This window comes from Pseudomonas sp. FG29 (assembly GCF_057809355.1).
Genome location: NZ_JBMDJU010000023.1, coordinates 1 through 55,066 on the forward strand (window position 1 = coordinate 1; position 55,066 = coordinate 55,066).

The window sequence follows — 55,066 nt, forward strand, 5'->3', positions numbered from 1 at the left end:
CCGGAGCGGTGCCGGAGTGAGGGAAGTCGAGCGAAGCGAGACCCGGATGGCGGGGGTGCGCTTTCTTTTGCTTACTTTTCTTTGCGCTGGGCGGCAATCCGATTTCAAAGAAAAGTGAGTCGCCCGAGGGGGCGAAACCCGGAATCACTGAACACACAGCAGCGGCGTCCAGAACACCCAACAAGCCACCACCCAACACACAAACTTGCCAATCCGGTATCAAGACCAACGCCACGAAAACGCAAAAAACCCGATGCCGAGACCTAGCATCGGGTTTTCAAGAAAGCCTGCTGGTGCTCAAACCATCAAGAACGGCATTACACAGCAGCAATCATGGCTGGCCATCAGCACTCGATGATGTTCACCGCCAGGCCACCGCGCGCGGTTTCCTTGTACTTGGTCAGCATGTCGGCACCGGTCTCGCGCATGGTCTTGATCACCTTGTCCAGGCTCACGTAGTGCGCGCCGTCGCCGTACAGCGCCATGCGCGCGGCGTTGATGGCCTTCACCGAGGCGATGGCGTTGCGTTCGATGCAGGGAATCTGCACCAGGCCGCCAACCGGGTCGCAGGTAAGACCCAGGTGGTGCTCCATGCCGATCTCGGCGGCGTTCTCGACCTGCTCCGGGGTGCCGCCCAGTACCGCGCACAGCGCGCCGGCAGCCATCGAACAGGCCACGCCCACCTCACCCTGGCAGCCCACCTCGGCGCCGCTGATCGAGGCGTTTTCCTTATACAGGATGCCGATGGCACCGGCGGTCAGCAGGAAGTCGATGATGCCGCGCTCGTTGGCGCCAGAGATGGCATTGGCGTAGTAGTGCAGCACCGCCGGGACGATGCCGGCAGCGCCGTTGGTCGGTGCGGTGACCACGCGGCCGCCTGCAGCGTTCTCCTCGTTCACTGCCAGGGCCCAGAGGTTGACCCAGTCGAGCATGCGCAGCGGGTCTTCGATGTAGCTGCGCTGGAAACCGCCCAGCTTGCGCGCCAGGATCGCGGCGCGGCGGCGCACCTTGAAACCACCGGCGAGGATGCCCTCGGTGCGGCAGCCGCGCTCCACGCAGGCCTGCATCACCTTCCAGATATTCAGCAGGCCGGCGTCGGTTTCTTCGTCAGTGCGCCAGTGGCGCTCGTTGCGGCGCATCACCTCGGCGATGCCGATACCGTGCTCGCGGGTCAGCTTGAGCAGGTCGGCGCCGCTGCGGAAGGGCAGCGGCAGGGAGGTGGCGTCCGGGGCGATGATCTTTTGCTTGCTGCCATCGGCCAGCACCGCCTCGCTGACCACGAAGCCGCCGCCGACCGAGTAGTAGGTGGCCTCATGCAACTGGATGCCGGCGGCATCGAAGGCTGCGAAGCGCAGGCCGTTGGCGTGCAGCGGCAGGGCTTTGCGGAACATCTTCAGGTCGGCTTTCTCGTCGAAGGGAACGGCATGTTTGCCGGCCAGGACGATGCGCTTGTCGCGGCGGATGGCCTCGATGTACTCGGGCACCTGATCAACGTTGACGGTATCCGGCTCATGGCCGCTGAGGCCGAGCAGCACCGCCTTGTCGCTGCCATGGCCTTTGCCGGTGGCGCCCAGCGAGCCATACAGCTCGGCAACTACGCGGGTCACCTTGGGCATGTGCTCGTGGTTTTCCAGGGCGTGGGTGAACAGCGCGGCGGCGCGCATCGGGCCGACGGTATGGGAGCTGGACGGGCCGATACCCACTTTGAACAGGTCGAAAACGCTGATAGCCATGGCGGAGTTCTTCTGGTCGATTGATTGAACACGCGCCCGGTTACGCGCGTGTGGATGCCCTATCTAAGAACGGCCCTATCATTATGTATACTGATTTATTTTTAACGTATTCGTTAGCGTCGCTTAACTATTGAGATTGCGTCATGGACATCATCCGCCTGCGAACCCTGCGCGAACTGGCCCGCTGCCGCACCATGGCGGCGGCTGCCGAGTCGCTGCACCTGACGCCCTCGGCGGTGTCGCAGCAGGTCGCCCAGCTCGAACGCGAAGTCGACGTGGCATTGATCGAGCGACGCGGGCGTGGCGTGGTGCTGACCCCGGCCGGCGAGCGCCTGGTGGCGCATGCCGAGCGCATCCTCACGGTGCTGGACGAAGCGCGTTCGGAGCTGGCGCTGTTGCGTGGCGAGATCGCGGGTGAGCTGCGGGTGGCGGCGTTCCCCTCGATTGCCGTGGCGGTGATCGCGGAAACCGTGCGCGCGCTACGCAGTGCTTACCCTCGATTGAATGTGGTGGTGCTGGATCTGGAACCGCAGGAAAGCCTCAGTGCCCTGGGCTCCTGGCAGATCGACGTGGCGGTGATCGACGACCTGGCCGTGACTCTGGACGAGAACCGCGAGCACTATGCGCTGCTGCCCCTGACCCAGGACTTGCTGCACGTGCTGCTGCCCATCGACCATGCCCTGGCCAGGCGTGACAGTTTGACCGTCGCCGATCTGCGAGACGAAGCCTGGGCGCTGGATTCCAGCGGCAGCTCGTTCGGAGAATTCATCACCAATCTGTGCCGTCGCTCCGGCTATGCACCGCGTATCAATGCCCACTGCGCCGGCTTCGAGATGGTCGCGGCGATGGTCGCTTCAGGCAACTCCATCTCCATCGTCTCCGGCCTGCGCCTGGTGCGCCCGCTGCCCGGCGTCATCGCCGTACCGCTGCTGCCGGACATCCAGCGCGGCGTGTTCCTCGCCTACCGCAAGGGCGAGCGCGATCATCCGGCGGTCAACGTCTTCCTCGACGAGGCGGTATATACGGCAGACAGAGTGCTGGGTTAGCGCCATCCTGCTCTGTGGGAGCGGCTTTAGCCGCGATGCTCTTGGCTTTGCGATGCTGCCCACGCACATCGTGAGCATCATCCATCTATCCGACTTTTACTCGGCGGGCGCGAGAGGCTCTTGAGCCGCTTCAGCCTCCAGCTTCGCCCTGTCAGCTTTGCTGATGTACTTGGGTTTGTTGCTTTTGGGCGCAAGCTTGGCATTGGCCTTCTTGGCATGGGCTTCGAGCAGTTGCTTGATCTTTTTGCGGCGATTCATGGGGGTATGCCTGCGTTGTCCCGCGTCGATGATATCCACGCGCAGGCCGTAGGATGGGTAGAGCAAGGCTACTTGCTGAGCCCTGTCGGAGTGGCTGGGCGGCATTTCGCTTCTGTCGCGAGGCATTTTGCGGGGTTAGCTGCACCTCGCCAACCGCTTTGTGGTGGATAAGCTTCGCGTTATCCGCCCTACACGCTGCTACTGGCAGAACTGCTACTCCGCTGCACAAAACGAAGCTGTTCTGCCGTGCATGATGCCGGTAGCCAGCAATACGCCTGGCCCGCAGCTATGGAAACTGCTGAATGCCACCCCTCGCGACTCATTTGTGGTGGGCTTGCCGTCGGCGAAATTGACCCGGCTGTAGCTTTTGCAAACGGGCAGCATCAAAGGCAGCGGGGCTATTGCCCACAGCACGGCGCCACACCATTCGTACTCGGAACTCAGCGTTAAAGTGCCATTTACCGGATGCTCGCTCTGGCTCCAGAAATGCTGGGTGCCGTCGAGGCGGTAACCATCGGTCGCGGGTTTCGTTTGGCTTTTTGGCATGTGGGTCTGCAGACCGACACAGCCACCGAGGCTGAGTAACGCTACGAGAGCAGGGATGAAACTCCTGAAATGGGGGCTGTGCCGTTCTGGTCTGCTAAGCATGGTCTGTTCCAGAGTCCTTTCCTGAATAGTCTCTTTCGTTCTCCTCCCCAGGCTGGAGAGGAAAGCAAAAGCCAAAAGCTTCGCGGATAAATCCGCTCCTGCAGAGTGCGGCAGGTCAGCTCCAAACCGCCCCCACAGGCGTATGCGCTGGGTAATGCGTCGCCACCTGCGCCTGCAGCAGCTCACCACAGGCCAGAGCGTCGGTCAGGGCGTGGTGTGCAGAATACAGCGGCAGGCCATAGCGCAGGCGGCTGTCGGCCAGGCGGATGGAGATGCGCTTGCGGCCGCGCAGGCGATCCCACCAACTGACGCTGCGTTTGGGGTGTACCCGTGCTTCCAGCTCCATGGTGTCGATGATCGGGAAGAGCAGGCCTTCGCCCAGGTGCTGGCGCAGCGCCTGGTCGAGGAAGTTGCGCTCGATGTTGCGGTAGTGCGCCACCACCACCTTGCCGGCCAGGGCTTCGAGCAGTTCATCCAGTACATGGGCCAGGCGCGGGGCATGGCGGATGTCGGAGTGGGTGATGTGGTGGAAGGTGACCGATTCGGCGCTTAGCTCGCGGGTGGGTTTGACCACCCAGTAACGCGCCTCGGCGCAACGGATGCGTTGCAGATCCATTGGCACCAGGCCGAGGCTGACGATGGCGTGCTGGTGCGGGTCGAGGCCGGTGGTCTCCACGTCCAGCGCTACCAGCGGTACGTCGGCCAGTGGCGTATCGGCGGCGATGCAGCCGGCGGCGTAATAGGCACGCAAACGCTCGTCCTGGCTGCTGGCGGCAAGCTCGGCGAAACGTTGCGGCCAGTCCTGGTTCTGGTACGCCGTCATTGTGGACGCGGCAGTGGCTGGGCCGGGTAACGGAAGCGCAGGAATTTCTGCGCATTGCTCACCACCTGGAAGGCTTCCTTGAGGTGGTGGCGTTCGCTGGAGCTGAATTTTTCCGGCTCGACGTAATTGTCGGGCGGGTTGCCGGCTTCTACTTCGCGTGCCTGGTGGCGGATGCGCACCAGGCTGAGGAACTCGTAGGCGTAGCGCAGATGGTCCAGCGCCTCCTGAGGCAGCAGCTTGGTGGCGGCGATGGCGTCGAGACGCTCCAGCGAGTTCTGCGCCTTGGAGCCACAGGCCAGGGCATGCACGCGGATCAGGTCGGTCAGCGGCGCGGTGCCACGGCCCTTGAGGTTGATGATGTTCTTCTGGCGGCCATCGGTTTCCATCACGAAGGTACGGAAGAAGCCCAGCGGTGGCGTGCGGTTGAGCGCGTTGCGCGCCAGCGCGGCGAGGAAGGCCGGCGTGGCGCTGGCCTTTTCCGCCAGCATTTCCTTGAGGTTCTCCACCAGCGCAGTCTTGCCGTAGACCCCGTCGAGGTCGAAGAAAATGCTGCTGTTGAGCAGGGTTTCCGGGTTGGGTCGCTCGATCCACTCGCTGAAGTACTGCCGCCACACCTTCAGCGGCTGGCGCCATTTCGGGTTGCTGGCCATGATCCCACCCTTGCAATAGGCGTAGCCGCAGGCGGACAGGCCGTTGCTGACGAACTGGGCCATTTCGGCGAAGTAGGGGTCATGCAGCTCCGGGTTGAAGCTGTCGTCGAGCACCAGGGCGTTGTCCTGGTCGGTGAGCAGCAACTGTTCGTCACGTGCCATCGAGCCGGCGATCATGAAGCAGTAGGGCACCGGCGGCGGCCCGAGCTTTTCCTCGGCGAGAATCAGCAGCCGGCGGGTGAAGGCGCGGCCGATGCTGCTCATGGCGCGGCTGACCATGTGTGCGCTGGCGTCGTCGGCGACCATGCGCACGAAGGTGGCGTGCAGATCCGGCAGCAGGCTCTTGAGGCCTTCCACCGACGTCTTGTTGAAGATGCTGTTGACCAGATAGAGGCTGCTGCGCGACTCGTAGCGAATCACGTCGGCCAGCGAGATCATGCCCACCGGGCGGCGGCGCTGCAGCACGGGCAGGTGGTGGATGTTGTTGCGCAGCATGCACAGCATGGCCTCGAACACCGATTCGTCGGCCTGCACGGTGACCGGTCCTGGGGTCATCACCTGGCTCACCGGCGTGTCGCCGGGCAGCCCTTCGGCCAGCACGCGGGTGCGCAGGTCGCGGTCGGTGAGAATACCGGCCATCACCTGATTCTGCTGATCGGCCACCTGCACCTGCGCGGGGTTGGGCCAGCGCCGGGCGGGATTGACGATGATCACCGAGGACACGCTCTGCTCGCTCATCACCTTGGCCACCTGCTGCACGGGCATGTCCAGCGGCACGCTGACCGGCGAGCGGCTGATCAGTTTGCGCACCTTGATCTTCATCAGCTCGCTGGCCTTGCCGTGGCTGTCTTCCAGGGCCGACTTGAGGCGCGATTGACCTTCGGCCTCGACGAAATCGGCGAAACTGTCGAACTGGTCGCAGAGCTGCTGAAACAGCGGCCCAGGGATGAAGTAGATCAGGCTATCTTCCAGTGCGCGGGCGCCCAGACGCACCTTGTTGCCGCGCAGCAGGCCGGCCTGACCGAAGATATCGCCTTCGGTCAGACGGTTGTGCAGTTCCCCGCCACGCCGATGGGTTTCCACCGCGCCACTGCGTACATAGTGCAGCTCGTGAATCGGCGCGCCAGCGGCAAGAATCTCGCTGCCGGCCTTGAAATAGCCCACCTGTACCTGACGGGCGATCTCATCGAGGGTCTGCTCGGGCAGGTTGTCGAAAGGGGCGAAGCGATTCAGGTGATCGCGGATTTCGATCAGCTCGATCTGCATCTGGAACCTCGCTGGCAGGCTGGCACTAGAGGATACGGGCATAACAATCGGATGTCGTCCCAGCGTGTCGCGATGAGGACAATGGCTGTCATAACAGACTAAACAAGGAGGGTGTATGCAGCATTGGGGATTCTGGTGGGGCGTGGGCGCGCTGTTATTGCTCGGCGGCGCGACGGTCTTCTACTACAACCGCCTGGTGTTCAATCGTCATCGTGTGGCCGAAGCCGCCAGCGGCATCGATGTGCAGCTCAAGCGCCGCTCCAGCCTGATTCCGGCTCTGGTGGAGTGCGTACGCCAGTACATGACTTACGAACAGAGCACACTCGAGGCGCTGGTGCAGGAGCGTATGCGCGCCGTGCAACTGGCCGACTCGCCGCTGGGCGAGCGCGCGCCGGTCGAAGCGCAACTGGGTAGCCAGTTGCGCCAGTTGTTCGCCCTGGTCGAGGCCTATCCCGAACTCAAGACCGACGAGCAGTTTCGCGGGTTGCAGACAAACATCAGCGAGGTCGAGAACCACATACAGATGGCGCGGCGTTACTACAATGGGGCGGTGCGTGAGTTGAACGTACTGGTCGAGTCGGTGCCGAGCAACCTGGTTGCACGTCTGTTCGCCTTCACTCAGGCCGACTACTTCGCGCTGGATGATCCGCGTGACGGCCAATCGCCGAAGATGGAGTTTTGAGCATGCAAGGATGGTTGCGCGGCCTGTTGCTGATTGCCTGCCTGTTGCCCGCACTGGTCTCGGCGCAGGAGGCCATCGAGGATTTCGCCGTGAGCCTGCAGGTCGAGGCCGACGGTAATTTACTGGTGACTGAGCGCATTACCGTGCGCGCCGAGGGTCGGGACATTCGACGCGGCATCTACCGCGATTTGCCGGTTGGCTATGCATTGCCGATGGGGCTGGAGCAAAGCAGCCCGATCAGCCTGCTGGGCGTGACCCGCGATGGCCGGCCCGAGTCGGTTCGTCGTGAGCGTAACGGCGCCTGGATACGTTTCTATCTCGGTTCTCCGGACGTACTGCTGGAGCCAGGGCGTCATCGCTACGAGCTGCGCTATCGGGTCGAGCGTGCCTTGCTGCATCACGCCGAGACGGACGAGCTGTACTGGAACGTCACCGGCAACGGCTGGGTGTTCCCCATCCGCCAGGCTTCGGTCGAAGTACGCCTGCCGTCAGGTGCGCGGATCGGTCAATGGGCCGCTTACACCGGCGCCCAAGGCGACCAGGGCAAGGATTTCCAGAGACTCGAACAGCGCGATGATGTCCTCCGTCTAGCTACGACCGCTGTGCTGCCGGCCTATCACGGCCTGACCGTGGCGGTGGACTGGCAGGCTGGACTGGTGCCACGGCCTGGCATGCTGGAGAACGCCAGCCGCGCGCTGCTGGACAATCTCGGCGTGGGCATCGGTGCCGTCTTGCTGATCGGCCTGTTGCTGTTCTACCTGCGCGCCTGGAACCGTGTCGGCCGCGACCCGGAGAAGGGCGTGATCATCCCGCTGTTCGAGGCGCCGCAGGGCATGAGCGCGTTGCAGGCCGGCTACCTCTGGCATCGCGGCCTGCGCGGGGCTTTCGGCGAGGCACAGGCCTTCAGCGTATGGCTCACCGACATGGCCATCCGCAAGCACCTGCACATCGAGGACAAAGCGCACGGCGGTGGCTTCAGCTTGGCCCGCGACCAGGGCGCCGGTAGCGAGATGAGCGAGCTTGACCGCGACCTGCGCAAACGCCTGTTCCCGGCCAACAAGGACGGTGTCGCACTGACCATTGGCACCCAGTACGAGCCGCGTCTGGCGGACGCGGTGGCTGGGCTGAGCAGTCAATTGGGCGAGCAGGGCAAGGCCTGGTTCGCCAATAATCGTGGCATCTGGGCCTGGGGGCTGGTGTGGGCCGCACTGGCCTGTGTCGCCATCGTGCTCCTGAGCGGGCAGGGTGGCGATGATTGGGCCGCCGGGCTGGCCGGTCTGGTGTTCAGCCTGGGCTTTGGCGTGCCGACTTTGATCGTGTTCAGCATGGCGCGCCACCAACCCAGCTTCGGTAAGCAGATGGGGTTGTACCTGGTGGTGTTTATGTTCGGCTGGCCTGTACCGGTGGGGCTGATGATGATGGCTGCGGCGTTGTCGGTTCCGGCGCTGTTGCTCGTCGTCGCTTATGTGGTGCTGGTGGTGGTGTTCTATTACCTGTTGCCAGCGCCGACCCTGGAAGGGCGGCGCCTGCTCGACGCGCTGGAAGGCTATCGCAATTATCTGCAACTGGCCGAGCGCGATGCCCTGGCGCTGGCCGGCGACGCCCCGGCGATGAGCATTGCCCTGTACGAGCGCCACTTGCCCTTCGCCATGGCCCTGGGCGTGGAGGACAAGTGGAGCGCGCGCTTCAGCGAAGCCCTGGCCAACGGCCTGATCGACCCGGCGCAGCGCGACTATCAACCGAGCTGGTATCACAGCCGCAGCAGCTACAGCTCGCCGCAGGCGCTGAGCGGTGCGCTGGCTGCTGGTCTTGCCAGCGCCACGGCTTTGGCCTCTTCGCCGCCATCGAGCAGTTCTTCGGACGGTGGCGGCTCGTCCGGTGGTGGTTCCTCGGGCGGAGGCGGTGGTGGCGGCGGAGGTGGGGGTTGGTAACGATCCCCTGACGAATGTCGTGGATGTGCGGCGTTCGCTTTTTCTGTCGCGCCGACCGGAGTAGGGTGCCGCCTCGATTCGCCCGGCCGGCGATTGTGAGTGCCAAGGAGAGGGTCATGTCAGGAAGACTGCGAATTCTGCTGTTGCTGTGCTGTTTCTGCGTCTGCGGTGCGCAGGCCGAAGAGGCCATTCAGAGCTATGACGTGCGTCTGCAGGTCGAGCCCAGTGGCGAGGTGCTGGTGACCGAGCGCATCGCCGTCATCGCCGAAGGGCAGCAGATATCGCGCGGTATCTATCGCGACATCCCCACGCGCTACAGCCTGGGCAAGGGGCTGCTGCGCAGCACGCCGTTGACGCTGATCTCGGCCACGCGTGACGGGCAGCCGGAAAGCGTCACCCAGCAGGCGCTGGAGCACGGCGTGCGTCTGCGGCTGGGGCGTGCCGATGTACGGCTGCAGCCCGGCCCCTATGTCTACGAACTGACCTACCGCATGGATGCGCAGCTGCAGTTTCACGCCCGTGTCGATGAGCTCTACTGGAACATCACCGGCAACGACTGGCGGCTACCGATTCGCCAGGCCAGCGTCGAGGTGTTGCTGCCGGAGGGCGCGCAGATCGAGGCCGCTCATGCCTATACCGGCTACCGCGGTTCGCGAGAAGGGGCTTATAAGGTGGTCGAGCAGAAGGGCCATCGCCTGCGTCTGGTGACCACGCGCGAGCTGAAGGTGGGTGAAGGCTTCACCGTCGCTACCGCCTGGCCGGCCGGGTTGGTGAGCCGGCCGAGCTGGTGGCAGAACCTGCTGCGACTGGTCATCGACAACCTGCGCGACATCCTCTCGCTACTGGTGTGCGTCGGCCTGGTCGGGTTCTATCTCTATCTGTGGTGGACGATCGGCAGAGGCCCACGCAAAGGGCTGGTGATTCCATTGTTCGAGTTGCCCAGAGGTATCAGCCCGGCCATGGCCGGCTACGTCTGGCATCGCGGCCCGGCGGGCGATCCGCGTGGGGTGCGGGCGCTGAGCATCATGCTTACCGACCTGGCCATTCGCGGCTGGCTGCGTTTGCAGCGCAACGCCGAAGGCCTGCTGCTGACCCGAGCAGAGGCGCCAGGGGATGCCATTCGTGAAGACGAGCGGCGGGTGCTCAACGCGCTCATTGCCAGCGAGGATGGCTCGCTGACCCTGAGCAACCGCTATGAACCGCGCCTGACTACGGCGCTGGATGGCTTGCTGCGGAGTTTCGAGGTCATCGAGCACAACAACTTCAACCGCCACACCGGTGAATGGCTGATCGGTGTGTGCTTCGCCTTCGTTTCCAGCTTCATCTCGCTGGTGACCACGCCTGCGGATTCCGCTGCGACGAGCAATGCATTCTGGTTGATGGTGGTGGGCGTCGCGTTGGGCACGTGGGGGGTGTCGTTGGCCGGATCGGGCGTATTGCTCGTGCTCCTCATGCTGGTTCTGGCGATCTGTGCCGCGAGTCAGGTGGGCGGCCCGGCCGTGCTGCTGTGCCTGATTCTCTTCTTCATCGTGATGGTAGCGCGCACACTCCTGCGCGCGCCCAGCATTGCCGGGCGGCGTCTGCTCGACGAACTGGAAGGCTATCGCGAGTACCTCAGCCTGGCCGAAAAAGATGTGCTGGATAAAGCCGGCCAGGCACCGGTCATGAGCATCGCGCACTACGAGCGGCACCTGCCCTACGCGATGGCGCTGGGCGTCGAACGGCAGTGGACCGAGCGCTTCACCCACGAGTTGCGCAAGGGCACCCTGGCGCCGGTGGAGGTGGACTATCAGCCGCAGGCCTTCACGCAGATGATGGCTTCAGGCGCGGCGCACAGCCTGGCCTGGAATCTGGATCGGCTGCTGATGAGCTCGTCGACGCCGCCGCAGGCGCCGCGCTCCTCCGATGACTTTTCCCCTTCTGGTGGCGGTGGTTCCGGCTCCAGTTCGTCCGCATCCCATGGCGGCGGCTCGTCAGGCGGTGGCGCGGGTGGTGGCGGTGGTGGGGGCTGGTAGGCCTTCAGCTCCAGTTCCAGCGACTCTCGGCCACCGCATCGTGGGCGTGCAGGCTTTCCGCATGGACGACCCGCAGGCGGAAGGCACTGGCCTGCGGTAACTGGCGCAGGGCGCGGTGCAGGCGGCGTGCGGCGTCTTCGCAGAACATCAGGTTCTGCCCGTTGGCCAGGGCGAAGGCCTGTTCGTCGGCGCGCTTAACTGCCGTCTGCACCGGCGTGGCGAGGGCCTGTTCGGCGCTGTCGATCAGGGCCAGCAGCGGCAGGTGGAGGCAATCTTGGGTCAGTCTCACTTCTAGCGTCGCGGTGCTGCGCTGGCTGTGCGGGGTGGCGACGATGCCCTGGGTCGAGCCGAGCCAGTCGAGCACTTCGATGTAATCGGCCTGGCGTTCAGGGAAGTCATCGATGAAGCGCTGCTGGATCAACTGCCGTGCCAGCGCCGCCGAGCAGGGGCAGGTGGACGAGTAGGTGACCTCGACCTGCAGCTCGATGCTCACGCCGCGTCCGTCCTGGCGCGCACGAAGCTCGAAGGGGTAGGTCTTCCAGCCACTGAGCGGGCTGACCAGCGCCGGGCGTTCGAGCGGCACCTCGCCGTGCAGCGTGAGGGAGGCGCTGTCGGACAGCGCCTGGTGGCTGCCCAGGCACTCATCCAGCACCTGCAGCACGGCCTGTACGTTCAATTGCTGATGCGCCAGCCGCTGCGCTGCCAGGTACAGGCGCGACATGTGAATGCCGCGTGCGCCGGCGTCGTCGAGGCTGACGCCGATATCCAGGCTGGCCGTCACGGCCTCGCCGCCCAGGCGGATGGGCAGGGTGATACCCGCCATGCCGACCCAGTCCAGCGGCAGGTCGTGATGAGTGGGCTGAGCAGCGATATCGGGCAGGGGAAGATCGTTCATCGCAAATCCGTGGGTTGGTTGCAGACTTTAATGTTATGTTATAACAATTAAAACAAGCCAGCCGATTTGCCATGATCCCGATGACCGTACTGACCCAAGCCGAGCTGCTGGCCCAGCCGGCCGACGCGTACATGAACGACACCCAGCAGCAATTCTTCCGCGCGCTGCTGCTGGCCCAGCGTGCCGAGTTGCAGGCGCGCATCGACGATGAATTCACCGAGCTGCGCCAGCCCGATACCAGCAGCGACGTCGCCGATATCGGTGCCGCCGAGGAGCAGCGCCAGTGGCAACTGCGCCTGCTGGAGCGGGAAAAGAAGCTGCTGGACAAGATCGACCAGGCGCTCGAACGCCTGGCGCGTGGCGAATACGGCTGGTGCGCCGAAACCGGCGAACCCATTGGCCTTAAACGCCTCTTGCTGCGCCCCACCGCGACCCTGTGCATCGAAGCCAAGGAGCGGCAGGAGCAGCGCGAAAAACATCAGCGTCACCGTGACTGAACGAGGAATACCCATGAACCCGCGTCTACCCGTAACCGTGCTGTCCGGCTTTCTCGGCGCCGGCAAGAGCACCCTGCTCAACCATGTGCTGAAGAACCGCGACGGACTCAAGGTCGCGGTGATCGTCAACGACATGAGCGAAATCAACATCGACGGCAGCGAAGTGCAGCGCGACGTCAGTCTCAACCGCGCCGAAGAAAAGCTGGTGGAGATGAGCAACGGCTGCATCTGCTGCACCCTGCGCGAAGACCTACTCGAGGAAGTCGCGCGCCTGGCCAGCGATGGCCGTTTCGATTACCTGCTGATCGAATCCACCGGCATCAGCGAGCCGCTGCCGGTGGCCGAGACCTTCACCTTCCGCGACGAGCAGGGCCGCAGCCTGTCCGACCTGGCGCGCCTCGACACCATGGTCACGGTGGTCGACGGGGTGAATTTCCTGCGCGATTTTCATGCCGCCGACAGCCTGGCCAGCCGTGGCGAAACCCTCGGCGAGGAGGACGAGCGCTCGATCACCGACCTGCTGATCGAGCAGGTGGAGTTCGCTGATGTCATCCTCATCAGCAAGATCGACCTGATCAGCCAGGCCGAGCGCGAGGAGCTGATGGCCATTCTGCGCGGCCTCAATACCCACGCCGACATCCAGGCCATGAGCATGGGCCAGATCGCTTTGGACAAGATCCTCGACACCGGCCGCTTCGACTTCGACCGTGCCTCGCAGGCGCCGGGCTGGCTCAAGGAGCTGCGCGGCGAGCACGTGCCGGAAACCGAGGAGTACGGCATCGCCTCCAGCGCCTATCGGGCACGTCGGCCGTTCCATCCGCAGCGCTTCTTCGACTTCCTGTCGCAGGAGTGGACGAATGGCCGCTTGCTGCGCTCCAAGGGCTTCTTCTGGCTGGCCAGCAAGTATCAGGAGGCCGGCAGTTGGTCGCAGGCTGGCGGGCTGATGCGCCATGGTCTGGCCGGGCGCTGGTGGCGTTTCGTGCCCAAGCAGCACTGGCCGCAGGACGAGGAAGGTCTGCAGACGATCATGCAGCACTGGAGCGCTGAAGTCGGCGATTGCCGCCAGGAGCTGGTGTTCATTGGCCAGAACATCGACTTCCCGCGACTGGTGCGTGAGCTGGATGACTGCCTGCTCAGCGATGCGGAGATGGCCGGCGGCCCTGAAGCCTGGCGCCTGCTCGCCGACCCCTTCGGTTCCTGGCAGCAGGAGGAGGCGGCCTGATGTTCGCCCTTAAACTGCCGCCCGCACCGCGCCAGGTGCTGGGCGAGGACATTCAGGTGCTTGGCGAGGTGCTGCACGACGGCGTCAACCTGGCCGTCTGGCAGCGCCGCCTGCCGGCGCAGATCGCCGACTTCGCCGAAGCGTTACTGGCGCAGGGCGAACCGCTGGCGCAATCCCTCACCCTGGAACTGCCGCATGCGGACAGCGAGCCGAATCTCACCGGCCTGGTGGCTCAGTACGCCGACCTGCCGGGCCAGGCGGCCTTTCTCGCTGACGTGGCCTGGCTGGTGCGCGCCTATGCCTGCCTGCTCGACGCCCAACGCATCGGCCTGCGTTTGCGTGCGCTGGACAAGGCCATGTGCCCGCGTTTTCACGTCGACCACGTGCCGCTGCGGCTGATCACCAGCTATGCCGGTGTCGGCAGCGACTGGCTGGAGGAGGGCGTGATGCCGCGCAGCAAGCTCGGCCAGCCGGGTGCAGAGCCGCAGGACGAAGCGTTGATCCAGCGTCTTGATAGCGGCCATGTCGCGTTGGCCAAGGGCGAGAAATGGCTGGGTAACGAGGGGTGTGGGCTGATCCATCGTTCGCCGCAACCGCCCGCCGGGCAGCGACGTTTGCTGCTGACGCTGGATTGGTTGGCTTAAGGCCACAGGCTGAGGTGAAAAAAATAGGCCGGAGCAACTGCCCCGGCCTTAAGCACCAAGAGATCATGTCGATACGTGTCTCGACACTAGGGGTGTGAGGTACCCGCATTCATTAGGCGCTCGTTTGGTGACGCTTTGATGTCAGGGTTGCCACGTAGGGCGGGTGCAACCCGCCAGGCCGGGAATGGCGGGTTACACGAAGTGGCTCAGGGCTTGATCCATTTACCCTGATACTGGCCGGTGCAGGCTGGCTGCAGATAAACGGCATCGCCGGCCACGCCGTAGTAGTGGATATCCTGTCGGTACAGACCGCTGCCGACATGGGCATCCTGGCACACGCCAAAGGCGCCGGTCGGGCACTGTTCGACGAACTCCACCTCGACCTTCTGTCCCTGCAATTGCGGTTGGCAGAAACCTTCGCGAAACAGCGTGGTGGGGATATTGTGGTTCTGCTGGCAGACCTTTACGTCCAGACGCTCGGCGTGGCTGCGCACCACACAGGCCTCGGCCAAGGCCAGGCCTGGCAGCACGGAGAACAGCAACAGCCATGCACGCATCGTACGAGCTCCATCAAAAATTGCCGGCGAATCTAGCATGCCTGCCCGTTGCAGTCTGTGCAGTGAAGCGCCGACCATAGTGCCATGCTCAGTCAAATCCCCACCCACCTGATCGCCGGCCCGTTGGGCGCCGGCAAGACCAGTCTGATCCGCCATCTGTTGGCGCAGAAGCCCGCGCACGAACGCTGGGCGGTGCTGATCAACGAATTCGGCCAGATCGGCCTGGACGCGGCCCTGCTCGAGCAGGATGACGATGGCATCGCCCTGGCCGAGGTGGCCGGCGGCTGCCTGTGTTGCGTCAACGGTGCGCCGTTTCAGGTCGGCCTCGGTCGTCTGCTGCGCAAGACGCGGCCCGACCGCCTGCTGATCGAACCGTCCGGTCTGGGCCATCCGGCACAGCTGCTGGCGCAGTTGCGTCAGCCGCCCTGGCGCGGCGTATTGGCCGTGCAACCGGCCGTGCTGGTACTGAATGCTGCCGCGTTGGCGGCGGGCGAGCCGTTGCCTGAGGTACAGCAACAGGCACTGGACGAGGCCGGCCTGCTGCTGTTGAACAAGAGCGCCGGGCTGGACGCCGAGACGCTAGCGCGGATTGCCGGGGATCTGCCATCCGTGCCGTTGTACTGGACGGAACAGGGGCGGCTCGACCTGGCCTTGCTGCCGGGGCTGAGCGCGCCGGCTTTGCCCGCACAGGGGGCGGTCGAGTTATCCACAACTGCGCCAGTCCTGGCGCAGATCTGGCGCAACGCCGCCGAGCCGATCTGCCAGGTGCAGGCCCAGGCAGAAGGCTGGAGCATCGGTTGGCGCTGGCACCCGAGCCAGTGCTTCGACCTGGCTCGGGTGGAGCGGTGGTTGCAGAGCCTGGCCTGGCGCCGGGCCAAGGCCGTGCTGCATGGTGTCGAAGGCTGGCGTTCGCTCAATGCGCTGTGTGGACAAGCCCGCCAGGATTGGAGCGCCAGCGAGTGGCGCAAGGACTCGCGGCTGGAACTGATCTTCGACCAGGCGCAGGACGCCGAAGCCCTCGGTGCGGCCTTCGCTGCCTGCCGAATCGCCCCGGCTGGCTGATACACTCGCCAGCGTTCCTCGCTGTGGATAACCCTCATGCAATTGTTGCCCTGGTCTCACGACACCTCTGCCGGTTTCACCCTGCGCGGCTGGCATACGCCGCCCTCGGGCAAGCCGCTGCTGCATTTTCTGCACGGCAACGGCTATTGCGGGCGCGTCTACACGCCAATGCTGGCGCGGTTGGCCGAGGACTTCGACCTCTGGCTGTGCGACGTGCAGGGCCACGGCGACAGTGACCATGGCGGCCGCTTTCATGGCTGGAATCGTAGCGCCGAGCTGGCGGTAGAGGCTTTCGAGGCCCTGCGCGGGCCATTCGGTGAGGTGCCGCGTTTTGCCCTGGGCCACAGTTTCGGTGGGGTGCTCACCAGCCTGATCCTGGCGCGCCATCCCGAGCTGTTCCGCCGCGCCGTACTGCTCGACCCGGTGCTGTTTGGCCCGGCGATGATCGGAGTCATGGCGCTGTCCGACGTGGTTGGCTTGGCGCAGCGTACCGGCCTCGCCAAGCGGGCCCAGAAGCGTCGCCGACAGTGGCCGGATCGCGCCAGTGCACATGCTGCGCTGCATGGTCGCGGCATGTTCCGGGGCTGGGACGAAGCCGCGTTCGACGCCTATATCAAGCACGCGCTGAAGGATGTCGAGGAGGGTGTCGAGCTCAAGTGCCGGCCTAGCCGTGAGGCGGATATCTTCGGCTCCTTCCCGCGTCGCTTGTGGCCGTCGCTGGCCAAGGTCGTGACGCCCACCGAGGTGATTTACGGCACGACCACCTATCCCTTCGTCGCCCGTTCTGTGGCGCGGTGGTGTGCGAGTAACGCACATGTGCGCAGTCAGGCGGTGCCGGGTGGGCACTGTTTCATGCAGGAGCAGCCGGCCGACAGCGCGGCGCGGGTCGCGGACTTCCTGCTGCAGCGCAGCTAAGCGAGTAGGGCGGGTGCAACCCGCCACCCGCGCGGGTTACGCCTTGCGCCGCCAGTCTTCCAGACGGATCACATTGTCGCGAGTCTGCACCGACACCGGTTCGGGTTGCGGCTCCAGCACCGGGTGAGGCTCCAGCTCGATGCGGCCTACATGCGGGCCGAACATGCAGATATGCCCGCGCAGGCGCTGCTCGCCGGTGACGGTGAACTCGAAGTCGTAGAGTCGCGCCAGGCGCCGATGGCCCTTGGCATCGCGCTGGATGGCCAGGCGGCGCAGCGCCACGGCGCCATCGAGCAATTCCACATTGAGCCTGGCGCAATGCTGCTTGGCCGCCGCCAGCGCCCGCTCACGAATGCCATGGCCGCGCCACAGCCAGGCGCAGGCGGCGGCGAACAGCATCAGCAGGAAGACATCGAACAGGTTGATCATGGTGACTCCGGCTCCGGGAGGCAGAGCTTAGCCTATCTACCTCGCAGTTCTCAGCATAGCCACTTGCCCGTGCGTCGGCTGTGCACTAGCGTTCGCCCACCCAACTCTGAAAAGGATGTCAGCCTCATGCATTGCCCCGCCTGCCGTACCGCTCGCCTGCAACCGGCCAAACTCGAAGATGGCCTGCTTGGCCATGGCTGCCCGCAGTGCTCGGGCACGCTGGTCAGCCTGCTGCATTACCGCGACTGGGCCGAACGTCAGCCGGCTGCCGAGGCGCCTGCCGAGCTGGTCGCCCAGGCCGAAACCGGTGAAACCAGCCACGCGCTGAGCTGCCCCAAGTGCGCCAAGCTAATGAGCAAGTTCCAGATCAGCGGCACCCGCGCCAACCGTCTCGACCTCTGCGGTACTTGCGACGAAGCCTGGCTCGACAGCGGCGAATGGCAACTGCTCAAGGCGCTGGAATTGAGCCACAAGATGCCGGCGATCTTTACCGAAGCCTGGCAGCGCCAGGTACGTCAACAGGCCAGCGAAGAGGCGCGGCGCGAGCGCTTCAGCCGCATCGCCGGCGCAGAGGCCATCGCCCGCGCCGACGAGATCCGCGCCTGGCTCAAGGATCATCCGCAGCGCCGTGAACTGCTGTTCTACATCGGTCACGATTGAGGGTGTGACGCGTGCCGGCTCAGGTCGCCCGCATCAGGCGATCACGGCCGGCGGCCTTGGCGGCGTAGAGCGCCGTGTCGGCGCGTTGCTGCAATTGCTCCAGGGTTTCGCCAGGGCGCCGCTCGGCCAGGCCGATGCTGACACTGATGTGCAGTCCCTGCAGATTGCGCTCGGCCAGGTTCGTGCGCAGGCGCTCCAGGCCTTGGGCGGCGGCCTGCAGATCGCTGTCGGGTAGAAGCAGAACGAACTCCTCCCCGCCGATACGGGCGAACAGGTCGGTCGCGCGCGCCTGCTCCCGGCAGAGCTGGCTGAATTCACGCAGCACCGCGTCGCCGGTGGTATGGCCGTGGCGGTCGTTGACCTGTTTGAAGTGATCCAGATCGAGCATCGCCAGGCATAGCGGAAGGTTCTGCCGTTGGCTGCGCTGTAGCGCCTGGCCGGCACGCTCTTCGAACGCGCGGCGGTTCAATGCCTCGGTCAGTGGGTCGGTGGTGGCCAGGTGCAGCAACTGTTGCTCCAGCGCCTTGCGCCGGCTGACATCACGGATCTCGGCGACCTGTCGGCCGTCCTCACGCAACTGGGCGATGCTGATTTCGGCTGCGAAGGGTACGGCGTCACGCAGGGCTTCGAGGTCGTGCGGCTGGCCGTCGGCACGGCCCAGCAGCTCTTCGATACGCCTCTGCTCGGCGGATACGAAAAGGCTGTGCAGCTCCGCGCCGAGCAGATGCTCGCGAGAGCGGGCGAACAGCGTCTCCAGCATCGGGTTGGCATCTACGATACGGCCACGCTCCAGCACCGCCACGCCGGCCTGGGTGATGCGCATCAGCCGTTCGAAACGCTCGGCGCTGTTCTCGGCTTGCGCGGCGTGGCGGCGGCTGTCGATCAGGATGCGGCGCATGGTCATCAGCGCCAGGCCGACCAGGCCGATCACCCACAGCGGGATGCCGAAGTTGTAAGGCAGCAGGTAGGGCACCGAGCGGGTCACGTCGACGTGCTCGATGCCCTGCAAACCATCGATCAGACCGAGCAGGGCGCGCAGCAGGGTAATCAGGGCGAAACCGGCGAAGGCCAGGGCGACGAAACGGCGTACGCCGCGCAGTTCCGGCTCCTCACGGGCGACCCACAGGGCGCGGCAGGCCTGGATTGGCAGCAGCCCGCCGATCAGCGCATAGAGGGTGACGACGAACTCGGTGTTGATCGGTGCCACGAACCAGTGCCAGCTCATCACCAGGCTCATCGCACCGGCGCTGACCGGTACCGTCCACCACGGCGGCGGCAGCCCCAGGAAGCGGAACACGCCGACCATCAGCAAGGCTTCGCCGGCCAGTTGCAGGGCATTGCCGGCGATGTTCAGCCACGGGCTGCCACTGGCCATGTAGCCCATGAACAGCCAGATGCCGAGGTTGAGCAGCCAGGCGCCGCTCATCCACACGCCCGGGCCGCGATAGGGGCGCGCGAAGTGCCACAGGGCGGTGCTGGCGATCGCGCTACCGAGCATCAGATTGATGCCCAGCAACAGAGGGGAGAAGTAGAGCGTTTCCATGACCCAGGCCGACTGGCAGGACGATTACGGCATTCTGCCAGTGCCCTGTAATACTGTCTCTGTGGTCAGGCTTTTTCCTCGCTCAACGCCCGATAACGCTGCTGCAGCTCCTCGCGAATCTGCCGGCGCTGCTTGGCCTGGCGCTGGCGTCGCAGGCCGTCAGGGGTGTCGGGTTGCAGTTCCGGCACCGGCACCGGGCGGCCCTGGTCATCCACTGCGACCATGGTGAAGAAGCAGCTGTTGGTGTGGCGTACCGAGCGCTCGCGGATGTTCTCGGTGATCACCTTGATGCCGATCTCCATCGAGGTGCGACCGGTGTGGTTGACCGAGGCGAGAAAGGTGACCAGTTCGCCGACGTGCACCGGCTCGCGGAACATCACCTGATCCACCGACAGGGTCACCACATAGCAGCCGGCATAACGGCTGGCGCAGGCGTAGGCCACTTCATCGAGGTATTTCAGCAAGGTGCCGCCGTGGACATTGCCGGAGAAGTTGGCCATGTCCGGTGTCATCAGGACGGTCATCGTCAGGTGTGCAGTTCCGGCTTCCATTGTCGCTCCGAGTACGTGTAAGGCTTGTGAGAGTAAGACCAGCGAGCCCTGGAGATGCAAGATTCGAACTAAACTCGCCATTTTTCGTTGCAAGGATGCTATCCATGCCTATCCGTTCGAAACATCTGCTGCCGACCCTGGCGCTGGGGCTCATCGTTACCGCGCAGGCGACCGAAGAATGTGCCAGCGCGGTGCAATGCAACCAAGTCGGCAGTGCGGCCTACCAGGCTGGGCGTTATAAGCAGGCCATCGAGGCATTCGAGCGTCAGTTACGACGTGCCGAAGGTAGCGATACGGCACAGTTCGAACTGGCGCTGAACAATCTCATCCTGACCCATCTGCGCGCTGGCGATGCGGGGATGGCGCGTGCCTGGCTAGGGGTGGCGCTGGACAATAACCTCAGCGGTTCTTCGACGCGTCTGCATCTGACCAAGGTGGCTGAAGCGCTGGATTACCAGGCACTGGCTGCCAGCCCGGTAGGGCGCTATCTGCGCTACGGCGGCCAGGCTGTGTGGAGCGAGTTGCATATCAGTGCCGACCCGACGGGCGGCTATCGCGCCAGCTTCTTGCCGTTGCGAGCCAGTGCGCGGATAGAGGAATACGGCCCAGCCGCCCTTGGTGAGTTAGATGGCAGGTTGGTGGGCGATACGGTACAGATGCGTCTGAAGGATTCCGGTATCGGCGACGACTGCGCGGTACAACTGCTGCGTGAAGGTATCGAGCTGCGTGTGCTGGAGGTGTTCGCTGAGGGCTGCCAGAACTACGGCGGCGCCGGCATCAGCGTGGCAGGTGATTACATCAAGGTGCGTTGAGCATGCCCCGGTAGCTTGCGCTACCGGGGCATGATGTCAGGCGTGATTGAGATACCAGCGCCAATCCTGTTCGCCCACTTCGCCCATGAACTGGCGGAACTCGGCCCACTTGATTGCCAGAAATACCTTGAGGAAGTCCTCGCCCAACGCTTCGCGTGCCCAGCTTGAACCTTCCAGGTTGCGCAGGGCGGTGAGCCAGTCGGTGGGCAGGGTTTCGCGTGCCTGTTCGTAACCGTTGCCGACGATGGCCGCCCCCGGATCGATCTGCTCACGGATGCCCTTGTGGATACCGGCGAGGATCGCCGCTGCTGCCAGGTAGGGGTTGGCGTCGGCGCCGCAGATGCGGTGTTCGACGTGGCGGCTGTTGGCCGGCCCGCCTGGCACGCGGAACGACACGGTGCGGTTGTTCACGCCCCAGCTCTTGGCCAGCGGCGCGTAGCTGTTGGCCTGGAAGCGGCGGAAGGAGTTGGCGTTGGGGCAGAAGATCGCCAGGGCATCGTTGAGCGTGGCCATCATGCCGCCGATGGCGTGGCGCAACAGTGGCGTCCCATGCGGATCTTCGCTGGCCATCAGGTTGTTGCCCTCGGCATCGGCCAGCGAGACGTGCATATGCATGCCGCTGCCGGCCAGGTCGCCGAACGGCTTGGCCATGAAGCAGGCCTGCAAACCGTGTTTGTTGGCCACGCCCTTGACCAGGCGCTTGTAGCGCACGCCTTCGTCTACGGCCTGCAGCGCATCGAAGCGGTGCTCCAGGGTCAGCTCCAACTGGCCCGGCGCGTATTCGGAGATCGCCGTGCGCACCGGCAGGCCCTGCGCCTCGCAGGCGGCGTAGAGATCGTCGAGAAACGGCTGCACCTGTTCCAGTTCGTACACGCCGTAGACCTGCGGCGCCTGCGGGCGCACGCCGTTCATCTGCACGGCTGGCTGCGGACGGCCATTGGCGTCGCGTTGCTTGTCCAGCAGGTAGAACTCCAGCTCCACCGCCATCACCGGGTGGTAGCCGTCGGCCTTGAGCGCCTCAATGGCGCGCACCAGCACGTGGCGCGGGTCGCCCGGCGTGGCCGGTAGGCCCTGGGTCGGGTGCATGCTCACCTGCAACTGCCCGGTGGGCACCGCGCGCCAGGGTTGCAGGGTCAGGCTGCCGGGCAGTGGGTACGTCCAGCAGTCGGCGTCGGCCACTTCCCAGACCAGGCCGCTTTCCTCGACGTCCTCGCCCTGAATGGTCAGCGACAGGATCGAACTGGGCAGCGGCCGGCCGTTCTCGTAGATGGCCAGCAACTCGTCGCGGTGCAGCAGCTTGCCACGTGGGATGCCGTTGGCGTCGATCAGCATCAGCTCGATGCTGCGCACCTCGGGGTGGCGTTCGAGGAAGTCACGCGCTTCTTGGGGGTTGGCGAATTGCATGGTGGTTCTCGCAAAAAGGGGGGGGCGTAGCTGATTCTGTGGGAGGCGCTTCAGCGGCGACTATCGCGGCTAAAGCCCCTCCCACAGGCATCCTTATGGGCTTACTGACGGGCGCCGGGGATGGCCAGCAGCTCGGTGAGCGCCTGGTCGAGCATGGCGATCAGTTTGTCCACATCCTCGGCCGTGGTGCTCGGGCAGCACAGGGTCATGTTGTGGAACGGCGTGATCAGGATGCCGCGGTTGATCAGGTACAGGTGCAGGGCCATCTGCAGCTCGTCATGGAAGGCGACCTCGGCCTCGGCGCCGGTGCGCGGCGGCGTGGCGCAGAACTGGAATTCGCAACGCGCGCCCAGCTCGGTCACCGACCACTTCAGGTCGTGTTTGCCGATCAACCGGCGGAAGCCCTCGGCCAGGCGAGCGGCCAGCGGCAGCATGTGGTCGTAGGCCGCCTGGGTCATCACCTGTTCCAGGTTGGCACGCATGCAGTGCATGGCCAGGGCGTTGGCCGACAGGGTGGTACCCATGCCGCTGTGACCGTGACCGTGGCTTTCTGCGCTGGCGCGTTGGCGGGCCTGGGTCATGGCATCGGCCATCGCCGCGCTGCAGCCGAAGATGCCGCAGGGTACACCGCCGGCGATGGGCTTGCCGACTACGAAGAAGTCCGGATCCAGGCCCCACAGCCGGGTGCAGCCGCCGATATCGGTGGAGATGGTGTGGGTTTCGTCGATGATCAGCAGGCTGCCGTACTTGCGCGTCAGCTCGCGGCATTTCTGCATGAAGCCCGGATCGGGCAGCACCATGCCGATATTGGTCATCGCCGGCTCGCAGAGCAGGGCGCAGACATCGCCTTGAGCCAGCGCTGCTTCCAGCGCCTCGATATCGTTGAAGGGAATGGCGCGGCTGTGTTCGGTCAGGTCATAAGCCTGACCGACCAGGCCGGAGCGGTGCACGGTCTTGCCGTCACGCTCGCGCACCATCACGTCGTCGACGGTGCCGTGGTAGCAGCCGTCGAACACCAGCAGGGTCTTGCGCTGGGTAATCGCGCGCGCCCAGCGCAGCACGTAGCGGTTGGAGTCGGTAGCGGTGGCGGTCACCTGCCAGTAGGGCAGGCCGAAGCGCTTGGCCAGCAGCTCGCCACAGACCACGGCATCCTCGCCGGGCAACATGGTGGTCAGGCCGTTGTTGGCCTGCTCGGCGAGGGCGCGGGCCACCGGGTCGGGCGAGTGGCCGAACATGGTGCCGGTGTCGCCCAGGCAGAAATCGACGTACTCATGACCGTCCACGTCGAAGAAGCGCGCGCCCTTGGCGCGTTCGACGAACAGCGGTACCGGCGTCGACCAGTCGGCCATCCAGTGCATCGGTACGCCGCCGTACAGCGAGTGACGGGCGCGCTCGGCCAGGGCCACCGATTTCGGGTTACGTTCGAGGAAACGCTCACGCTCACGGGCGGCGAAGGTTTCCACGGCGGTTGGGGCGATACCACTGGAAGTCATGTTGAACACCTCGTTCGAATTTCCGCACATCATATTTTGTGATCACAGAAATCGCAATATGTCGCCATAGAACCAATATGAGTTAGTATTTGACTGGTTATGTGATCACAAAAAATCAGGGCTGACGATCGGGCATCACTCGTTCCTGTCAGCCTGGTCTTCGTCCAATGGAGAATCTCATGCGCGACTGCCTGCTCACCTTGTCCCAGCTTCCTGCACCGCCAAAGGGACGTTGAAACCATGAGCGACAATCTGCAGGAACAGCTGTATCAACGTATCCGCGAGGCCCTGCTGGCGGGGCGCTTCCAGCCTGGCCAGGCGTTGAAGATCCGCGACCTGGCTGCGCAGTGGGGTACCAGCCCCATGCCGGTACGCGCCGCGTTGCAGCGGCTGGTAGCCGAGGGCGCGCTGGAAGGCGAGCAGCAACGCTCGGTGCGGGTGCCGGCGATGACACGCCAGCGTTACGAACACATCTTTCAGGTACGCCTGGCACTGGAAGGACTCGCCGTCGAACTGGCTACGCCGCGCCTGGGCCAGGCCGACCTGGCCACCCTGCGAGACTGTGTGCAGCGTATGGATCAAGCCATCGAGCAACGCCAGGTGCAGGCCTATCTGGACGCCAATAGCCAGTTTCACCTGCATTTGTACGGTGCCTGCGGCAACCCGGTGCTGGTGCGCTCGATCGAGACGCTCTGGCTGCAGGTCGGACCGTTCTTGAATCGTCTGTTCACCGAGGCCGATCTGTCGCTGCGCCTCAATGACTTCCATGAGGACGCGTTCGCCGCCATCGAGGCCGGCGATGCCAAGGCCGCTCGTCATGCCATGGAGCAGGATCTCGTGTACTTCGCGCGCTTTTTGCTCAACCTGTTGGAACTGGAGCAAGCGCGGTAGCAAGTGGCTATCACGCTGTGCAGGCTGGCTGCCCTATAATCCGCGGCCAGCTAACTAAGGGATGGCTTCATGTCGGATTACAGCGCCAAGCGGTTTCTGATCGTCGACGACTTTTCCGACTTCCGCAATTCGGTCAAGGCGATGCTGCGCGAGATGGGCGTCCGGGACGTGGACATGGCCGACCGTGGCGAACAGGCCATCGCCATGTGCCGGCACAAGCGCTACGACATCATCCTCCACGACTACAACCTGGGGGCCGGCAAGAACGGCCTACAGACGCTGGAAGAGTTGCATGCGGCGCGGCTGATCAGCAATCAATGCATCTTCGTCATGGTCACCGCCGAGAGCAGCCAGGCCATGGTGCTGAGCCTGCTCGAGCACGAGCCGGATGCCTACCTGACCAAACCGTTCAACCAGGCCAGCCTGGTGCAGCGCCTGGACAAGCTGGTGGAGCGCAAGACCCTGCTCAAGCCTGTGCTGCAGGCGCTCGACAAACGTAACCCGGCCGAGGTGCTCAATGCCTGCGAGGCGCTGTCCAAGCAGGACAGGCGCCTGCAGCCGTTGTGCCTGAAGTACAAGGCCGGTGCCTTGCGCGATCTGGGGCGTCATCAGGAACTCGAGCAATTGCTGCAGGCGGTGCTGGCCGACCGCGCCATGCCCTGGGCTTACCAGGCGCTGGGTGCTCTGCTGCACGAGCGTGGCGATCTGCCGCGCGCCAAGGAAATCTTCGAACAGGGCCTCAAGGCATTTCCTATGCAACCCGGTCTGTACGATGGCTTGTCCGCCGTGCTGGAACAGCAGGGTGAGGCCAAGCGAGCGCAGCAGGTGCTCGAGGATGCCGTGCGCATCTCGCCGCTGGCCATGCGCCGGCAGATGCAACTGGGCAAGCTGGCGATGCACAACGAAGACTTCGAGAGTGCCACCAAGGCCTATCGCAGCGCGGTGGAGCAGGGCAAGAATTCGCGCCTGAAGAGTCCGGAAAACTACCTGGCGCTGAGCCAGGCGTTGATGGCCAGCTCGGGCGAGGAAACCTTGGGCAAGCGGGCGCAACTGGAGATCACCCAGGTGCTGAGCGAACTGGGCCAGCAATATGCGGCGGACAAGGCCGTCCAGGTACGCCGTCGCCTGATGCAGGCGAGCAGCCTGCAGAAAGCTGGCGAGCCGGCGCGCGCTGCGCAGATAGCCGCAGACGCGGCGGCCGAGCTGCAGACCCTCGGCGAGTTCCTGCCGGCGGACGTGGCCCTGACCCTGGTCGGGCAACTCCAGCAACTGGGCCAGAAAGAAGCCGGTACCCAATTGCTCAAGGATTGCCTGGAGGTCTACGGTGACGACGTCAAGATCCTCGAATCGATCAGCCTGCTGACCGACGACCCGAGCGTTTTCGCCGCCAGCAAGGAGGCGACTGACCTCAACCGCCGCGGCGTGCAGGCCTACAAGCAGGGCCAGGTCGGCGAGGCGCTGGCGCTGTTCCGCCGCGCGCTGGGCTTGCAACCGAAGAACATCAGCATCGCCCTCAACACCGCCCAGTCGCTGTTGCGCGTGGGCATCGCGCAACCCTCGTCCGAGTGGCGCGAGGAAGCGCGTAACTGTCTCGACGGTGTGCGCATGATCGCCCCCAGCGATGCACGCCATGCGCGCTACCAGCAATTGCGCAGCAGGGTATTCGACACATGAGCGGGCTCGACCTCAGCACCATCATCGCCTCCACCGTGCATGACATGAAGAACTCCCTGGCGCAGTTGGGCCAGGCGCACGCGCGCTGGCTCGCGCAACTGCCGGACGAGCTGCAGCACACCCCCGAACGCGGCGTGATCGAGTACGAAACAGCCCGCCTGAACGGCATGCTGGTGCAGTTGCTTGGCCTTTACAAACTGGAGGTCAATCAGCTGCCACTGTACCCGGCCCATCACGAGCTGGACGACTTCATCCAGGCGCAGCTGGCACGTCACCACGACGTGCTCGACAGCCGTGGCATCCAGGCGCGCGGTGAGGTCAGCGAATTCGATCTGATGGGCTTCTTCGACCAGGAGCTGCTGGGCTCGGTGTTGGGCAACGTGATCGCCAATGCCATCCGCTATGCGCGCAGCGCGCTGCTGATCAGTGCCAGCGAACAGGACGGCGAGTTGCTGCTGTACGTCAACGACGATGGTGCCGGTTATCCACAGGCCATGCTCGAGCGCCAGGGCGACTACATCCTCGGCCTCAGCCAGAGCAGCGGCAGCACCGGCCTGGGCCTGTATTTCGCCGCACGCATCGCCCAATTGCACCAGCGCGATGGCCGGCGTGGGCGCGTCGAACTGAGCAACGGCGGCCCGCTCGGCGGTGGCGAGTTTCGCATCTATCTGCCCTGAGGCCTGGCAACGTCACACCGCCAGGCCTCAGATGCGCGCTCAGCTTTCCAGCCAGACGTCGCGGCACCAGTGCCAGACCGAGTCCCAGCTCTCGTCGGTCAGCTCGCCTTCGTCGCCATCCCACAGCCAGACCTGGCCTTCCACGTCCACCGCGTAGTAGTCGCGGCCGTCCTGGCACAGCGGCACCAGATCGCGCGGCAGGCCGAGATCCCAGGCCACCGAAGCGACTTCCGGCAGGTAGGTGTGCGAGTGCGGATCGCTGGCGGTCACTGGCTCCAGGCGGCCATAGACCACATCGCTGACCTTGAGCAGGAACTCGCGCAGTTCGAAGGGTAGGTGAATGAGGATTTGCTCCTGGATTTCCACCAGGGTTTCCTCGTCCGGCAGCTCCAACGGCACGGGTACCGGTTCGTTGAGTTCGCGTAGCTGTTCGATCACTTCTTCCACGGCATCGGCTCCTCGTCAGGTGGGATCGGCTTTATACAGTAGCTGGCCGCTGCAATGAAAACCTCTTGGCGTCACGGCATACTGGGTTCTTTTGCGGAGCGCTCTCATGTCGCCTCTTGCCTGGCACTGCCTGCATCACACTGAACTCGATAAGGCCACGCTCTACGAGCTGCTGGCGCTGCGCACCCAGGTGTTCGTGGTCGAGCAGCGATGCCCTTATCTGGAAACCGATGGCCAGGATCTGCTCGGCGATACCTGCCACCTGCTGGTGCGCCAGGACGACGCGCTGGTCGGCTATCTGCGCCTGCTCGATCCGCAGCGCATGGGCGGTGAGGTGGTGATTGGCCGTGTGGTGATCGCCGAGGCTGCGCGTGGCTCGGGCTTGGGCCATCGGCTGATGGAGCGGGCGCTGGTCGAGTGTCATCAGCGTTGGCCGGGTGTGCCGGTGTATCTGTCGGCGCAGGCGCACCTGCAGGGGTATTACGGGCGGTATGGGTTTCAGGCGGTGACCGAGGTGTATCTGGAGGATGACATCCCGCATATCGGCATGCGCCGGGCGGTGTAGTGGAGCGGATTTATCCGCGATGGGAGCGGGGTATGGTGTTTCGTCTTGCGAAGGGGTGATACCGGGCTGGCAAGTTTGTGTGTTTGGCGTTCCGGACGCCGCTTCGGTGTATTCAGATATTCCGGGTTTCGCCCCCTCGGGCGACTCACTTTTCTTTGAAATGCGCAAAGAAAAGTAAGCAAAAGAAAGCGCACCCCATCATCCGGCCCCGGCTGCGCCGGAGTTCGTTCGCTCCATCGTTGCTCCGAGGGTCGGCGTACATGGGCCATCCCTGGCCCATTACGCCTCTCGCGCAACGATTGCGCTCACCCTCCTGAAGGGGCCATACGCGCGCCTGAGACTATGGGTTTGATCCAAGTGCCATGGCGGTCGCTGTTGCTCTTGCCAGAGCACTCACAGCTACACCTGAGTTACCGGAGGTTCAGGCGCGTGCAGAGCCCGCCCAGGAGGGCGAACGGAATCGTCGTGGAAGAGGTTGAGCGGCATGGATGCCGCGAAAGTCGCGATGGGCCAGGGATGGCCCACCGCGGCGGGCCTCTGGAGCGGCGATGGAGTGAGCGAACCCTGGCGCAGCCAGGGCCGGATGATCGGGCGGACGGTTTTGGTTACTTTTGCCAAGACAAAAGTCACTCGCCCGGGAGGGCGAAACCAAAACCTTCAGCAGAAACGAGGCAATTCGGAACGGACGCCAAAATAACTAATACAAACTTGCCAGCCCGGTATCAAACCCGACTCCCATCACCTCGCAACCACCATAAAAAACCCCGGGAAGTCCCGGGGTTCTGGATGACGCGGTACGCGATCAGTTCTGACGGATGCCCGCCACCAGCCAGGGCTGGTTTTCACCCTGGGCGCGCTCCAGGCGCCAGCTTTCGCTGAACGGCTCGCCCTGGTCGAAGCGCGAGGTCTTCGATACGCCGCTGAAGGTCAGGGTAGCAATGGTCTTCTCGGCATTGTCATCAACGCCATCGAGCTGCACGTTGAGGTCGTCGATGTAGGTGGACTGGAAGCCGTCACCCATTTCGGCGCGCTCGCGCTTGAGGAATTCCAGCAACTGCGGGGTGACGAACTCGGCGATCTTGTCCATCTCGTTCGCGTCCCAGTGCTGCTGCAGGTTCATGAAGTGCTCACGGCCAGCGGCCAGGAAGCTCTGCTCGTTGAACCAGGCCGGGGCGTTGATCACCGGCGCAGCGGAGGCCAGGCGACCGCCGAAGATGTTGCTGCCAGCGGCCGGCGCGTTGTCGGCGGTTGGCATTTCACGCTGGTACGGTGCACCGGCAGCGGCCATTTGCGGCTGCTGACGAGCACGACGAGCAGCCAGGAAGCGGAAGAGCAGGAAGGCGATCAGGCCGAAGATCAGCATGTCCATGATCTGCAGGCCCTCGAAGCCGTCACCCATGAACATCGAGGCAAGCAGACCACCAGCGGCCAGGCCGGCCAGCGGGCCGAGCCAGCGCGAGGCGCCGCCGGCAGCCGCAGGTTGGCGACCAGCGGCCGGTGCGGCTGCAGCCGGTTGCGCCGGCGGGGTGGCCTGGCGAGTCTGGTGGCTGGGGGCGGAGCCGAAGGATTTGCCGCCGCCAAAGCGCTTGGCGTGAGCCTCGAAGCTGAAGGTCAGCGCCAGGCAAACGACCATGGCGATACTGAGAAAACGCTGCATCAGGGACTTCTCTCTTATGGGGAACGCTGCGCGGCATCTTGCCCGCCGTACCTGGCCTTGGCCAGGCGCAGAGTGTTTCGGGCTTTTGCTCGGCGCTTTTTGAGGGAGTGGCCTGCCTGGCGGGCAGGCCAAGGATATGGCTCAGCGCCAGTTGTAGAGTTCTTTCTCCGACAGCGCCTGCATCGAGGTGGCCAGCGCCTGGAAGGCCTTCATCGAGGCCCAGATGCGGCCATTGAGGTCGCTCTGCGCGGCCAGCTCGCCCAGTACCTGGTCGGTCTCGTGTTGCATGGCCTGCAGTACCGGATCGGGGAAGCGCTTGAGCAGGGTGCCGCTCTGTTTCAGCTCCTCCAGCGCCTTGGCGTTGTTGAAGACGTAGTCGTCCATCATGTCCAGGGTCGAGGCGCGCGCGGCTTCGGTGACGATGGCTTGCAGATCGGCCGGCAGGGCGTCGAAGGCCTTCTGGTTGATCAGCAATTCCAGCACCGACTGCGGCTCTTGCCAGCCGGGGTAGTAGTAGTACTTGGCGGCTTTTTGCAGGCCGAAGGCCAGGTCATTGTAGGGGCTGACCCAGTCGGTGGCGTCGATGGCGCCTGTCTGCAGCGCGGTGAAGATTTCGCCGCCCGGTAGCACCACGGTGGTGGCGCCGAGGCGGCTCCAGACTTCGCCGCCGATACCCGGCATGCGGATCTTCAGGCCCTTGATGTCATCCAGGCTGTTGATTTCCTTGTTGAACCAGCCGCCCATCTGCATGGTGCTGTTACCGGCGGTCAGCGGCTTGAGGCCGAAGGGCGCATAGGCTTCGTCCCACAGCGCCTGGCCACCGCCATGGCTGAGCCAGGCGTTCATCTCCAGGGTGGAGAGGCCGAACGGCACGGCACCGAAGAACTGCGCGGCCGGCACCTTGCCCTTCCAGTAGTACGGCGTGCCATGGCCCAGCTCGGCGGTGCCGCGCGAAACGGCGTCGAACACTTCCAGCGCTGGCACCAGCTCACCGGCGGCGTAGACCTTGACGGTTAGACGCCCGGCGCTCATGGCGTTGATGCGCTCAGCCAGGCGCTCGGCAGCAGTGCCGGTGCCCGGGGCGTTCTTCGGCCAGGTGGTGACCATCTTCCAGTGGAAGGTCTGCGCGGGCGCGGCGGCCTGGTTGGCAGGGGCGGAGTCGTCCTTGCAGCCGATCAGGCCGAGGGCTAGCAGGGGCAGGAGCAACAGAGAGCGAAGGCGCATGGGCAGGATCTCTAAGAAAAACGGGGCCTGTTTCGGCCCCGTTCGGTTGGCTCAACGCCAGTTGTACAGCTCTTTCTCGGTCAGCGACTGCATGGCGCTGGCTTGTTCGAGGAAGGCTTTCTGCGAGGCCCAGATGCGACCATTGAGGTCGTTCTCGGCGGCCAGGCCGTTGAGCACGACTTCGGATTCCTTGCGCATGGCCTGCAGCACGTCATCCGGCAGGCGCTTGAGCTGCACGCCCTCTTTCTTCAGAGTGTCCAGCGCCTTGGCGTTGTTGAACACGTAGTCGTCCATCATGTCCAGGGTCGCGGCGCGCGCGGCTTCGACGACGATGGCCTGCAGGTCGGCTGGCAGGGCGTCGAAGGCCTTCTGGTTGACCATCGACTCGACCACCGCCTGCGGCTCCTGCCAGCCCGGGTAGTAGTAGAACTTGGCCGCCTTGTGCAGGCCGAAGGCCAGGTCGTTGTAAGGGCCGACCCAGTCGGTGGCGTCGATGGCGCCGGTCTGCAGCGAGGTGAAGATCTCGCCGCCAGGCAGGTTGACGGTGATCGCGCCGAGCTTGCTCCAGACTTCGCCGCCGAGGCCCGGCATGCGGATCTTCAGGCCCTTGATGTCGTCCAGGCTGTTGATTTCCTTGTTGAACCAGCCGGCCATCTGCATGGTGGTGTTGCCAGCGGACAGCGGTTTGACGCCGTACGGTGCGTAGGTTTCTTCCCACAGCGCCTGGCCGCCGCCGTGGCTGAGCCAGGCGTTCATTTCCAGGGTGGAGAGGCCGAACGGCACGCTGCTGAAGAACTGCGCGGCCGGCACCTTGCCCTTCCAGTAGTAGGGGGTGCCGTGACCCATTTCGGCGGTGCCGCGCGAAACGGCGTCGAACACTTCCAGGGCGGGAACCAGCTCACCGGCGGCGTAGACCTTGACGGTCAGGCGCCCGGCGCTCATGGCATTGATACGCTCGGCCAGGCGCTCGGCAGCGGTGCCCAGGCCGGGGAAGTTCTTCGGCCAGGAGGTGACCATCTTCCAGTGGATGGTTTCTGCCGGCTTGGCAGCGGCTTGTTCGCTGCCGGCCTTGTCATCCTTGCAGCCAACCAGGCCGACGGCGGCGATCAGTGCCAGGGCGGCGCCGAACAGATTGCGGCGTTTCATGTGAGCTCCTTGTGAATGGGAACGATCAGGGGGTAGGAAGCGTTATCTGATCGAGAACGGATTTATCGTTACTGACGGACATGCTGGAGAAGTACCACTGTCCCTTGAACTTGCGCAGGCGCACACTCATCAGCAGCAGATTGCCGGCGTTATTTTCGAGCAGATAACGTCGACGTTGAAACAGATCTCCAGTCGTTTGATTGGCGATCAGATGTGCCTCGTACAGGCCGTCACTTAACCAGTTGTGCAATATTTCATTGACCGGTGCGCTCTTGAAATCTTGTGCGCCCGGTTCTACGTGAGGTTTCAGAATTTTCGTCAGGCAATCGTTTGCCACTTTCTGTTTCACACAGCTGATATAGCTGGCCTCGAAAGCCTGCAGATCGCTTATGGGCTCACCTGCCCAACTGGTTTGGGCCAGCAGAGCCAGACCCAGTGCAGCCAGCATCTTGCTCATGTTCATTGCGGTCATCCTTGGTTGTGCGGATCAAATGGCTTCCAGCTTGGCGTACGCCAGCATCAGCCATTTACTGCCTTCGTTTTCAAAATTCACCTGCACCCGTGCCTGCGCACCGGCCCCCTCGAAGTTGAGGATGGTGCCTTCGCCAAACAGGCTGTGCTGTACGCGCTGGCCGAGGCTGAAGGGCGTCTGCGGCACGGCGCTGCCGGCGAACAGGTTGCTGCCACCCATGGAGCTGGTATTCACCGGGCGGCTGACGCTGTTGGAGAGGCGCACTTCCTGAATCAGTGGCGCAGGGATTTCACGGACGAAGCGCGACACCTTGTTGTAGGTCTCGCTACCGTAGAGACGCCGGGTTTCGGCGTAGCTGATCACCAGCTTCTGCATGGCACGGGTAATGCCGACATAGGCCAGGCGGCGTTCTTCTTCCAGGCGGCCCGGTTCTTCCAGGCTCATTTTGTGCGGGAACAGACCCTCTTCCATGCCCACCAGGAACACCAGCGGGAATTCCAGGCCCTTGGCGCTGTGCAGGGTCATCAGTTGGATGCTGTCCTCGTTCTCGGCGGCCTGGGTGTCCCCGGCCTCCAGCGAGGCGTGGGTGAGGAAGGCCTGCAGCGGGCTGAGCTCGTCGTCTTCGTCGTTCTCGAAGGTGCGCGCGGCGCTGACCAGTTCCTCGAGGTTTTCCACCCGGGCCTGGCCTTTCTCGCCCTTTTCCGCCTCGTGATAGGCGAGCAAGCCGCTCTTTTCGATGACCACCTGGGTCATCTGGTGCAGCGGCATGGCCAGCACCTGCTCGGCCAGGGTCTCGATCAGTTCGATAAAGCCCGCCAGCGCGCCGGACGCGCGGCCTGGCAGCACCTTGTTGGCGAGCATCAGGCGAATCGCTTCCCACATGTGCACGTCATGCGCGCGGGCGTATTCGCGGATGGTTTCGATGCTCTTCTCGCCGATACCGCGCGCCGGCACGTTGATGATGCGCTCCAGCGCCGCGTCGTTGCCGCGCCCGTCGAGCAGGCGCAGGTAGGCCATCGCGTTCTTGATCTCGGCGCGTTCGAAGAAGCGCTGGCCGCCGTAGATGCGGTAGGGGATCTTCTCGCGCAGCAGCGCCTCTTCCAGCACCCGCGACTGGGCGTTGGAGCGGTAGAGAATGGCGATTTCGCTGCGCTTGAGGCCGTCCTTGCGCAGGGCGTCCTCGATGCTCTCGACCACGTAGCGCGCTTCGTCGTGTTCGTTGAAGGCGGCGTACAGGCTCAGCGGCTCGCCGTCGCCGACATCGGTGCGCAGCTCCTTGCCGAGGCGCCCGCTGTTGTTGGCGATCAGCGCGTTGGCGGCGTTGAGGATATTGGCCGTGGAGCGGTAGTTCTGCTCCAGGCGGATGATCTCGGCGTCGGCGAAGTCCTGGTCGAACTGCTGGATGTTCTCGATCTTCGCCCCGCGCCAGCCGTAGATCGACTGGTCGTCGTCACCGACCACCATCAGGCTCTCGCCGCCCTGGGCGAGCATGCGCAGCCAGGCGTACTGTACGGCGTTGGTGTCCTGGAATTCGTCGACCAGGATGTGGCGGAAGCGCTTCTGATAGTGCTGCAGGATGCCGCCGGGGTTGTTGCGCCACAGGTCGAGGGCGCGCAGCAGCAGCTCGGCGAAGTCGATCACCCCGGTGCGCGCGCAGGCCGCTTCGTAGGCCTCATAGATGCCGCGCATGGTGGCCAGGAACAGGTCGCCGCTGGCCTGGATGCCTTGCGGGCGAATGCCTTCGTCCTTCTGCCCGTTGATGAACCACTGCGCCTGCTTGGCCGGCCAGCGCTGTTCGTCCAGGCCGAGGTCGCGGATCACCCGCTTGATCAGGCGCTGCTGATCGTCGGAGTCGAGAATCTGGAAGTTCTCCACCAGCCCGGCTTCCTGCCAGTGCGCGCGCAGCAGGCGGTGGGCCAGGCCGTGGAAGGTGCCGACCCACATACCGGCCGGGCTGTGCCCGAGCATGTCCTCGATGCGGTGGCGCATCTCGGCGGCGGCCTTGTTGGTGAAGGTCACCGACAGGATGCTGTGTGGCGACACGTCCAGGCGCTGGATCAGGAAGGCGATGCGGTGCACCAGCACGCGGGTCTTGCCCGAGCCGGCACCGGCCAGCACCAACTGATGCCCAGGCGGGGTGGTCACCGCATGGTGTTGGGCCGGATTGAGGGTTGTGAGCTTGTCGTCGAGGTCATTTTGCATCGCGGCATTCTAGGGGGCCGGGCAGGGGAGGGCAAACCGCCTGGCTGCAAAGAAACCGCCTCGGCGCAAGCGCTCATGGCTGGCCGAAGGCGATCATCTGGCCGTCCGTCGGATGCCAGGCGCAGAACACCATCGAAAGTTAGGGGCCAGCGTAAGAAATTGCCTTCATCTTGGTTGGGCGCAGCGTCTGTCTCGGGTATTCTCCGGCGACGTCAGGGGTCGGCCGGTGAAGCCTGCTCCGCCCCTAGGCAACCATTACAAGAACATCGCCTATGACCGCCACCACTAGCGCTGTACTCCATGAGGTGACGCTGGATCCGCAGCTGGTCGAACGTCAGTTCGCCACGGACATCGCCGTTGAGCGCACCCGTCTGCTCTATCAAGGCTCGCGCCTGCCCACGCTGCTGATGCTGCTGGTCGGCTTGGCCTGCACCTTGCTGATGTGGAGCCAGCAGGAGGCTCCCTTGCTGGCAGCCTGGCTGGGCTGGATGGTGCTGCTCGTGCTGCTGCGCCTGACCCAGGTGAATGCCTTCCACGATGCCCTGCCGAGCCGCCAGGCCGAGCCCTACTGGCATCGCATCTTCCTCTTCGGCGCCGGCGCCTCCGGGCTGACCCTGGCCTTCGCGGTCATAGAGTTGGTGCCAGCGGACGTGTTCTACCAGCAGGCGCTGGTCTACGGCATGATCGCCGCCGCCATTCTCAGCGCCAGTGTCGCCTACGCCGTCAGCCTGTCGGCTTTCCTGTCCTTCGCCTTGCCCTGTCTGGTGCCCTCGGCCGTCTACCTGCTGCTCAGCGAAAACAGCATGCAGCGAGGCTGGGGTTTGCTCGGGGTCATCCTCTTCCTGGCCCTGCTGATCGTCGCCTGGCAGGTCAACCGTCTGGTGCAGCGCAGCCTGTTGCAGCGTTTCCAGAACCAGGCCCTGATCGCCAACCTGGAGCAGGCCAAGCGCCAGGCCGAGGGACTCAATGGCGAGTTGGCGCGCGAGGTGGAGCAGCGTCGCCGCGCCGAGCGCGAACTGCGCCGAGCCCATGGCGAGCTGGAAATGCGCGTGGCCGAGCGCACGCTGGAGCTGGACGAGACCACCCACGCCCTGGGCAAGAGCCAGGCGCGCCTGGCCCTGGCGCTGGAGGCCAGCGAGCTGGCGTTGTGGGATTGGGATCTGCAGAGCGATCAGGTGCACCACTCGCACCTGCGCGAGCTGTTCGGGATCGAGCCCGAGCAGGTGCGCGAGATGCTGCGCGACCTCACCCCGCGCCTGCACCCCGATGATCGGCCGGCACTGCGCCGGGCACTGGTCGAGCATATGAAGGGGCGCAGCGAGGACTATCACGTCGAGTACCGCGTGCGCCATGCCGACGGCCATTGGGTGTGGATCGAAGACCGTGGCCGCGCGGTCGAGCGCGACGCCAGCGGGCGCGTGCTGCGCATGCTCGGCACGCGGCGCAATGTCAGCGCACGGCGTCAGCAGGAAGAGCAGCAGCGCCTGGCGGCCATGGTCTTCGAGGCGGCCAGCGAAGGCATCTGCATCCTTGACCCGGATTACCGCCTGCTGGCGGTCAACCGCGCCTTCAGCGCCGTGACCGGCTATGGCCGCGACGAGGTGCTGGGGCGCCGTGTTACCAGCCTGATCGGCAGCCGCGAAATGCGCTTGCAATACCAGTCGATCCGCCAGGAGCTGGACAGCACCGGCAGTTGGCAGGGCGAACTGATCGAGACGCGCAAGAGCGGCGAGCTCTATCCGCAATGGCTGCAGCTCAACCAGGTGCGCGACGCTGCCGGCCGGCCCAGCCATATCGTCGGCTTCTTCGCCGACCTCACCGCGCGGCGCGAGGCCGAGGAGCGCCTGCGCTACCTCTCGCACTACGACGACCTGACCGGCCTGGCCAACCGCAGCCTGTTCCGTGAGCGCCTGCACGAGGCCTGCCAGCGCGCGCGGCAGACGGGGCGCAGCATCGCCCTGATGCACATCGACCTGGATCGCTTCAAGTTGCTCAACGACAGCCTCGGCCATGAGGTGGCCGACCAGGTGCTGCGGCAGATGAGCCGGCGCCTGACCCAGACCGTACCGGAAGCCGACTGCATCGCGCGGCTGTCCGGCGACGAATTCGCCATCATCCTCGATGCCTACGGCAGCCTCTCCAGCCTGGCGCGGGTGGCCAGCCGGCTGCTGGCCAAGCTGCGTGTGCCGATGACCGTGGCCGGCGACGAGATGGTCATCAGCGCTTCGCTGGGCATCAGCCTGCTGCCCGATTATGCGCGCGAGATCGGCGCGCTGGTCAGCCAGGCCAACATGGCCGTGCAGCACGCCAAGCACCTGGGCGGTAACACCTTCCAGTTCTTCACCGAGAATCTGCAGGCCTGCACCCTGGAGCGCCTGCAACTGGAGAATCGCCTGCGCAAGGCGATCAATGAAGGCCAGCTGGATGTGTTCTACCAGCCCAAGCTGAACCTGCGTGACGACAGCCTCAGCGCCGCCGAGGCGCTGGTGCGCTGGCGCCATCCCGAGCTGGGCATGATCGCGCCCGGCGAGTTCATCGGTCTGGCCGAGGAAACCGGGCTGATCCTGCCCATCGGCGAGTTCGTCCTGCGCCAGGCCTGCCGTCAGGCGCGGCAATGGCAACTGCAGGGGCTGGCCGACATCCGCGTCTCGGTCAATCTGTCGGTGCACCAGTTACGCCAGGGCAACCTGGTCAGCCTGGTGCGCCAGGTGCTGGACGAAACCGGCCTGGCGCCACGCTGCCTGGAGCTGGAGCTGACCGAAAGCCAGATGCTCGACAACGTCGACAGCGTCATCGCCACCTTCCAGCAACTGCGCGATCTGGGCGTGAAGCTGGCGATCGACGACTTCGGTACCGGCTACAGCTCGCTCAGCTACCTCAAGCGCTTCCCGGTGGACTACGTGAAGATTGACCAGACCTTCATCCGCGATCTGTCCCCCGGTGGCGAAGATGCCGCGATCACCCGCGCCATCATCGCCATGGCGCACAGCCTGGAGCTCAAGGTGGTGGCCGAGGGGGTCGAGACTCAGGCGCAGATGGACTACCTCAAGAGCCAGCACTGCGACGAGATCCAGGGGTATCTGATCAGCCGGCCGCTGGCCGCCGAAGACTTCGCCGACATGCTACGCGCGCAGCTCGACGACGAGTTGCGCTGAGCGGCGTTTCCTCTCTACCCAGCCGGTAGCGGCCAGGCGCCGCAGACCGGCGCAAAGATGGCTGCCCCCTGCGGCGTGACGGGTGATGCTGGGGCTCTGGTCGTGAACAGGAGTGTGCCGATGGCCCAAGACCCGTCTCTCAATCTGGCCCAGCGCCTGCTGCTGGCCTCGCAGGGCATCACCCCGCTGGCGGTGAAGAGCGCGCTGGTGCAGCGTCTAGGCCCCGAGCAGGCGGCGCGCCTGGCGCCTCACTTGCCTCCCGAGCAATTACGCGAACTGATCCTGGCGCTGCCGGTGGCCTTCGTCGCCCGCACCGTTACCCGGCTCGATCCGCAGCGGGTGCTGCAGACCTACCTGAGCCTGCCGGACGAGTTGCACCTGGCGGTGGCACGCCAACTGTGCGCCGACGGCGCCTTCGCCACCGCTGCGCGCTATGCTGAGTGCCTGTCGCCGCGGCAGGTGAAGGTGCTGATCTACGGCATCAACGATGTCGACCATGTGCTGCAGATCGCCCGGCATATCCTCGACGTCGGGTTGATCGTGCAGAGCCTGCGAACGTTTTCCACCGCCTACCTGTGCCGGCTGACCGGGGCGGCGCTGGCCGACGACAACCTGGTACTCTGCGTGCTGGTGCTTGGCGGCCTGCCGCTGGCGCGCCAGGCCGATGTTTGCACGGCATTGCCGGAGCCGGCGCGGGCCCATGTGCTGCCCGCACTGCTGGCAGGCAATGCAGCACTGCGCGAACGCTTGCCCGAGTCGCTGACCGAAGCGCTTGTCTGAGCGGTTACTTGGCGAACAACTGGCCGATATCCTTGAACGCCTTGAACTCCAGGGCATTGCCGCAGGGGTCGAGAAGGAACAGGGTGGCCTGTTCGCCGACCTGGCCCTTGAAGCGCACGTAGGGTTCGATGACGAACTTCGTTTCACGGCTGCGCAGGCGCTCGGCCAGCGCCTCCCAATCGTCCCAGGCGAGCACCACGCCGAAATGCGGCACCGGCACGTCATGGCCGTCCACCGGATTGCTCACGGCCGCTTCCTGATAGGCCATCTTCGGCGCCTCGTGGATCACCAACTGGTGGCCGAAGAAATCGAAATCCACCCAATGCTCGCTGCTGCGGCCTTCGGCGCAGCCGAACACCTCGCCATAGAAATGCCGCGCGGCAGCCAGGTCGTACACGGGAATCGCCAGGTGAAAGGGAGCAAGGGCCATCACGGATTACCTCTGGTTGTTATGGGTAGGGCGGGTGCAACCCGCCACGGCTATTCATTGCATCAGCCTACCAACAGAGAAATTGCTGAAAAGCGAATATCCTTGCTCGCAAGCTCAAACAATTTTGATTGATCGAGGTGCTGATGCTGCGCGAGCTGAAAACCTTCGTCACCGTTGCCCGCCTGGGCACCTTCGCTGCTGCGGGTCAGCAGATCGGCCTGACTCAATCCGCCGTCAGCGCGCAGATGCGCGTGCTCGAGCAGCATCTCGGTGTGCGTCTGTTCGACCGCAGTGGCCGCGCCGCCGTGCTCAACGCGGCCGGTCGCCACGCCCTGCCGCTGGCCGAGCAGATGCTCGCGCTCTATGCACAGATGGCGCTGCCACAGGCTGCCGATCAGTGGCAGGGCGAATTGCGCGTCGGTGCCATCGCCACCCTGCAGACCGGTTTGCTCGCCGAGGCGCTGCCGCGCTTTCGCCAACTGGCGCCGCAGGTGGAGTTGAAGCTGGTGCCAGGCGTGTCGCTGCAGCTGTTCAGTCAGCTGGATGCCGGCGAACTGGATCTGGCGCTGCTGATCAAGCCGCCGTTCCCGCTGCCCAAGGAAGTGCTGGAGGTGCCGCTGGCGAGCGAGCCCTTCGTGCTGATCGCGCCGCAGGCTGTCGAAGGCGACGACCCGCTGCGCCTGCTGGTCGAGCAACCCTTCGTGCGCTATGACCGCGCTTCGTTCGGCGGGCGCCAGGTCAGTCGCTTCTTGCGTGAACAACGCCTGAACGTACGCGAGGCGCTGGAGCTGGACGAGCTGGAAGCCATCGTGCGCCTGGTGGAGAACGGCATGGGCGTCGCCCTGGTGCCACGCGCCGGTCTCTGGCTGCAAAGGCCGACCCGGCTGCGGGTGATCGAGTTGGGCGAGCTGACCTTCCACCGCGAACTGGTCGCCCTGGTGCGCCGGGCGCAGCGTCAGCCGGCGCTGGATTGCTTGTTGCAGTGCCTGAGCTCAGATGCTGGTGGCCAATAAAAATGCCGCGCAGCTTTGCAGCGGCGCGGCATCGGGTACCGCGAGTGCGATCAGCGGCGATCAGAACGCCGGGACGACGGCGCCCTTGTACTTCTCTTCGATGAACTGCTTGACCTCGGCGCTGTGCAGGGCCTTGACCAGCTTCTGCACGGCCTCGCTGTCCTTGTTGTCGGCGCGGGTCACCAGGATGTTCACGTACGGCGAGTCGCTGCCTTCGATGGCCAGGGCGTCCTTGGTTGGGTTCAGCTTGGCTTCCAGGGCGTAGTTGGTGTTGATCAGGGCGAGGTCGACCTGGCTCAGCACGCGCGGCAGGGTGGCCGCTTCCAGTTCACGCACCTTGATGCCTTTCGGGTTCTCGACGATGTCCTTCGGCGTGGCGAGGATGCCGGCTTCCGGCTTGAGTTTGATCACACCGGCTTTCTGCAGCAGCAGCAAGGCGCGGCCGCCGTTGGTGGCGTCGTTGGGGATGGCGACGATGGCGCCTTGCGGCAGCTCGCTCAGGTTCTTGATCTTGCTGGAGTAGGCGCCGAAGGGCTCGACGTGCACGCCGGCAACGCTGACGAGGTTGGTCTTGCGGCTGGCGTTGAACTCGTCCAGGTACGGCTGGTGCTGGAAGAAGTTGGCGTCCAGGTTGCCTTGCTGCACCTGCAGGTTGGGCTGCACGTAGTCGGTGAACACGCGCACCTTCAGCTCCACGCCTTCTTTGGCCAGGGCCGGTTTGACGAACTCGAGGATCTCCGCGTGCGGCACCGGAGTGGCAGCGACGTTGAGGGTTTCGGCCTGGGCCGAGAAGGCGGCGAAGGCCGCCAGGGCAGTCAGCAGTTTCTTCATTTCAAGGTTCCTTTTGGGAAGGTTATTGCGGGTCTCGCGGGTAGCGAGTCGCCGCTTATTTGCGGGAAAAGTGTATGACCAGGCGATCACCGGCCATCTGCAGCACCTGCACCAGGATCAGCAGCAGCACCACGGTCACGGCCATAACGTCCGGCTGGTAGCGCTGGTAGCCGTAGCGCACGGCCAGGTCGCCCAGGCCGCCACCGCCAACGAGGCCGCTCATGGCGGTGTAGCCAACCAGGGTGATCGCAGTGACGGTAGTGGCCGCGAGCAGGCCCGGCAGCGCCTCGGGCAGCAAGGCGCGGGTGATGATCTGCCAGGTCGTGGCGCCCATCGCCTGGGTTGCCTCGATGATGCCGCGCTCCACTTCGCGCAGCGCGGTTTCCACCAGGCGCGCAAAGAACGGCGTGGCACCGACCACCAGCGGCGGGATGGCGCCCGCGACGCCGAGCGAGGTGCCGACCAGCACTTCGGTGACCGGTAGCATCAGGATCAGCAGGATGACGAAGGGCACCGAGCGCACGACATTCACCACCAGCGACAGCACGCCATACAGCACCGATTGCTCGAACATCTGGCGCGGGCCGGTGAGGAACAGCAGCACGCCGAGCGGCAGGCCGAGCAGCACGGTGAATAGCATTGAGCCGAGCAGCATGTTCAGGGTGTCGAGGCTGGCCTGCCAGATTTCCGGCCAGAACACGTTGGGCAGCAGTTGTTCGAGCATCAGCGCAGTACCTCCAGATGCACGTCGGCGGCTGCGAAGCGCGCCAGCGCGGCGTCGACGTCACCGCCGGTCAGGGCCAGGGTGAGCTGGCCGTAGGGGGTGTCCTTGATGCGGTCGATACGCCCGGCGAGGATGCTGTAATCCACGCCGGTCTCACGTGCCACGGTGCCCAGCAGCGGTGCGTAGGTGGCTTCGCCCTGGAAAGTCAGGCGCAGAATGCGGCCTTCGACATGGGCGAAGTCGTCATGCTGTTCGGCCTCGTCGACGTGCTCGGACTCCTGCACGAAGCGCTTCGTGGTCGGGTGCTGTGGGTGCAGGAACACCTCGGCCACCGGGCCTTCTTCGACGATGACACCGGCATCCATCACCGCCACGCGGTCGCAGACGCGGCGGATCACGTCCATCTCGTGGGTGATCAGCACGATGGTCAGGCCTAGCTCGCGGTTGATCTCGGCCAGCAGGTGCAGCACGGCGGTGGTGGTCTGCGGGTCGAGGGCGCTGGTGGCCTCGTCGCACAGCAGAATCTTCGGCCGCGTGCTCAGCGCGCGGGCGATGCCGACGCGCTGTTTCTGCCCGCCGGAAAGCTGCGCCGGGTATTTGTTGGCGTGATCCTGCAGACCGACGCGCGCCAGTAACTCGGCAACGCGTGCGTCGATCTCGGCGCGGCTCAGCTCGCCGGCCAGGCGCAGCGGCATGGCGATGTTGTCGGCGACGGTTTTCGACGACAGCAGGTTGAAGTGCTGGAAGATCATCCCGACCTGCTGGCGGAAGCGGCGCAGGCCGTTGGCATCGAGGGCGGTGACATCGACGCCGTCGATCTCGATGCGCCCGCCGGAGGGCTCTTCCAGGCGGTTGATCAGGCGCAGCAGGGTGCTCTTGCCGGCGCCGGAGTGGCCGATGATGCCGAACACCTGGCCGCTGCCGATCTGCAGCGTGGTGGGCTGCAGTGCCGGAATCTCGCGGCCTGCGACGCGGTAGGCCTTGTGGACGGATTGAAACTGGATCACGCGAACGACCTTTTGGGTGTGTTCAGGGCCGAGTTCTGCGGTTGGCAAAGCGGCCTGTTGGCGCCGGATGGGCGCAAAAGGCCGCTAGTCTACCCGGCACTGTTTAGGCCGAGAAAATCTTTGTTGGCCTATGGTTATTTCAAAATGGCATTAGAAGGCCAGGCTCATTGCCGGGCCTGCTCCAGCGTCTGGCGCACATCGCTGCCCAGCGCGGGGGCATCCGGCAGCAGGCTGCGGGCCTGCCCGATGGCCTTGGCGGCGGCATCCAGATCGCCGCGCTGCAAGGCTTCGCGGCCCTGCAGCATGTAGGCATCGGCCAGTTGCCGGCGGTACTGCTGCAGGCGCTCGTCCTGGGCCGCGCGCGGCTCGAGTGCGGCGAGCTGATCACGGGCAACGTCCAGCTGCTCCTGCGCGATGCTCTGTTCGATCCGTTGGAATGCCGGGCTCAGGGCATCGGCGCTAGGTTGAGCACTCTGGCAGGCGCTCAGCAACAGCACCAGGCCAAGCGCGAGGCCGCGAAAAACGAACGACTGCATACGTTTACGTCTCGTGTTGTGCAAAAAATGCGCAATCATACCCGGTTGCCGGCGTGATTTCATGCCGCTCGGCGGTGTGGGCTGTTGTACAACCCACGCGCGTGAAGCGTCAGGCGTTGCGCCGGGGCAGGGCGAAGCTGGCGAGGAACAGGCCGGCGGCGCTGACCACGATGGACGGCCCGGCCGGGGTGTCCTGGTACCAGGACAGCGCCAGGCCGCAGCACACCGCCACCAAGCCAAGCAGGCTGGCGCCCACGGCCATCTGCTCCGGCGTGCGTGCGTGGCGCTGGGCGGCAGCGGCGGGGATGATCAGCAGCGAGGTGATCAGCAGCACGCCGACGATCTTCATCGCCACGGCGATCACCACGGCGATCAGCAGCATCAGCGCCAGGCGAATCGCCGCGACCGGCAGGCCTTCGACTCGCGCCAGCTCCTCGTGCACGGTGATCGCCAGCAGCGGCCGCCACAGCCAGGCCAGCAGCGCCAGCACCAACGCGCTGCCGCCGATGATCCAGGCCAGATCGGTGGTGCTGACCGCGAGCAGATCGCCGAACAGGTAGCTCATCAGGTCGATGCGCACGTCATGCATGAAGCTCAAAGCCACCAGGCCCAGTGACAACGTGCTGTGGGCGAGGATGCCGAGCAAGGTGTCGGAAGCCAGCGGCTGGCGCTGCTGCAGGGTGACCAGCAGCACGGCGAGCAGCACGCAGCCGACGGTCACCGTGAGGGTTGGGCTGACGTCGAGCATCAGCCCCAGCGCCACGCCGAGCAGGGCGGCGTGGGACAGGGTATCGCCGAAATAGGCCATGCGCCGCCAGACCACGAAGGAGCCGAGCGGGCCGGCTACCAGGGCCAGCGCCAGGCCGGCGAGCAAAGCGTTGAGGAGAAAGTCAGGCATCAGTGTTTACAGTTCGGGCCGTGGACGTGGGCCGGGCCATGAATGGTCAGGCCGGGCTTGACCACGCCGCCATGCAGGTCGTGATCGTGGTCGTGATGGTGGTGGTAGACAGCCAGGCTCTTGGCGTCCTGGCCGAACAGTTCGATGAAGGCTGGATCGCCGCTGACCTGTTCCGGGTGGCCGGAACAGCAGACATGACGGTTGAGGCAGACCACCTGATCGGTGGCGCTCATGACCAGGTGCAGGTCGTGCGAAACCATCAGCACGCCGCAGCCGTGACGTTCGCGCAGCCGTGAGATCAGCCGGTACAGCTCGGCCTGGCCGGCGACATCGACACCCTGCACCGGCTCGTCGAGCACCAGCAGTTGCGGCTCGCGCAGCAGGGCCCGGGCCAGCAGTACGCGCTGCATCTCGCCACCGGAAATGCTCTGCAGCGGGCTGTCGATCACTTGCTCGGCGCCGACTTCGGCCAGTGCTGCCAGCGCGCGCTTGCGATCCACCCCCGGCACCAGGCGCAAGAAGCGCAGCACCGACAGCGGCAGGGTGGCGTCGACATGCAGTTTCTGCGGCATATAGCCGATGCGCAGGCGCGGCGTGCGGCGCACATTGCCACGCTCAGGTTGCAGCAGGCCGAGCACCACGCGCACCAGCGTGGTCTTGCCGGCGCCATTGGGGCCGATCAGGGTGACGATCTCGCCAGGGCGTACGCTCAGTTCCACGTCGTCGAGCACCGTCTGGCCATTGAAGCTGACCGCAATGCCGTCGAGCCGGATCAATGCCTCGCTCATGCCTTGCCCTTGCAGCCTGCGCAGAGGCCAACCACTTCCACGGTCTGGCTTTCCACGGCGAAACCGACGCCGGCGGCACCGTCGACGATGGCCTGGCTGATAGCGGGTTGCTCCAGTTCGGTTGCCGCATGGCACGCCCGGCAGATCAGGAACTGGCCCTGGTGCGAATGCTCCGGGTGGCTGCAGCCGACGAAGGCGTTGAGCGAAGCGATGCGGTGCACCAGGCCGTTTTCCAGGAGGAAATCCAACGCGCGATAGACCGTAGGTGGCGCAGCGCGGCGGCCGTCTTCATCGCTCAATACGCCGAGGATGTCGTAGGCACCGAGCGGCTTGTGGCTGGCCCATACCAGCTCCAGCACACGCTTGCGCAGAGCGGTCAGGCGCAGCCCTTGGCGCGCGCAGATGGCTTCGGCTTCGGCCAGCGCATGGCTGACGCAGCGGGAGTGATCGTGGGGGCGTGCAGCCAGGGGAGTGTCGGTCATGGGCAAGGACGGCGCTGGTAAGAGACGTTATTATGTTACCCGTTCAATCCCGCTTGAGTATGCCCCGTGTCGCGTCTTTTCTGTCTTATCGCCCTGTTTTTCGTCGCCAGCACCCAGGCCGAGGTGCGCGTTCTGACCAGTATCAAGCCGCTGCAACTGATCGCCGCAGCGGTGCAGGACGGCGTCGGCGAGCCTGAAGTGCTGCTGCCGCCTGGCGCCTCGCCACACCATTACGCGCTGCGCCCATCCGACGTACGGCGGGTGCGTGATGCTGACCTGCTGTACTGGATCGGCCCGGACATGGAGGCCTTCCTGCCGCGCGTGCTGGGCGGGCGCGACAAACCGCAGGTGGCGGTGCAGGATCTGCCCGGCATGAACCTGCGCCGTTTTGGTGAGGGCCAGGACGAGCACGACCACGACGAGCACGCTCATGAGCACGCCAATACCGACGGGGAACACGACCACGATCATCGCCCCGGCAGCCTGGATGCCCACCTCTGGCTGCTGCCGGCCAATGCACGGGTGATCGCTGCCCGCATGGCCGCCGATCTGAGCCAGCTGGATGCGCCCAACGCACAGCGCTACGCCGCCAACCTGCAGGCGTTCGAGCGGCGCCTGGATGCGCTCGACACGCGCATTCGCCCGCAAATGACGGCCCTGCACGGCAAGCCCTACTTCGTCTTCCACGAGGCCTTCGACTACTTCGAGGCTACCTATGGCCTCAAGCATGCTGGCGTCTTCAGTGTGCTCACCGAAGTGCAGCCCGGCGCCCAGCATGTCGCCGCCATGCGTGAGCGCCTGCAACAGACTGGCCCAAGCTGCGTATTCAGCGAACCGCCGCTGCGCCCACGCCTGGCTGAAACCCTGACCGCCGGCCTGCCGGTCAAACTGGCCGAACTCGACGCCCTGGGCGGCACCTTGCCGGTCGACGCCAGCGGCTACGAACATCTGCTGCAGAACCTGGCCAACGGCCTGAGCGAGTGCCTGAATAGCCTGTAGGGCACGCGTTGGAGAAGCCAGCGGCAGACCCTGTGTAGGAGCGAATTCATTCGCGATTGACGCGGCCCCGGATTGCATCCAGAGCATGGGCTGGCCAGGCTTTTGTGGGAGGGGCTTCAGCCGCGACCCGCCCAGCTACGAACTGTAACCACCGCCTCGTTGCCGCTCGCAGGCGCAAACCACTAGCAGGCCGTTGAAAAACGTAGGCGAGGCAGGCAAGACAAGGCAAAAACAGCCGAAAAAGCGCAGTTTACGTGCTGTAAATGAGCATTTTGAGGCTGTTTTTAACGCAGTATTGCCAACGTAGGTAGTTTTTCAACAGCCTGCTAGGCTTGCGCTTTTGCCGCGAGCGCCCGTTATGCCGTCCATCGCACCTCGCCCGTCCAACTCCATACTGGTGCTGCTGGCCTCGCTCTATTGCGCGCAGGGCCTGCCCTCCGGTCTGATCGGCCATTCACTGCCGGTGCTGCTGCGCCAGCATGGCGTCGACCTGGCGCTGATCGGCCTGCTCAAACTGCTGGCCTTGCCCTGGCTGCTGAAAGTGTTCTGGGCGCCCTGGATCGACCGCTTGGCCTCGCCCCGAATGGGCCATCACCGTGGCTGGATCCTGCCGCTACAAGGCGGGGTAATCACTTGCGTTGCCGTGCTGGCGCTCTTGGCGCCGCAGACCCTGTTCGGCGCCGGCCTGTGGTGGTTACTCGGTCTGCTGCTGTTGATCAACCTGCTGGCCGCCACCCAGGACGTGGCCACCGACGGCCTTACCGTACGCCTGCTGCCCGAACGCTGGCGCGGTCTGGGCAACAGCCTGCAAGTGGGCGGCTACAAGGTCGGCATGATCGTCAGCGGCAGCGGCCTGCTGCTGGTGATCGACCCGCTGGGGTGGAACCTGGCGCTGGGTTTGTTGGCTGGCCTGATCCTGCTGATGACCGTGCCTATATGGTTTTTCCCCGAACGCCGCGTCTTGCCCTTCCAACCCGCCCAGGCGGAACGCGCCTTCGGCCCACGCCTCTTGCTCGACCATTATCGCGGCCTGTTGGCGCAGCCCGGCATGTTGCTGTGGCTGGCGGTGGTGCTCACCTTCAAGCTCGGCGACTCGCTCGGCTCGCCGATGATCAAGCCAATGCTGGTGGATCAGGGCTGGAGCACCGCAGCGCTCGGCCAACTGACCCTGATCAGCAGCCTGGCCGGCATCGGCGGCGCCTTGCTCGGCGGCCTGCTCTACGCCCGCATCGGCGTGCTGCGTGCGCTGATTTTGTTCGGCGCCCTGCAGGCCATCGGCATCGCCGCATTGGCCTTGCTGGTGGGGCAGGGCGCCAATACCGGCCTGGTCTATGCCGTGACCCTGTTCGAGCAAGTGGCCGACGGTATGTCCACCGTCGCCCTGTTCGCCGCCATGATGCGCATGTGCCGCCCCGAACACGAAGGCGCCGATTTCACCCTGCAGGCTTCGGCGCAGGTGCTGCTGTCCGGCGTCGTTGGCGCCAGCAGCGGGGTGCTGGCGAAGGTGCTGGGGTATGAGGGGTTGTTCGTTGGGGCAGGAGTGCTGGGGTTATTGGTACTGCTGACCGTGCTGGCGCATGCCCGGCGCGAAGCAGCTAATAAAGGTGCTCGGCTCCGGCCCTGATGCTTTTCGCACCTTGGCAAATTATCTCGATGATAGGGCGTTGCTGGTCGCTCTGGCGGAAGGCTCTACTGGGACTGGACTTCGCCACCTAGGTCGGATTCTGTCCGTCGGCAACTGTTGTGCTCTCTAGCCATTACACCTCTCCGCGTAGACGCCTCTCACGCTCTTGGCGTTGTTCGCGCCTTCTTGCCGGGCTGAAGGGTGGATCGCCAATGGTAATCATCGGCGGTATGCGGATGTGTTGTGTCGCAGGCAGTCGAGCGACTCTGTTCAAAACGGAATACACCGACTCCGCACTGCGTTTGGTGTTGATCTGCAGGTGAGGCTTTTCGCCGTATGGCACTTTCGTTTTGATGATGTAGCTACGAAACCATGTGGTGCCATATCGGCCCATATCTCGATAATGGTCAAGAGTTACCAGCTCAGTGATCTCCCGGTAAGGAACGAAAATACTGGCATGGGCCGTCAGGTCTTGCGCTTGGCCGATGGCCAGATGAAGCCCCTCAGCGTCGAAGTGGGCCTCGTAGGCGGTGTCGGGAAATATCCAGTTCGCGATGACCAACACAATGAGCGGATACCCCAGCATCAAGCAGAACAATGTGACCGTGAGTTCTGCACCATCAGTCCACCATGACGCTATAAAAGCCAGAAGAAGCACTAACCACCCCCATCTCAACCCATGAGCAATGGGCGTAGTAGAGGGGCGTTCGATCATCGAAACACTACCAGCGTCATCGACGGTGAAAATGCTATCCGGGAAAACCTTTATCAGTGCATTCATAGCGCTAAGTGGCCGTGCGAGGTGGGGGCCAGAAAACGGTGTAACCGCACTGGTTGTGGTTCTGAAATAGGTGATCTCTTGCGATGCGATTCTCGGTCGCCTTCCCTTTTGCTACTTACGCCTTTTGCAGGCCAGTTTGTGGCGCGTTATCCGCTGCTTGGTTGATGAGCGCATTGGCTTCCGCCAGAAAATTCTCTGTGAGAGACTCATTACTCAGAAAGAAGCGTTGATTGTCTTCCTTCATATCGATCGTCAGTGACTTGAAGAATGGATTGCGTCGAACGCGGATTTTCTTGATGTCACTGGCACGAAGCAGTTCGTTGCGACGGTAGGACTCGGATTCGTCATCATATTGGATTCCGTTATCCGTCAATGAAATACGAACATATTGGTCGCGACGACCTAATGTGGACGCACTAACTAGTATGACGTTTGCGGTCAGCGATAGTCCGAGAGGCCAACCCAGCACGTACTCATCCAGATTGCCAAAAGGGAAAAATACAAGAAATAGCTGCGCGCTTGTGACGGCGGCGCTGAACATTGTCCAAGACAGCACGCTGAGGTATTGGGCATGATTCCAGGTGGCTTGTTGCATGGTCTTTCCTTGACTCCGTTAAGTTTATGTACGGATTTATACGTCCAGCCCACGTTCACGCTCCAAATCGATAAGGCGCGTAGTAGGACCGTTTGGCTGTAGGCGTTCTGTGACGATCTCTGGCCAGCGATTACGGGAGCGGCGCTTGGCGATGTTGTAGGTGAGCTCCTGCAGCCAGTTCATCGGGTAGAAAAGTAGGTGCCCCAGATAGAGAATCGCATCAGTCCACTCCAGGTAGTTCTTGCCCTCGTTGGCTGCTTTTTTCTCAGCAATCTTTTGCCGCCGGAAGGCAAGAAAGCCTGTGGGTTTGGTATGGGCAGAAAGCATTTCCTTGACGTAGGCATCGGAGTCGCTGCGCTGGCCGTTCTCATCGAACCAGGGTCCATTGTCCATATAGGCGCGTAGCCATTCCCAAAGGCCTTTCTGCATTTGCAGGGTTTTGCCCATCGGTAGGCCAAGGCTTATCAGCAACGCGTTATCGGGCTCGCCGAGGCGTCGTACGAGAATTTCCAGTGAGGCATTTCGCATACCACCGGTATGTGGGCCAACCATAACAAACTCGCCTGCCAGCGCCTGTATACCGTCCCAAGGGCTGTGGTACAGATTGCCATTGTGATCGAAATAGACCTCTCGGGTGCGGCGGTTGAAGAGTATCGGCAAGGGGAGTGGACGGCGGGTTTCCCACAGGAACGGAATAACGAAAAGAGCGGCTGCTAAGATTACTCCTGTCAAAATGCCATCTGTATTTCCGCTCAGGATGAGGATGGAGCACATGAGAAGCGCCGTTACCCCACCAACTCCCCCCAGTGCTCCAGTTAACATTCCCCTGTCGGAGTCCCCGCCATTCTTGATGGCCAGATAATGCTCGGTATGTTCATCGGTAACGAACATTTCCCACGGTTTTTCTCCAGTGGGCTCGTCGGCTCGTAAGAGCGCGCTGCGGGACTGCTCGAAGCGAGTACGGGCTTGTTGGATCAGGTCGCTTACAGCCATGCGAGCTCCTTGATTTCTATGGCTGGGAGGGTTACTCCCTCGACGGGCGAATAGCTAAGTTCGCCATGAATGGCATCTAGTTTGTCACCATTCTCCTCGTGATAAACGCGACGGTAGACAGCAACACCAGGCTCGGGTTTAACCCGTGTGCCGCCGTGCTGATCGAAGTCCTTCCCGGTCCATTCCACGGCTTTGCGTGTACCGCCCCAGCCCAAGAAGCTGCCCCAAGTTTCGTGTCCTTTGAAATGGATCATTTCATCAGTCAGTGCGCTCTTGCCTGGCAGTCTTAGCAAGACGTAGGTGATAGTTTGCATGCCACTATATGGATTCAATTCATTGAGACGGTAAGCCTCGAAACTGATGGGGAATACTACCTTGTAAAACTCGGTCATCGACTTTTCGTAGCTGTTCGACCAATCAGCAGGCCGGGTGCCGAATCGGGTACCTTTGACCCATGCTTCAAGAGGTGTGTCCTGGGTGTGTTGGCGGGCAATTACTCCGCCGACGATCAGGATGGTCCACCCCAGAGCGCGGGCGGCCAGGTGTGGCGCCACGCTAACGCCGCGGCCTATGACCGCAGCCTCGCCAGCGATAACTGCGGCGCGTGCGGCACGTATAGCCCGGAAGCTCTGCACGTAAAGGCGCAGGCTAGCGGCGGAGGCCAGGGTCAATCCTGCATTGATAGCTGTGGTATCTAAGTCGCCGGCTTTGTAGGCCTCTAGCGCCTCGATGCCGTAGACCAATACGTCGAAGCCAGAGGTTACCGATTGTAGGATCGATGCTCTAGCGCCTACCCCCAGTGCATCAGTCAAAGCTTTCTGCGAAGCGATGTGCCTGGCACCATTGAGCTTGACTGCTGCTTCCCAGTCGACTTCCGAAACTTTTTGTAAGGTCGCTGCGATTGCGCTAGAAACTCCAAAAGTTCCTCCCACAAAACTCAGCCAGTTTTTCCCCGATTGCTTTTCAGTTAGCTGTACCCCGCCCCATATAAAATTCACCCCTGCCATCAGCGCTACCGAGCATTTGATAGGTGATTTTTCTAGCGCTCCTTTGCCGAGATCGAGCATCCTCTTGAGGTCGACATCCGTCGCCATGTGGGTAGGTAGGGGCGGTAAGTCCTTGGCCGGTAGCAGGCGGAAGAAAGGTAGTGCATCGCTGACCGCAACACTGAGCTGTGTGGGTTTTAGACGGGCTGGCAGATTAGGGCGTGTGCCCATCAGGTCGCTCATCCATTCGCCGAGTTGCCGCTGACTGACGGCCTCGATAGCCAGGCGCTGCTGGCTTCGCGCCAAAGCTGCGGCGAGGTAGAGGCGCCCGGCGCTCTTGGAACCGTCGTCGGCTTTCTGCAGGCCCAAGCCCATGATAGGTGCGAGCGCTGTAAACAGAGCCTCCAATGGCGAGCCCAGAATATGCCGACCTAGTTTATCGGCTGCCTGGTTCAGCAATTGCGCTAGTCTGCGTGCTTCGTTCAGCGCGCTTGCACCGTTGTCCCTTACGCCGTCAGCCAGCCCTACCAGGGAATTGATTTCACCGACACCGAGGCGTTTGCCCAAGCCCAGTAATGCCCAAACCAGCCAGGGTTTACCCTCTTGCTGTTGGAGTGTTAAGGCATTGGCTATTGCTTTGGCCCCTGGGCCGGTTGTCGCCGGGCCAAGACAGGCTGCAGCGAAGTGGAGTTCTAGCTCCGCACGTGGATCGGGTTGGGTGATGTCGAAATGGCCACAGGCAGTATCCAGGCTGGCAGGGCCGCGCTGAGCTAGGGTATTTAGCCAGGCTGACCAAAGCTCACTGAGACGGCGCACATCGGCGTTGTATTCTTCCTCTTCTTGCGTTTGCTGCTGCCAGGTAGTTTGTAGCTTGCGGTAATTGGTGATGCTGCGCAGTTGGCCGCCGATTTGCGGATCGCCTTCTGCCAGAGATTTGAGTACGCCTGCCATGGCCCAGTCTTCGCCATGGATTTCACGCGTCACTTTGAATGTCTGCTGACGAGCGCGAAGCAGCTTGGCTAGATCAAGCAATACGCCCCACGGGTCGTCGATCAAGGCATAGGCTTGTTGCTCGCAGCGCTGCATGTCGTCGAGCAGCTTTGGCCAGGCTGGACGGTGACTGGTTGAGGGTTCACAACTCCAGCCATACCAGTTTGCATCCATGTAGTCGCCGATATGTTCGTGGATCGTGCGAGCTTGGCCGCTGAATGGTGCTGCTCCAGGGGTGATGGTACGCATCACGCGCTGACGTACATCCTCTTTTCCCTTGGCTGAATTGAACTGGCTATCGCTCCACTGGCGAGGCGACCACGCCAGCATGGCCGGTGTTCCTGCGGGAAGGAGTAAATAGGGCAGGCTACGCCCGTCGATGACTTTGCCGCCGCGAGCTGTTTGGGTAAAGGCAGCCGCGCTGACACTGTATTCAACCAATTGTTTTAGGCCGCTCTGCCAGACGTACAGCCAGCCATCGCGTAACAGGCGGGCGGTGTAGTTCAGCGGACGGCCCTTTAGTGGCTCGAAGTAATCGCCTATAGCAGGAAAGTCTCCCTGTACAGCTGGCAAGCCATAGGCGCTGGTATCCACTGTTAGGGTCGGGCCAAGCGCATAGCGTAGCGGGAGCACAGCGCTAAGCAGGGGGCATCCAGCGACCGTCAAGCTAGATGGGGAGGGAGTTTGAGCAGTCATAGAAGAGCCTCCTGTGCCGTGTCGTCCTGTTCGGCAAGTGCTTCCAGCAGTTGCCAGTCGAGCGTCATTTGCGCGGCGAGACCCAGTTCGGCTGGCGCGCCATCTTTCTCGGGCTGTTCGTTTTGCCAAGCACAGCAGATAGTGCCTTCGTGATGAATCCAGATGCGTGAGATTCGGTGCCAGAATCCCACCGGCCATTGCCCTTCGCGCCGCCATGCCTGATACAGAGGCCGGGCGTCACCCAGGCGTAGCCAGAGTTCGCGATGTTCTGGGGTGAGGATGCGCAGGCGGCGCTGCAGTATGCGCTGCAGATCGTCCATCGAAGCATCGCTTTCCAGCCAGAGACCATCCTTGATTTCGGTTCCGTGTCTCCAGGCGTCATAGGCCATGCTGCCAACCGGAGCATCCAGCAAAATCGGGCCAGCGTCCGCTATGGGCTCATAGGCTGTACCGAGCAATAACGGTCTTGGTTGATGGCTAGGGAAGCACTGATAAAGCCACGCCGTCGCGCTCTCGTAACGAGCTCCGTCTAGCAGAATGGCACCGTTTCCATTGGGCATTGGGGCGCTCATGCCTTATCTCCCTTTGCCGCCTTAGCGGCTTCGCACACCTCACATACGCCAGCTCGGGTGCTGCGAAACAGCATGTTTTGTTTGACTAGGGCTTCCAGTGGAATTCCCGGTATATCCGCATCTGCCGGCCTCACCGCCCCTGGCAGGATGGGCGCCGCCCCCGAGCCATTGCCCGGCGCGCCGCCGGAGTTGATCTTGATCACCGGCCCCACCAGGGTCACGCCGCCGCCGTCGAGCTTGATGAAGCTGCCGCCGCCCTTGAGGGTCAGTTCGCTACCGGCTTCGAGCACGACTTTCAGGCCGCTGGAGAGGTGGATTTCCTGGCCGGCCTGGATGAACTGGCCGTTGCCGAGTTTGATGTGCTGGCTGTCGCCCACCGTGAGGTGGTCGTTGGCCTTGATCTCGGTCTTGCGGTCGGCGTGGGTGGTGCGGTGTTCTTCGGCCTTGAAGTGGCTGTAGGCGTTGGCTTCGACCGTGTCGTGGCGTTCGTTGCCAACGCGGATCTTCTGGTCATGCTCGATGTTCTCGTCCCAGTCACGCTGGGCGTGTACGTAGATTTGCTCGGCGCCCTTGCGATCCTCGATGCGCAGTTCGTTGTAGCCGCCACCGCCGGGGCTGCTTAGGGTCTTGAAGACGCTGCGGGTCTTGTTCGCCGGCAGGTCGTAGGGCACGACGTGTTCGGCGTGATAGAGGCAGCCGGTCAGCAGCGGTTGGTCGGGGTCGCCTTCGAGGAAGGTGATCAACACTTCCATGCCGATACGCGGGATGGTGATGGCGCCGTATCGGTCACCGGCCCAGCTGGAGCTGACGCGTAGCCAACAGCTGGTTTTCTCGTCGGCCTGGCCTTCGCGATCCCAGAAGAATTGCACCTTCACCCGGCCATATTCGTCGCAGTGGATTTCCTCGCCCGCCGGGCCGGTGACCACGGCGCTCTGGCTGCCAAGGATGCGCGGTTTGGGGTGCTTTAGTGGCGGGCGATAAGACACGCCCCAGGGCGTGGCGGTAAAGCGGTTGCGATAACCCTGGGTGAAACCGTCGGCAGGTTGGGTGTCGCTGGTGACGGACTCTTCCAGCACCTGCGGCTGCTTGCCTTCGTGCTGCACGTCGGTGAGCAGCCAGAGCTGGTTCCACTCGCTGCGCGGGTGTTCGGTCAGGTCGAGGAAGTGGCCGCTGACCAGAGTCGGCGAGTCGCCGTCACCCTCGGCCAGTTCGAAGTCGTGGCGGTGGCGCTCCAGCGCGCGCTTGGCCAGGTGTTTGCCACGCTCGCGGTCGGTGTAGCGTCCGGGGTAGTCGTAGTCTTCCAGTTTGGGCTGGGCATCGCCGTCTGCCTTGGCTTCCAGTTGCAGGCGCGGCTTCTCGAAGTCGTAGTCGCGGCGGGTGACCTGGCTGGTGCGGGTTTCCACCCGGGCGCCGAAGTGCTTGACCACCGGGTCGTCGGCCACCAGGCCGGTGTCCTGCTGGTAGGCCAGCGGCGCCAGGCGCGGGAACGGCGTCT

The 55,066-nt window shown here is 63.9% G+C and carries 52 protein-coding genes (1 of these 52 cut by a window edge); 20 read left to right on the forward strand and 32 right to left on the reverse strand.

Annotated features, from left to right (window positions below; genetic code table 11):
- Positions 1–344 precede the first annotated feature (344 nt).
- Positions 345–1,733, reverse strand: coding sequence for an L-serine ammonia-lyase (locus ACODS1_RS19540; protein ID WP_489086966.1), 1,389 nt, complete (start codon positions 1,731–1,733; stop codon positions 345–347).
- A gap of 143 nt (positions 1,734–1,876) precedes the next feature.
- Here ACODS1_RS19540 and ACODS1_RS19545 point away from each other — a divergent pair, with 143 nt between their 5' ends.
- Positions 1,877–2,779, forward strand: a complete 903-nt coding sequence (locus tag ACODS1_RS19545; RefSeq protein WP_489086967.1) for a LysR family transcriptional regulator — start codon at positions 1,877–1,879, stop codon at positions 2,777–2,779.
- 96 nt (positions 2,780–2,875) lie between these two features.
- Here the strand turns inward: ACODS1_RS19545 and ACODS1_RS19550 are convergent, their stop codons facing one another.
- The 4 genes from ACODS1_RS19550 to ACODS1_RS19565 form a co-directional block, all read right to left on the reverse strand.
- Positions 2,876–3,037, reverse strand: coding sequence for a DUF2986 domain-containing protein (locus tag ACODS1_RS19550; RefSeq protein WP_279531728.1), 162 nt, complete (start codon positions 3,035–3,037; stop codon positions 2,876–2,878).
- Between the two features lie 213 nt (positions 3,038–3,250).
- Positions 3,251–3,583: a hypothetical protein gene (locus tag ACODS1_RS19555; protein WP_489086968.1), complete on the reverse strand. Its 333-nt coding sequence runs from the start codon at positions 3,581–3,583 to the stop codon at positions 3,251–3,253.
- A gap of 217 nt (positions 3,584–3,800) precedes the next feature.
- The gene (locus ACODS1_RS19560; RefSeq protein ID WP_489086969.1) at positions 3,801–4,508 is read right to left on the reverse strand and encodes a 3'-5' exonuclease; all 708 of its coding nucleotides are present in this window, start codon (positions 4,506–4,508) and stop codon (positions 3,801–3,803) included.
- The gene (locus tag ACODS1_RS19565; RefSeq protein ID WP_322980098.1) at positions 4,505–6,424 is read right to left on the reverse strand and encodes a DUF294 nucleotidyltransferase-like domain-containing protein; all 1,920 of its coding nucleotides are present in this window, start codon (positions 6,422–6,424) and stop codon (positions 4,505–4,507) included. The genes ACODS1_RS19560 and ACODS1_RS19565 overlap by 4 nt, the downstream gene beginning before the upstream one ends.
- 115 nt (positions 6,425–6,539) lie before the next feature.
- Here ACODS1_RS19565 and ACODS1_RS19570 point away from each other — a divergent pair, with 115 nt between their 5' ends.
- The 3 genes from ACODS1_RS19570 to ACODS1_RS19580 all read left to right on the forward strand — a co-directional run bounded on the left by ACODS1_RS19570 (position 6,540) and on the right by ACODS1_RS19580 (position 11,052).
- Complete coding sequence (locus tag ACODS1_RS19570) at positions 6,540–7,106, forward strand: LemA family protein (RefSeq protein WP_489086970.1); 567 nt, start codon at positions 6,540–6,542, stop codon at positions 7,104–7,106.
- A 2-nt stretch (positions 7,107–7,108) separates the two neighbouring features.
- A complete protein-coding gene (locus ACODS1_RS19575; protein WP_489086971.1) occupies positions 7,109–9,037 on the forward strand; it encodes a DUF2207 domain-containing protein in 1,929 nt (642 codons plus the stop codon).
- A 116-nt stretch (positions 9,038–9,153) separates the two neighbouring features.
- Positions 9,154–11,052: a DUF2207 domain-containing protein gene (locus tag ACODS1_RS19580; RefSeq protein ID WP_489086972.1), complete on the forward strand. Its 1,899-nt coding sequence runs from the start codon at positions 9,154–9,156 to the stop codon at positions 11,050–11,052.
- Between the two features lie 4 nt (positions 11,053–11,056).
- Here the strand turns inward: ACODS1_RS19580 and folE2 are convergent, their stop codons facing one another.
- Positions 11,057–11,947 carry a GTP cyclohydrolase FolE2 gene (gene folE2, locus ACODS1_RS19585; protein ID WP_489086973.1) on the reverse strand — a complete coding sequence of 297 codons (891 nt, stop codon included), beginning with the start codon at positions 11,945–11,947 and terminating at the stop codon, positions 11,057–11,059.
- A gap of 89 nt (positions 11,948–12,036) precedes the next feature.
- On the opposite strand from folE2, the gene dksA reads away from it, so the two are divergent.
- The 3 genes from dksA to ACODS1_RS19600 are packed head-to-tail and all read left to right on the forward strand — an operon-like array spanning position 12,037 to position 14,310.
- A complete protein-coding gene (dksA, locus tag ACODS1_RS19590) occupies positions 12,037–12,444 on the forward strand; it encodes an RNA polymerase-binding protein DksA (protein WP_489087018.1) in 408 nt (135 codons plus the stop codon).
- A 13-nt stretch (positions 12,445–12,457) separates the two neighbouring features.
- Positions 12,458–13,666: a zinc metallochaperone GTPase ZigA gene (zigA, locus tag ACODS1_RS19595; RefSeq protein ID WP_489086974.1), complete on the forward strand. Its 1,209-nt coding sequence runs from the start codon at positions 12,458–12,460 to the stop codon at positions 13,664–13,666.
- Positions 13,666–14,310, forward strand: a complete 645-nt coding sequence (locus ACODS1_RS19600) for a DUF1826 domain-containing protein (protein WP_489086975.1) — start codon at positions 13,666–13,668, stop codon at positions 14,308–14,310. The genes zigA and ACODS1_RS19600 overlap by 1 nt, the downstream gene beginning before the upstream one ends.
- 206 nt (positions 14,311–14,516) lie before the next feature.
- Here ACODS1_RS19600 and ACODS1_RS19605 read toward each other — a convergent pair whose 3' ends face one another.
- The gene (locus ACODS1_RS19605; protein WP_322980106.1) at positions 14,517–14,867 is read right to left on the reverse strand and encodes an NADH:ubiquinone oxidoreductase; all 351 of its coding nucleotides are present in this window, start codon (positions 14,865–14,867) and stop codon (positions 14,517–14,519) included.
- Between the two features lie 84 nt (positions 14,868–14,951).
- Between ACODS1_RS19605 and ACODS1_RS19610 the strand changes: the two genes are divergently transcribed.
- Together ACODS1_RS19610 and ACODS1_RS19615 are read left to right on the forward strand one after the other, a co-directional pair.
- A complete protein-coding gene (locus tag ACODS1_RS19610; RefSeq protein WP_489086976.1) occupies positions 14,952–15,929 on the forward strand; it encodes a CobW family GTP-binding protein in 978 nt (325 codons plus the stop codon).
- Positions 15,930–15,965: 36 nt separating this feature from the next.
- Positions 15,966–16,844 carry an alpha/beta fold hydrolase gene (locus ACODS1_RS19615; RefSeq protein WP_489086977.1) on the forward strand — a complete coding sequence of 293 codons (879 nt, stop codon included), beginning with the start codon at positions 15,966–15,968 and terminating at the stop codon, positions 16,842–16,844.
- A 36-nt stretch (positions 16,845–16,880) separates the two neighbouring features.
- Here the strand turns inward: ACODS1_RS19615 and ACODS1_RS19620 are convergent, their stop codons facing one another.
- The gene (locus tag ACODS1_RS19620; RefSeq protein ID WP_489086978.1) at positions 16,881–17,273 is read right to left on the reverse strand and encodes a DUF3301 domain-containing protein; all 393 of its coding nucleotides are present in this window, start codon (positions 17,271–17,273) and stop codon (positions 16,881–16,883) included.
- Positions 17,274–17,399: 126 nt separating this feature from the next.
- Here ACODS1_RS19620 and ACODS1_RS19625 point away from each other — a divergent pair, with 126 nt between their 5' ends.
- Positions 17,400–17,933: a TFIIB-type zinc ribbon-containing protein gene (locus tag ACODS1_RS19625; RefSeq protein ID WP_489086979.1), complete on the forward strand. Its 534-nt coding sequence runs from the start codon at positions 17,400–17,402 to the stop codon at positions 17,931–17,933.
- Between the two features lie 19 nt (positions 17,934–17,952).
- Here ACODS1_RS19625 and ACODS1_RS19630 read toward each other — a convergent pair whose 3' ends face one another.
- Positions 17,953–19,476, reverse strand: coding sequence for a sensor domain-containing diguanylate cyclase (locus ACODS1_RS19630; RefSeq protein WP_489086980.1), 1,524 nt, complete (start codon positions 19,474–19,476; stop codon positions 17,953–17,955).
- Between the two features lie 65 nt (positions 19,477–19,541).
- Positions 19,542–20,027, reverse strand: coding sequence for an acyl-CoA thioesterase (locus tag ACODS1_RS19635; RefSeq protein ID WP_489086981.1), 486 nt, complete (start codon positions 20,025–20,027; stop codon positions 19,542–19,544).
- Between the two features lie 104 nt (positions 20,028–20,131).
- Between ACODS1_RS19635 and ACODS1_RS19640 the strand changes: the two genes are divergently transcribed.
- Positions 20,132–20,839 carry a tetratricopeptide repeat protein gene (locus ACODS1_RS19640; protein WP_489086982.1) on the forward strand — a complete coding sequence of 236 codons (708 nt, stop codon included), beginning with the start codon at positions 20,132–20,134 and terminating at the stop codon, positions 20,837–20,839.
- A gap of 36 nt (positions 20,840–20,875) precedes the next feature.
- Here the strand turns inward: ACODS1_RS19640 and ACODS1_RS19645 are convergent, their stop codons facing one another.
- Together ACODS1_RS19645 and ACODS1_RS19650 are read right to left on the reverse strand one after the other, a co-directional pair.
- Positions 20,876–22,243, reverse strand: a complete 1,368-nt coding sequence (locus ACODS1_RS19645) for a glutamine synthetase family protein (RefSeq protein ID WP_489086983.1) — start codon at positions 22,241–22,243, stop codon at positions 20,876–20,878.
- 101 nt (positions 22,244–22,344) lie between these two features.
- Positions 22,345–23,736 (reverse strand): aspartate aminotransferase family protein, encoded by a 1,392-nt coding sequence (locus tag ACODS1_RS19650; RefSeq protein WP_489086984.1) that lies wholly within the window; start codon positions 23,734–23,736, stop codon positions 22,345–22,347.
- A 240-nt stretch (positions 23,737–23,976) separates the two neighbouring features.
- On the opposite strand from ACODS1_RS19650, the gene ACODS1_RS19655 reads away from it, so the two are divergent.
- The 3 genes from ACODS1_RS19655 (at position 23,977) to ACODS1_RS19665 (ending at position 26,978) form a co-directional block, all read left to right on the forward strand.
- The gene (locus ACODS1_RS19655; RefSeq protein WP_322980116.1) at positions 23,977–24,627 is read left to right on the forward strand and encodes a GntR family transcriptional regulator; all 651 of its coding nucleotides are present in this window, start codon (positions 23,977–23,979) and stop codon (positions 24,625–24,627) included.
- Positions 24,628–24,696: 69 nt separating this feature from the next.
- The gene (locus tag ACODS1_RS19660; protein WP_489086985.1) at positions 24,697–26,301 is read left to right on the forward strand and encodes a response regulator; all 1,605 of its coding nucleotides are present in this window, start codon (positions 24,697–24,699) and stop codon (positions 26,299–26,301) included.
- Positions 26,298–26,978, forward strand: a complete 681-nt coding sequence (locus ACODS1_RS19665; protein WP_489086986.1) for a sensor histidine kinase — start codon at positions 26,298–26,300, stop codon at positions 26,976–26,978. Before ACODS1_RS19660 ends, ACODS1_RS19665 begins: the two co-directional genes overlap by 4 nt.
- A 39-nt stretch (positions 26,979–27,017) precedes the next feature.
- Here ACODS1_RS19665 and ACODS1_RS19670 read toward each other — a convergent pair whose 3' ends face one another.
- Positions 27,018–27,425 (reverse strand): SMI1/KNR4 family protein, encoded by a 408-nt coding sequence (locus ACODS1_RS19670; protein ID WP_024310159.1) that lies wholly within the window; start codon positions 27,423–27,425, stop codon positions 27,018–27,020.
- A gap of 106 nt (positions 27,426–27,531) precedes the next feature.
- On the opposite strand from ACODS1_RS19670, the gene ACODS1_RS19675 reads away from it, so the two are divergent.
- Positions 27,532–27,990 (forward strand): GNAT family N-acetyltransferase, encoded by a 459-nt coding sequence (locus ACODS1_RS19675; RefSeq protein ID WP_489086987.1) that lies wholly within the window; start codon positions 27,532–27,534, stop codon positions 27,988–27,990.
- 802 nt (positions 27,991–28,792) lie between these two features.
- On the opposite strand, the gene ACODS1_RS19680 is transcribed toward ACODS1_RS19675, so the two are convergent.
- The 5 genes from ACODS1_RS19680 to uvrD all read right to left on the reverse strand — a co-directional run bounded on the left by ACODS1_RS19680 (position 28,793) and on the right by uvrD (position 34,691).
- Positions 28,793–29,647 carry a Tim44 domain-containing protein gene (locus tag ACODS1_RS19680; RefSeq protein ID WP_489086988.1) on the reverse strand — a complete coding sequence of 285 codons (855 nt, stop codon included), beginning with the start codon at positions 29,645–29,647 and terminating at the stop codon, positions 28,793–28,795.
- Positions 29,648–29,788: 141 nt separating this feature from the next.
- A complete protein-coding gene (locus ACODS1_RS19685; protein ID WP_322981944.1) occupies positions 29,789–30,871 on the reverse strand; it encodes a TRAP transporter substrate-binding protein in 1,083 nt (360 codons plus the stop codon).
- 51 nt (positions 30,872–30,922) lie between these two features.
- A complete protein-coding gene (locus ACODS1_RS19690; protein WP_322981943.1) occupies positions 30,923–32,017 on the reverse strand; it encodes a TRAP transporter substrate-binding protein in 1,095 nt (364 codons plus the stop codon).
- A gap of 25 nt (positions 32,018–32,042) precedes the next feature.
- The gene (locus tag ACODS1_RS19695) at positions 32,043–32,480 is read right to left on the reverse strand and encodes a hypothetical protein (RefSeq protein ID WP_489086989.1); all 438 of its coding nucleotides are present in this window, start codon (positions 32,478–32,480) and stop codon (positions 32,043–32,045) included.
- Positions 32,481–32,504: 24 nt separating this feature from the next.
- Positions 32,505–34,691 (reverse strand): DNA helicase II, encoded by a 2,187-nt coding sequence (gene uvrD / locus ACODS1_RS19700; protein WP_489086990.1) that lies wholly within the window; start codon positions 34,689–34,691, stop codon positions 32,505–32,507.
- A gap of 272 nt (positions 34,692–34,963) precedes the next feature.
- Between uvrD and ACODS1_RS19705 the strand changes: the two genes are divergently transcribed.
- Both ACODS1_RS19705 and ACODS1_RS19710 read left to right on the forward strand, forming a co-directional pair.
- Positions 34,964–37,846, forward strand: coding sequence for a putative bifunctional diguanylate cyclase/phosphodiesterase (locus ACODS1_RS19705; RefSeq protein ID WP_322981940.1), 2,883 nt, complete (start codon positions 34,964–34,966; stop codon positions 37,844–37,846).
- Positions 37,847–37,966: 120 nt separating this feature from the next.
- Positions 37,967–38,626: a hypothetical protein gene (locus ACODS1_RS19710; RefSeq protein ID WP_489086991.1), complete on the forward strand. Its 660-nt coding sequence runs from the start codon at positions 37,967–37,969 to the stop codon at positions 38,624–38,626.
- A 4-nt stretch (positions 38,627–38,630) separates the two neighbouring features.
- On the opposite strand, the gene ACODS1_RS19715 is transcribed toward ACODS1_RS19710, so the two are convergent.
- A complete protein-coding gene (locus tag ACODS1_RS19715) occupies positions 38,631–39,056 on the reverse strand; it encodes a VOC family protein (protein ID WP_489086992.1) in 426 nt (141 codons plus the stop codon).
- Positions 39,057–39,199: 143 nt separating this feature from the next.
- Here ACODS1_RS19715 and ACODS1_RS19720 point away from each other — a divergent pair, with 143 nt between their 5' ends.
- On the forward strand, positions 39,200–40,069 hold the full coding sequence (locus ACODS1_RS19720; RefSeq protein WP_489086993.1) for a LysR family transcriptional regulator: 870 nt from the start codon (positions 39,200–39,202) through the stop codon (positions 40,067–40,069).
- A gap of 60 nt (positions 40,070–40,129) precedes the next feature.
- Here ACODS1_RS19720 and ACODS1_RS19725 read toward each other — a convergent pair whose 3' ends face one another.
- The 7 genes from ACODS1_RS19725 to zur form a co-directional block, all read right to left on the reverse strand.
- Entirely contained in the window at positions 40,130–40,900 is a 771-nt protein-coding gene (locus tag ACODS1_RS19725; RefSeq protein WP_489086994.1) for a MetQ/NlpA family ABC transporter substrate-binding protein, read from the reverse strand.
- Positions 40,901–40,955: 55 nt separating this feature from the next.
- Positions 40,956–41,624, reverse strand: a complete 669-nt coding sequence (locus tag ACODS1_RS19730; RefSeq protein WP_322981935.1) for a methionine ABC transporter permease — start codon at positions 41,622–41,624, stop codon at positions 40,956–40,958.
- Positions 41,624–42,631, reverse strand: coding sequence for a methionine ABC transporter ATP-binding protein (locus ACODS1_RS19735; protein ID WP_489086995.1), 1,008 nt, complete (start codon positions 42,629–42,631; stop codon positions 41,624–41,626). The genes ACODS1_RS19730 and ACODS1_RS19735 overlap by 1 nt, the downstream gene beginning before the upstream one ends.
- A 164-nt stretch (positions 42,632–42,795) precedes the next feature.
- Positions 42,796–43,167 (reverse strand): hypothetical protein, encoded by a 372-nt coding sequence (locus tag ACODS1_RS19740; RefSeq protein WP_489086996.1) that lies wholly within the window; start codon positions 43,165–43,167, stop codon positions 42,796–42,798.
- Positions 43,168–43,276: 109 nt separating this feature from the next.
- Complete coding sequence (gene znuB, locus ACODS1_RS19745; RefSeq protein WP_489086997.1) at positions 43,277–44,065, reverse strand: zinc ABC transporter permease subunit ZnuB; 789 nt, start codon at positions 44,063–44,065, stop codon at positions 43,277–43,279.
- Positions 44,065–44,853 carry a zinc ABC transporter ATP-binding protein ZnuC gene (znuC, locus tag ACODS1_RS19750; protein ID WP_322981931.1) on the reverse strand — a complete coding sequence of 263 codons (789 nt, stop codon included), beginning with the start codon at positions 44,851–44,853 and terminating at the stop codon, positions 44,065–44,067. Before znuC ends, znuB begins: the two co-directional genes overlap by 1 nt.
- Positions 44,850–45,335, reverse strand: a complete 486-nt coding sequence (gene zur, locus ACODS1_RS19755) for a zinc uptake transcriptional repressor Zur (protein ID WP_322981930.1) — start codon at positions 45,333–45,335, stop codon at positions 44,850–44,852. The genes znuC and zur overlap by 4 nt, the downstream gene beginning before the upstream one ends.
- Positions 45,336–45,401: 66 nt before the next feature.
- On the opposite strand from zur, the gene znuA reads away from it, so the two are divergent.
- Both znuA and ACODS1_RS19765 read left to right on the forward strand, forming a co-directional pair.
- Positions 45,402–46,334: a zinc ABC transporter substrate-binding protein ZnuA gene (znuA, locus tag ACODS1_RS19760; protein WP_489086998.1), complete on the forward strand. Its 933-nt coding sequence runs from the start codon at positions 45,402–45,404 to the stop codon at positions 46,332–46,334.
- A 358-nt stretch (positions 46,335–46,692) separates the two neighbouring features.
- Positions 46,693–47,958, forward strand: coding sequence for an MFS transporter (locus tag ACODS1_RS19765; RefSeq protein WP_489086999.1), 1,266 nt, complete (start codon positions 46,693–46,695; stop codon positions 47,956–47,958).
- 133 nt (positions 47,959–48,091) lie between these two features.
- On the opposite strand, the gene ACODS1_RS19770 is transcribed toward ACODS1_RS19765, so the two are convergent.
- The 6 genes from ACODS1_RS19770 to ACODS1_RS19795 all read right to left on the reverse strand — a co-directional run.
- Positions 48,092–48,739 carry a hypothetical protein gene (locus ACODS1_RS19770; RefSeq protein ID WP_489087000.1) on the reverse strand — a complete coding sequence of 216 codons (648 nt, stop codon included), beginning with the start codon at positions 48,737–48,739 and terminating at the stop codon, positions 48,092–48,094.
- A 115-nt stretch (positions 48,740–48,854) separates the two neighbouring features.
- Complete coding sequence (locus tag ACODS1_RS19775) at positions 48,855–49,334, reverse strand: hypothetical protein (protein ID WP_489087001.1); 480 nt, start codon at positions 49,332–49,334, stop codon at positions 48,855–48,857.
- Positions 49,335–49,370: 36 nt separating this feature from the next.
- Positions 49,371–50,327, reverse strand: coding sequence for a hypothetical protein (locus ACODS1_RS19780; RefSeq protein ID WP_489087002.1), 957 nt, complete (start codon positions 50,325–50,327; stop codon positions 49,371–49,373).
- Entirely contained in the window at positions 50,318–52,999 is a 2,682-nt protein-coding gene (locus ACODS1_RS19785; RefSeq protein ID WP_489087003.1) for a toxin VasX, read from the reverse strand. The genes ACODS1_RS19780 and ACODS1_RS19785 overlap by 10 nt, the downstream gene beginning before the upstream one ends.
- Positions 52,996–53,571: a DUF4123 domain-containing protein gene (locus ACODS1_RS19790; RefSeq protein ID WP_489087004.1), complete on the reverse strand. Its 576-nt coding sequence runs from the start codon at positions 53,569–53,571 to the stop codon at positions 52,996–52,998. The genes ACODS1_RS19785 and ACODS1_RS19790 overlap by 4 nt, the downstream gene beginning before the upstream one ends.
- Positions 53,568–55,066, reverse strand: the 3' portion of a protein-coding gene (locus tag ACODS1_RS19795) for a type VI secretion system Vgr family protein (protein WP_489087005.1). It continues 553 nt past the right edge of the window; the window shows 1,499 of its 2,052 coding nt (coding positions 554–2,052); its start codon lies off the right edge, out of view; it ends in the stop codon at positions 53,568–53,570. Before ACODS1_RS19795 ends, ACODS1_RS19790 begins: the two co-directional genes overlap by 4 nt.

What these genes read in the sequence shown, in the direction of transcription:
- uvrD (WP_489086990.1), bottom strand. Translation starts at nt 34,691, where the DNA reads ATGCAAAATGACCTCGACGACAAGCTCACAACCCTCAATCCGGCCCAA.
- ACODS1_RS19675 (WP_489086987.1), top strand. Translation starts at nt 27,532, where the DNA reads ATGTCGCCTCTTGCCTGGCACTGCCTGCATCACACTGAACTCGATAAG.
- ACODS1_RS19655 (WP_322980116.1), top strand. Translation starts at nt 23,977, where the DNA reads ATGAGCGACAATCTGCAGGAACAGCTGTATCAACGTATCCGCGAGGCC.
- ACODS1_RS19715 (WP_489086992.1), bottom strand. Translation starts at nt 39,056, where the DNA reads ATGGCCCTTGCTCCCTTTCACCTGGCGATTCCCGTGTACGACCTGGCT.
- ACODS1_RS19565 (WP_322980098.1), bottom strand. Translation starts at nt 6,424, where the DNA reads ATGCAGATCGAGCTGATCGAAATCCGCGATCACCTGAATCGCTTCGCC.
- ACODS1_RS19710 (WP_489086991.1), top strand. Translation starts at nt 37,967, where the DNA reads ATGGCCCAAGACCCGTCTCTCAATCTGGCCCAGCGCCTGCTGCTGGCC.
- ACODS1_RS19725 (WP_489086994.1), bottom strand. Translation starts at nt 40,900, where the DNA reads ATGAAGAAACTGCTGACTGCCCTGGCGGCCTTCGCCGCCTTCTCGGCC.
- ACODS1_RS19575 (WP_489086971.1), top strand. Translation starts at nt 7,109, where the DNA reads ATGCAAGGATGGTTGCGCGGCCTGTTGCTGATTGCCTGCCTGTTGCCC.
- ACODS1_RS19685 (WP_322981944.1), bottom strand. Translation starts at nt 30,871, where the DNA reads ATGCGCCTTCGCTCTCTGTTGCTCCTGCCCCTGCTAGCCCTCGGCCTG.
- ACODS1_RS19560 (WP_489086969.1), bottom strand. Translation starts at nt 4,508, where the DNA reads ATGACGGCGTACCAGAACCAGGACTGGCCGCAACGTTTCGCCGAGCTT.
- zur (WP_322981930.1), bottom strand. Translation starts at nt 45,335, where the DNA reads ATGACCGACACTCCCCTGGCTGCACGCCCCCACGATCACTCCCGCTGC.
- ACODS1_RS19580 (WP_489086972.1), top strand. Translation starts at nt 9,154, where the DNA reads ATGTCAGGAAGACTGCGAATTCTGCTGTTGCTGTGCTGTTTCTGCGTC.
- ACODS1_RS19610 (WP_489086976.1), top strand. Translation starts at nt 14,952, where the DNA reads ATGCTCAGTCAAATCCCCACCCACCTGATCGCCGGCCCGTTGGGCGCC.
- ACODS1_RS19740 (WP_489086996.1), bottom strand. Translation starts at nt 43,167, where the DNA reads ATGCAGTCGTTCGTTTTTCGCGGCCTCGCGCTTGGCCTGGTGCTGTTG.
- ACODS1_RS19695 (WP_489086989.1), bottom strand. Translation starts at nt 32,480, where the DNA reads ATGAACATGAGCAAGATGCTGGCTGCACTGGGTCTGGCTCTGCTGGCC.
- ACODS1_RS19635 (WP_489086981.1), bottom strand. Translation starts at nt 20,027, where the DNA reads ATGGAAGCCGGAACTGCACACCTGACGATGACCGTCCTGATGACACCG.
- ACODS1_RS19570 (WP_489086970.1), top strand. Translation starts at nt 6,540, where the DNA reads ATGCAGCATTGGGGATTCTGGTGGGGCGTGGGCGCGCTGTTATTGCTC.
- ACODS1_RS19665 (WP_489086986.1), top strand. Translation starts at nt 26,298, where the DNA reads ATGAGCGGGCTCGACCTCAGCACCATCATCGCCTCCACCGTGCATGAC.
- ACODS1_RS19765 (WP_489086999.1), top strand. Translation starts at nt 46,693, where the DNA reads ATGCCGTCCATCGCACCTCGCCCGTCCAACTCCATACTGGTGCTGCTG.
- ACODS1_RS19625 (WP_489086979.1), top strand. Translation starts at nt 17,400, where the DNA reads ATGCATTGCCCCGCCTGCCGTACCGCTCGCCTGCAACCGGCCAAACTC.
- ACODS1_RS19790 (WP_489087004.1), bottom strand. Translation starts at nt 53,571, where the DNA reads ATGAGCGCCCCAATGCCCAATGGAAACGGTGCCATTCTGCTAGACGGA.
- znuC (WP_322981931.1), bottom strand. Translation starts at nt 44,853, where the DNA reads ATGAGCGAGGCATTGATCCGGCTCGACGGCATTGCGGTCAGCTTCAAT.
- folE2 (WP_489086973.1), bottom strand. Translation starts at nt 11,947, where the DNA reads ATGAACGATCTTCCCCTGCCCGATATCGCTGCTCAGCCCACTCATCAC.
- ACODS1_RS19775 (WP_489087001.1), bottom strand. Translation starts at nt 49,334, where the DNA reads ATGCAACAAGCCACCTGGAATCATGCCCAATACCTCAGCGTGCTGTCT.
- ACODS1_RS19615 (WP_489086977.1), top strand. Translation starts at nt 15,966, where the DNA reads ATGCAATTGTTGCCCTGGTCTCACGACACCTCTGCCGGTTTCACCCTG.
- ACODS1_RS19770 (WP_489087000.1), bottom strand. Translation starts at nt 48,739, where the DNA reads ATGAATGCACTGATAAAGGTTTTCCCGGATAGCATTTTCACCGTCGAT.
- ACODS1_RS19730 (WP_322981935.1), bottom strand. Translation starts at nt 41,624, where the DNA reads ATGCTCGAACAACTGCTGCCCAACGTGTTCTGGCCGGAAATCTGGCAG.
- ACODS1_RS19650 (WP_489086984.1), bottom strand. Translation starts at nt 23,736, where the DNA reads ATGACTTCCAGTGGTATCGCCCCAACCGCCGTGGAAACCTTCGCCGCC.
- ACODS1_RS19605 (WP_322980106.1), bottom strand. Translation starts at nt 14,867, where the DNA reads ATGCGTGCATGGCTGTTGCTGTTCTCCGTGCTGCCAGGCCTGGCCTTG.
- ACODS1_RS19780 (WP_489087002.1), bottom strand. Translation starts at nt 50,327, where the DNA reads ATGGCTGTAAGCGACCTGATCCAACAAGCCCGTACTCGCTTCGAGCAG.
- ACODS1_RS19630 (WP_489086980.1), bottom strand. Translation starts at nt 19,476, where the DNA reads ATGGAAACGCTCTACTTCTCCCCTCTGTTGCTGGGCATCAATCTGATG.
- ACODS1_RS19540 (WP_489086966.1), bottom strand. Translation starts at nt 1,733, where the DNA reads ATGGCTATCAGCGTTTTCGACCTGTTCAAAGTGGGTATCGGCCCGTCC.
- ACODS1_RS19690 (WP_322981943.1), bottom strand. Translation starts at nt 32,017, where the DNA reads ATGAAACGCCGCAATCTGTTCGGCGCCGCCCTGGCACTGATCGCCGCC.
- ACODS1_RS19555 (WP_489086968.1), bottom strand. Translation starts at nt 3,583, where the DNA reads ATGCCAAAAAGCCAAACGAAACCCGCGACCGATGGTTACCGCCTCGAC.
- ACODS1_RS19620 (WP_489086978.1), bottom strand. Translation starts at nt 17,273, where the DNA reads ATGATCAACCTGTTCGATGTCTTCCTGCTGATGCTGTTCGCCGCCGCC.
- zigA (WP_489086974.1), top strand. Translation starts at nt 12,458, where the DNA reads ATGAACCCGCGTCTACCCGTAACCGTGCTGTCCGGCTTTCTCGGCGCC.
- ACODS1_RS19545 (WP_489086967.1), top strand. Translation starts at nt 1,877, where the DNA reads ATGGACATCATCCGCCTGCGAACCCTGCGCGAACTGGCCCGCTGCCGC.
- ACODS1_RS19785 (WP_489087003.1), bottom strand. Translation starts at nt 52,999, where the DNA reads ATGACTGCTCAAACTCCCTCCCCATCTAGCTTGACGGTCGCTGGATGC.
- ACODS1_RS19720 (WP_489086993.1), top strand. Translation starts at nt 39,200, where the DNA reads ATGCTGCGCGAGCTGAAAACCTTCGTCACCGTTGCCCGCCTGGGCACC.
- znuB (WP_489086997.1), bottom strand. Translation starts at nt 44,065, where the DNA reads ATGCCTGACTTTCTCCTCAACGCTTTGCTCGCCGGCCTGGCGCTGGCC.
- ACODS1_RS19680 (WP_489086988.1), bottom strand. Translation starts at nt 29,647, where the DNA reads ATGCAGCGTTTTCTCAGTATCGCCATGGTCGTTTGCCTGGCGCTGACC.
- ACODS1_RS19550 (WP_279531728.1), bottom strand. Translation starts at nt 3,037, where the DNA reads ATGAATCGCCGCAAAAAGATCAAGCAACTGCTCGAAGCCCATGCCAAG.
- ACODS1_RS19660 (WP_489086985.1), top strand. Translation starts at nt 24,697, where the DNA reads ATGTCGGATTACAGCGCCAAGCGGTTTCTGATCGTCGACGACTTTTCC.
- ACODS1_RS19705 (WP_322981940.1), top strand. Translation starts at nt 34,964, where the DNA reads ATGACCGCCACCACTAGCGCTGTACTCCATGAGGTGACGCTGGATCCG.
- ACODS1_RS19640 (WP_489086982.1), top strand. Translation starts at nt 20,132, where the DNA reads ATGCCTATCCGTTCGAAACATCTGCTGCCGACCCTGGCGCTGGGGCTC.
- ACODS1_RS19600 (WP_489086975.1), top strand. Translation starts at nt 13,666, where the DNA reads ATGTTCGCCCTTAAACTGCCGCCCGCACCGCGCCAGGTGCTGGGCGAG.
- ACODS1_RS19645 (WP_489086983.1), bottom strand. Translation starts at nt 22,243, where the DNA reads ATGCAATTCGCCAACCCCCAAGAAGCGCGTGACTTCCTCGAACGCCAC.